52 protein-coding genes, 1 tRNA gene and 2 rRNA genes (1 of these 55 only partly in view) are annotated in these 53102 nt (G+C 56.8%); 21 read left to right on the forward strand and 34 right to left on the reverse strand.

Features of this window, described 5'->3' with window-relative positions; genetic code table 11:
• Window positions 1-720 carry the 3' portion of a Dyp-type peroxidase gene (locus tag RAE07_RS08450; protein WP_200287502.1) on the forward strand. Its footprint begins 189 nt before the window's first position, so 720 of the gene's 909 nt are visible here — the last part of the coding sequence; the start codon falls outside the window, past its left edge; it ends in the stop codon at window positions 718-720.
• On the opposite strand, the gene RAE07_RS08455 is transcribed toward RAE07_RS08450, so the two are convergent.
• Complete coding sequence (locus tag RAE07_RS08455; RefSeq protein WP_200287504.1) at window positions 717-2030, reverse strand: SAM-dependent methyltransferase; 1314 nt, start codon at window positions 2028-2030, stop codon at window positions 717-719. The two genes, RAE07_RS08450 and RAE07_RS08455, sit on opposite strands and share 4 nt — an antisense overlap.
• A 232-nt stretch (window positions 2031-2262) precedes the next feature.
• Between RAE07_RS08455 and RAE07_RS08460 the strand changes: the two genes are divergently transcribed.
• The 4 genes from RAE07_RS08460 to RAE07_RS08475 all read left to right on the forward strand — a co-directional run bounded on the left by RAE07_RS08460 (window position 2263) and on the right by RAE07_RS08475 (window position 6823).
• The gene (locus RAE07_RS08460; protein ID WP_023021572.1) at window positions 2263-3606 is read left to right on the forward strand and encodes an NAD(P)/FAD-dependent oxidoreductase; all 1344 of its coding nucleotides are present in this window, start codon (window positions 2263-2265) and stop codon (window positions 3604-3606) included.
• A 246-nt stretch (window positions 3607-3852) separates the two neighbouring features.
• Window positions 3853-4665, forward strand: a complete 813-nt coding sequence (gene thiM, locus RAE07_RS08465) for a hydroxyethylthiazole kinase (protein ID WP_248098253.1) — start codon at window positions 3853-3855, stop codon at window positions 4663-4665.
• Complete coding sequence (gene thiE, locus RAE07_RS08470) at window positions 4666-5295, forward strand: thiamine phosphate synthase (RefSeq protein WP_023021574.1); 630 nt, start codon at window positions 4666-4668, stop codon at window positions 5293-5295.
• Window positions 5288-6823: a bifunctional hydroxymethylpyrimidine kinase/phosphomethylpyrimidine kinase gene (locus tag RAE07_RS08475; RefSeq protein ID WP_316330927.1), complete on the forward strand. Its 1536-nt coding sequence runs from the start codon at window positions 5288-5290 to the stop codon at window positions 6821-6823. The genes thiE and RAE07_RS08475 overlap by 8 nt, the downstream gene beginning before the upstream one ends.
• On the opposite strand, the gene RAE07_RS08480 is transcribed toward RAE07_RS08475, so the two are convergent.
• On the reverse strand, window positions 6820-7422 hold the full coding sequence (locus RAE07_RS08480; protein ID WP_034655351.1) for a class I SAM-dependent methyltransferase: 603 nt from the start codon (window positions 7420-7422) through the stop codon (window positions 6820-6822). The genes RAE07_RS08475 and RAE07_RS08480 overlap by 4 nt on opposite strands.
• 108 nt (window positions 7423-7530) lie before the next feature.
• Here RAE07_RS08480 and RAE07_RS08485 point away from each other — a divergent pair, with 108 nt between their 5' ends.
• Window positions 7531-8604: a magnesium and cobalt transport protein CorA gene (locus tag RAE07_RS08485; RefSeq protein ID WP_023021577.1), complete on the forward strand. Its 1074-nt coding sequence runs from the start codon at window positions 7531-7533 to the stop codon at window positions 8602-8604.
• Window positions 8605-8627: 23 nt separating this feature from the next.
• Window positions 8628-9794 (forward strand): saccharopine dehydrogenase family protein, encoded by a 1167-nt coding sequence (locus RAE07_RS08490; protein WP_200287510.1) that lies wholly within the window; start codon window positions 8628-8630, stop codon window positions 9792-9794.
• Here RAE07_RS08490 and RAE07_RS08495 read toward each other — a convergent pair.
• Window positions 9791-10237, reverse strand: a complete 447-nt coding sequence (locus RAE07_RS08495; RefSeq protein ID WP_023021579.1) for a PaaI family thioesterase — start codon at window positions 10235-10237, stop codon at window positions 9791-9793. The genes RAE07_RS08490 and RAE07_RS08495 overlap by 4 nt on opposite strands.
• Window positions 10238-10296: 59 nt before the next feature.
• Here RAE07_RS08495 and gnd point away from each other — a divergent pair, with 59 nt between their 5' ends.
• The 4 genes from gnd (at window position 10297) to RAE07_RS08515 (ending at window position 14909) form a co-directional block, all read left to right on the forward strand.
• Window positions 10297-11748: an NADP-dependent phosphogluconate dehydrogenase gene (gnd, locus tag RAE07_RS08500; protein WP_023021580.1), complete on the forward strand. Its 1452-nt coding sequence runs from the start codon at window positions 10297-10299 to the stop codon at window positions 11746-11748.
• 105 nt (window positions 11749-11853) lie between these two features.
• Window positions 11854-13155 carry a DEAD/DEAH box helicase gene (locus RAE07_RS08505; RefSeq protein ID WP_317001690.1) on the forward strand — a complete coding sequence of 434 codons (1302 nt, stop codon included), beginning with the start codon at window positions 11854-11856 and terminating at the stop codon, window positions 13153-13155.
• Between the two features lie 19 nt (window positions 13156-13174).
• Window positions 13175-14023 (forward strand): hypothetical protein, encoded by an 849-nt coding sequence (locus tag RAE07_RS08510; RefSeq protein WP_023021582.1) that lies wholly within the window; start codon window positions 13175-13177, stop codon window positions 14021-14023.
• Between the two features lie 40 nt (window positions 14024-14063).
• Window positions 14064-14909 carry a hypothetical protein gene (locus RAE07_RS08515; RefSeq protein ID WP_200287516.1) on the forward strand — a complete coding sequence of 282 codons (846 nt, stop codon included), beginning with the start codon at window positions 14064-14066 and terminating at the stop codon, window positions 14907-14909.
• A 274-nt stretch (window positions 14910-15183) separates the two neighbouring features.
• Here RAE07_RS08515 and RAE07_RS08520 read toward each other — a convergent pair whose 3' ends face one another.
• The 5 genes from RAE07_RS08520 to secA2 form a co-directional block, all read right to left on the reverse strand.
• Entirely contained in the window at window positions 15184-15747 is a 564-nt protein-coding gene (locus tag RAE07_RS08520) for a MerR family transcriptional regulator (protein ID WP_023021584.1), read from the reverse strand.
• 146 nt (window positions 15748-15893) lie between these two features.
• Complete coding sequence (locus RAE07_RS08525; RefSeq protein ID WP_239208335.1) at window positions 15894-16487, reverse strand: bifunctional nuclease family protein; 594 nt, start codon at window positions 16485-16487, stop codon at window positions 15894-15896.
• A 38-nt stretch (window positions 16488-16525) separates the two neighbouring features.
• A complete protein-coding gene (gene ftsR / locus RAE07_RS08530) occupies window positions 16526-17272 on the reverse strand; it encodes a transcriptional regulator FtsR (protein ID WP_034655346.1) in 747 nt (248 codons plus the stop codon).
• A gap of 100 nt (window positions 17273-17372) precedes the next feature.
• Window positions 17373-17807, reverse strand: coding sequence for an oxoglutarate dehydrogenase inhibitor Odhl (gene odhI, locus RAE07_RS08535; protein WP_023021587.1), 435 nt, complete (start codon window positions 17805-17807; stop codon window positions 17373-17375).
• 85 nt (window positions 17808-17892) lie between these two features.
• Entirely contained in the window at window positions 17893-20184 is a 2292-nt protein-coding gene (secA2, locus tag RAE07_RS08540) for an accessory Sec system translocase SecA2 (RefSeq protein WP_317001691.1), read from the reverse strand.
• Window positions 20185-20271: 87 nt separating this feature from the next.
• Between secA2 and RAE07_RS08545 the strand changes: the two genes are divergently transcribed.
• The 3 genes from RAE07_RS08545 to RAE07_RS08555 all read left to right on the forward strand — a co-directional run bounded on the left by RAE07_RS08545 (window position 20272) and on the right by RAE07_RS08555 (window position 21957).
• Window positions 20272-21423 carry a bifunctional alpha/beta hydrolase/OsmC family protein gene (locus RAE07_RS08545; protein WP_200287522.1) on the forward strand — a complete coding sequence of 384 codons (1152 nt, stop codon included), beginning with the start codon at window positions 20272-20274 and terminating at the stop codon, window positions 21421-21423.
• Window positions 21423-21812 carry a YchJ family protein gene (locus RAE07_RS08550; protein ID WP_023021590.1) on the forward strand — a complete coding sequence of 130 codons (390 nt, stop codon included), beginning with the start codon at window positions 21423-21425 and terminating at the stop codon, window positions 21810-21812. The genes RAE07_RS08545 and RAE07_RS08550 overlap by 1 nt, the downstream gene beginning before the upstream one ends.
• 71 nt (window positions 21813-21883) lie before the next feature.
• Window positions 21884-21957: transfer RNA gene (locus RAE07_RS08555), tRNA-Pro, on the forward strand.
• 37 nt (window positions 21958-21994) lie between these two features.
• On the opposite strand, the gene RAE07_RS08560 is transcribed toward RAE07_RS08555, so the two are convergent.
• A complete protein-coding gene (locus RAE07_RS08560; protein WP_200287524.1) occupies window positions 21995-22567 on the reverse strand; it encodes a cadmium resistance transporter in 573 nt (190 codons plus the stop codon).
• Window positions 22568-22658: 91 nt separating this feature from the next.
• On the opposite strand from RAE07_RS08560, the gene RAE07_RS08565 reads away from it, so the two are divergent.
• The 4 genes from RAE07_RS08565 to RAE07_RS08580 all read left to right on the forward strand — a co-directional run bounded on the left by RAE07_RS08565 (window position 22659) and on the right by RAE07_RS08580 (window position 26159).
• Complete coding sequence (locus tag RAE07_RS08565; RefSeq protein ID WP_317001692.1) at window positions 22659-23582, forward strand: ABC transporter ATP-binding protein; 924 nt, start codon at window positions 22659-22661, stop codon at window positions 23580-23582.
• A 39-nt stretch (window positions 23583-23621) separates the two neighbouring features.
• Window positions 23622-24413 carry an ABC transporter permease gene (locus tag RAE07_RS08570; RefSeq protein ID WP_200287528.1) on the forward strand — a complete coding sequence of 264 codons (792 nt, stop codon included), beginning with the start codon at window positions 23622-23624 and terminating at the stop codon, window positions 24411-24413.
• Window positions 24414-24568: 155 nt separating this feature from the next.
• Complete coding sequence (locus tag RAE07_RS08575) at window positions 24569-25558, forward strand: sensor histidine kinase (protein WP_316328670.1); 990 nt, start codon at window positions 24569-24571, stop codon at window positions 25556-25558.
• The gene (locus RAE07_RS08580) at window positions 25551-26159 is read left to right on the forward strand and encodes a response regulator transcription factor (RefSeq protein WP_317001693.1); all 609 of its coding nucleotides are present in this window, start codon (window positions 25551-25553) and stop codon (window positions 26157-26159) included. The genes RAE07_RS08575 and RAE07_RS08580 overlap by 8 nt, the downstream gene beginning before the upstream one ends.
• Before the next feature lie 46 nt (window positions 26160-26205).
• On the opposite strand, the gene RAE07_RS08585 is transcribed toward RAE07_RS08580, so the two are convergent.
• Window positions 26206-27588: a hypothetical protein gene (locus tag RAE07_RS08585; protein WP_259824500.1), complete on the reverse strand. Its 1383-nt coding sequence runs from the start codon at window positions 27586-27588 to the stop codon at window positions 26206-26208.
• A gap of 204 nt (window positions 27589-27792) precedes the next feature.
• Window positions 27793-27966: an antitoxin gene (locus RAE07_RS08590; RefSeq protein ID WP_005324698.1), complete on the reverse strand. Its 174-nt coding sequence runs from the start codon at window positions 27964-27966 to the stop codon at window positions 27793-27795.
• Window positions 27967-28324: 358 nt separating this feature from the next.
• Between RAE07_RS08590 and RAE07_RS08595 the strand changes: the two genes are divergently transcribed.
• The gene (locus RAE07_RS08595) at window positions 28325-29584 is read left to right on the forward strand and encodes a site-specific DNA-methyltransferase (RefSeq protein ID WP_316328671.1); all 1260 of its coding nucleotides are present in this window, start codon (window positions 28325-28327) and stop codon (window positions 29582-29584) included.
• On the opposite strand, the gene RAE07_RS08600 is transcribed toward RAE07_RS08595, so the two are convergent.
• The 3 genes from RAE07_RS08600 to RAE07_RS08610 are packed head-to-tail and all read right to left on the reverse strand — an operon-like array spanning window position 29581 to window position 33709.
• Entirely contained in the window at window positions 29581-30540 is a 960-nt protein-coding gene (locus RAE07_RS08600) for a CE1 family esterase (protein ID WP_200287532.1), read from the reverse strand. The genes RAE07_RS08595 and RAE07_RS08600 overlap by 4 nt on opposite strands.
• A complete protein-coding gene (locus RAE07_RS08605) occupies window positions 30537-32279 on the reverse strand; it encodes an ABC transporter ATP-binding protein (RefSeq protein WP_023021597.1) in 1743 nt (580 codons plus the stop codon). The genes RAE07_RS08600 and RAE07_RS08605 overlap by 4 nt, the downstream gene beginning before the upstream one ends.
• The gene (locus tag RAE07_RS08610; protein ID WP_316328672.1) at window positions 32279-33709 is read right to left on the reverse strand and encodes an ABC transporter transmembrane domain-containing protein; all 1431 of its coding nucleotides are present in this window, start codon (window positions 33707-33709) and stop codon (window positions 32279-32281) included. The genes RAE07_RS08605 and RAE07_RS08610 overlap by 1 nt, the downstream gene beginning before the upstream one ends.
• Before the next feature lie 37 nt (window positions 33710-33746).
• On the opposite strand from RAE07_RS08610, the gene RAE07_RS08615 reads away from it, so the two are divergent.
• Window positions 33747-34553 carry a class I SAM-dependent methyltransferase gene (locus RAE07_RS08615; RefSeq protein WP_023021599.1) on the forward strand — a complete coding sequence of 269 codons (807 nt, stop codon included), beginning with the start codon at window positions 33747-33749 and terminating at the stop codon, window positions 34551-34553.
• On the opposite strand, the gene RAE07_RS08620 is transcribed toward RAE07_RS08615, so the two are convergent.
• From RAE07_RS08620 to scpB, 5 genes are all read right to left on the reverse strand, one after another.
• On the reverse strand, window positions 34550-35935 hold the full coding sequence (locus tag RAE07_RS08620; RefSeq protein WP_316328673.1) for an anaerobic C4-dicarboxylate transporter: 1386 nt from the start codon (window positions 35933-35935) through the stop codon (window positions 34550-34552). The two genes, RAE07_RS08615 and RAE07_RS08620, sit on opposite strands and share 4 nt — an antisense overlap.
• A 156-nt stretch (window positions 35936-36091) precedes the next feature.
• Window positions 36092-37672 carry a ribosome biogenesis GTPase Der gene (gene der, locus RAE07_RS08625; RefSeq protein ID WP_023021601.1) on the reverse strand — a complete coding sequence of 527 codons (1581 nt, stop codon included), beginning with the start codon at window positions 37670-37672 and terminating at the stop codon, window positions 36092-36094.
• On the reverse strand, window positions 37665-38360 hold the full coding sequence (cmk, locus tag RAE07_RS08630) for a (d)CMP kinase (RefSeq protein WP_239208322.1): 696 nt from the start codon (window positions 38358-38360) through the stop codon (window positions 37665-37667). Before cmk ends, der begins: the two co-directional genes overlap by 8 nt.
• A complete protein-coding gene (locus RAE07_RS08635) occupies window positions 38360-39271 on the reverse strand; it encodes a pseudouridine synthase (protein WP_316328691.1) in 912 nt (303 codons plus the stop codon). Before RAE07_RS08635 ends, cmk begins: the two co-directional genes overlap by 1 nt.
• Window positions 39272-39326: 55 nt before the next feature.
• Window positions 39327-39881 (reverse strand): SMC-Scp complex subunit ScpB, encoded by a 555-nt coding sequence (scpB, locus tag RAE07_RS08640; RefSeq protein ID WP_023021604.1) that lies wholly within the window; start codon window positions 39879-39881, stop codon window positions 39327-39329.
• Window positions 39882-39969: 88 nt separating this feature from the next.
• Here scpB and RAE07_RS08645 point away from each other — a divergent pair, with 88 nt between their 5' ends.
• The gene (locus tag RAE07_RS08645) at window positions 39970-40536 is read left to right on the forward strand and encodes a GNAT family N-acetyltransferase (protein WP_317001694.1); all 567 of its coding nucleotides are present in this window, start codon (window positions 39970-39972) and stop codon (window positions 40534-40536) included.
• Here the strand turns inward: RAE07_RS08645 and RAE07_RS08650 are convergent.
• The 15 genes from RAE07_RS08650 to RAE07_RS08720 all read right to left on the reverse strand — a co-directional run.
• Window positions 40533-41330, reverse strand: a complete 798-nt coding sequence (locus RAE07_RS08650; protein WP_200287539.1) for a segregation and condensation protein A — start codon at window positions 41328-41330, stop codon at window positions 40533-40535. The two genes, RAE07_RS08645 and RAE07_RS08650, sit on opposite strands and share 4 nt — an antisense overlap.
• Window positions 41331-41336: 6 nt before the next feature.
• Window positions 41337-42209 (reverse strand): ParA family protein, encoded by an 873-nt coding sequence (locus RAE07_RS08655; protein ID WP_034668724.1) that lies wholly within the window; start codon window positions 42207-42209, stop codon window positions 41337-41339.
• 127 nt (window positions 42210-42336) lie between these two features.
• Window positions 42337-43332: a hypothetical protein gene (locus tag RAE07_RS08660; protein ID WP_316328692.1), complete on the reverse strand. Its 996-nt coding sequence runs from the start codon at window positions 43330-43332 to the stop codon at window positions 42337-42339.
• A gap of 12 nt (window positions 43333-43344) precedes the next feature.
• Window positions 43345-44235 carry a site-specific tyrosine recombinase XerD gene (gene xerD, locus RAE07_RS08665; RefSeq protein ID WP_239208317.1) on the reverse strand — a complete coding sequence of 297 codons (891 nt, stop codon included), beginning with the start codon at window positions 44233-44235 and terminating at the stop codon, window positions 43345-43347.
• Window positions 44232-44870 carry an NUDIX domain-containing protein gene (locus RAE07_RS08670; RefSeq protein ID WP_316328693.1) on the reverse strand — a complete coding sequence of 213 codons (639 nt, stop codon included), beginning with the start codon at window positions 44868-44870 and terminating at the stop codon, window positions 44232-44234. The genes xerD and RAE07_RS08670 overlap by 4 nt, the downstream gene beginning before the upstream one ends.
• 3 nt (window positions 44871-44873) lie before the next feature.
• Window positions 44874-45776: a copper transporter gene (locus RAE07_RS08675; RefSeq protein ID WP_248098231.1), complete on the reverse strand. Its 903-nt coding sequence runs from the start codon at window positions 45774-45776 to the stop codon at window positions 44874-44876.
• Window positions 45777-45779: 3 nt separating this feature from the next.
• Window positions 45780-46931 (reverse strand): putative cytokinetic ring protein SteA, encoded by a 1152-nt coding sequence (steA, locus tag RAE07_RS08680; protein WP_239208314.1) that lies wholly within the window; start codon window positions 46929-46931, stop codon window positions 45780-45782.
• Window positions 46932-46959: 28 nt separating this feature from the next.
• A complete protein-coding gene (gene recN / locus RAE07_RS08685; RefSeq protein WP_239208313.1) occupies window positions 46960-48621 on the reverse strand; it encodes a DNA repair protein RecN in 1662 nt (553 codons plus the stop codon).
• The gene (locus tag RAE07_RS08690; protein WP_023021614.1) at window positions 48621-49505 is read right to left on the reverse strand and encodes an NAD kinase; all 885 of its coding nucleotides are present in this window, start codon (window positions 49503-49505) and stop codon (window positions 48621-48623) included. The genes recN and RAE07_RS08690 overlap by 1 nt, the downstream gene beginning before the upstream one ends.
• A complete protein-coding gene (locus tag RAE07_RS08695) occupies window positions 49502-50308 on the reverse strand; it encodes a TlyA family RNA methyltransferase (RefSeq protein ID WP_316328697.1) in 807 nt (268 codons plus the stop codon). The genes RAE07_RS08690 and RAE07_RS08695 overlap by 4 nt, the downstream gene beginning before the upstream one ends.
• Window positions 50308-50469 (reverse strand): hypothetical protein, encoded by a 162-nt coding sequence (locus RAE07_RS08700; protein WP_005324658.1) that lies wholly within the window; start codon window positions 50467-50469, stop codon window positions 50308-50310. The genes RAE07_RS08695 and RAE07_RS08700 overlap by 1 nt, the downstream gene beginning before the upstream one ends.
• The gene (locus RAE07_RS08705) at window positions 50460-51443 is read right to left on the reverse strand and encodes an HAD-IIA family hydrolase (protein WP_316328698.1); all 984 of its coding nucleotides are present in this window, start codon (window positions 51441-51443) and stop codon (window positions 50460-50462) included. The genes RAE07_RS08700 and RAE07_RS08705 overlap by 10 nt, the downstream gene beginning before the upstream one ends.
• The gene (locus RAE07_RS08710; RefSeq protein WP_234288096.1) at window positions 51443-52252 is read right to left on the reverse strand and encodes a tetratricopeptide repeat protein; all 810 of its coding nucleotides are present in this window, start codon (window positions 52250-52252) and stop codon (window positions 51443-51445) included. Before RAE07_RS08710 ends, RAE07_RS08705 begins: the two co-directional genes overlap by 1 nt.
• 465 nt (window positions 52253-52717) lie before the next feature.
• Window positions 52718-52835 (reverse strand): 5S ribosomal RNA (rrf, locus tag RAE07_RS08715).
• A 136-nt stretch (window positions 52836-52971) separates the two neighbouring features.
• Window positions 52972-53102: ribosomal RNA gene (locus tag RAE07_RS08720) — 23S ribosomal RNA — on the reverse strand; the annotation flags it as partial.

The raw sequence follows: 53102 nt of genomic DNA on the forward strand, positions 1-53102 counted from the left end.
CCGCGTTTGACCAGCGCACCCCTTCCTAATCGGCTAAAGGAATTCGAGGCAATTGACGCAGCGCACAAGGCCCCAGCAACGCCAGGCGATATTCTGTTCCACTTCCGCGCTAATAGCTACGATCTCTGCCACGAAATGGCCCGGCAGGTTTTAGACCAACTGGGTGATGCTGCAACGGTCATCGATGAGACCCACGGGTTTAAATACCTTGACCAGCGCGACCTGCTTGGCTTTGTAGACGGCACCGCCAATCCCCTCGCCGAGGAAGCTTTGGATACCGTGCTGCTTGACGACGCCGCCGATTACCCCCGTGGCTCCTATGTCACCGTACAAAAATACATCCACGACCTCGACAAGTGGAACGAGCTGAGCACCGAAGAGCAAGAAAAGGTCATTGGTCGCACCAAGGCTGACGATATCGAGCTCGACGATGATATCAAGCCTTCCAATTCTCACGTTGCTCTCAACGACCTTGAGGAAGATATCTACCGCGAGAATATGGTCTTTGGTTCTTTTGCTGCTGGTGAGATGGGTACTTACTTCATCGGCTATGCAAAGGATCCAGAAAACGTCATGGAACGTCTGCGCAATATGTTCATCGGCAAGCCAGAGGGAAATTACGACCGCATTCTAGACTTCTCCACCGCTCTTACTGGCACCAACTTCTTTGTGCCCAGCGCGGACCTGATGAAAAACTTCGACGAGCTACCGCCCGCCTAGCGGCGTCCCCCACGGTTGCGGTGGACCAATCCAAATTGCACCGCATCAATCATTCCGAGCGTCATTAAGGCCTCGCGGAGGGCAAATTGGAAGTTCCACAGGCGGCGGAATACTGGGTCGAACCCAGCCGCCGCGGCCTCCCGCAGGTGCCCATCAAAAAAGGATCGTTGCTGACGCAAAGATTCTAGGTAGTGCGTCCCCACGTGTGTTTCCGATACGATGCGCAGGTTCGAGTTCTTATCGACGAGCTGGTGCAGCTCCGCAGTAAGCGGATAGTCCAGTGCAGGCCACACATATGCCCGCAAGGCCTGAATCGAGGCCTTTCCGGCGTCGGTCATTGCTTCGGTCGCCACAAGGGACTGAATTCCTGCCCGGCCATTAGGGGTTAAGAACCGGTCGACTGCGCGAATATACTCTTTGCGCTCCTGTGGGCTAAGCTGTTCTATCTTTTCCACGGTGACGATTGCGTCATAGTGTCCGCGCCATTGCTTGGGATTTGGGACAACCCCGGGAATGCGTTCCACATGGATGGAATCATCTGCCCCCTCGAGCACGAGCGCCTCACGCATGTGACTTATCTGCTCTACATCGCTGGTCAATACGTCTACCGTTGCGCGCCGCTTGGTTGCGCGCATGGCAGGCTGCATTCCAGCGGCTGGGTACACCAATAGGTGGGTTCCGGCGCCGGTGCGAGTGACGTCGAGAAGCCAATCAGCGGCGCGACGCTGGGCATCGCCCAAATCATCTCTGTCCACACTCGTGGGCTCGCTTAGCGTCGTGACATCCACGAAGTGGCTTTTCGGTTCCTTGCGGCCGGCCTTGGGGCTATAGCTTTCTACTGTCTCCCTAATGGTCGTCGGCACACCGCTAGAAAAGATGCCACCCACATGGCTTAAACCATCACCGGAATAGAGCCGGACCAAATCCATCGGCAACTCCCCTGGCTCCGAATTGCCGGTGTCTAGCATCTTGGCCTTGGGAAGATATCCCACCCCCAGCAACCGCCCAAGCACTTTTACCAGCTGGGAGGACGAGCTGACGGACCACTCTCCTGCCATAAAGCTTTCTGCGAACCCCAGCCATCCACTGGCGGCGATTCGTTCAAACAAGGCATCGTGTCCGACCTTGAGATCTGGTCCGCCCTCTACTTCCAAGTCGAGTTCCAATCCGGCGTCATCGCAAGCCTTGGCAAATTCAGCCTCTGCACGGCGAGCCTTTAAACCAGGCCAACGAGGTGAAGGGACTGTAGCCACATTGGGCCAGGAATCTGCATCGATGGAGCTCAAATGCTCGGGGCGGATAAAACTCATAATGCCAGGTGCGCTCCTTGGTGGGCGGAGGAAGTCACTATCGGCAATTACCTTAGTCAGCTTGGCACGCACCTCGGCTTAGGCGCTCCGCACAGGCGCAATGGTTCCTGCCGCGAAAATAATAACGATGCACGGAAGTTTATCAGTCAATGAGTATGCACGTTCTGTTAGAAGTGTTTACACTGAATGGGTGCAAAACATTAGCTTTCTTGAGGAAGGTCGCAATAAATCCATGACTGATACCGCTTATCGTCCCAATGGTGGCCGTCACCACGTTGTCGTGGTTGGCGCTGGCTTCGGTGGTCTCAACACCGTCCAGAAGCTAAAGAACGCCGATGTAGAAATCACTCTCATCGATAAGAAGAACCACCACCTGTTCCAGCCGATGCTGTACCAGGTAGCAACAGGCATGATTTCCGCCGGTGAGGTGGCCCCGTCCACCCGCCAGCTGCTGCGCGATCAGGATAATGTTCACTTCGTCAACGCCGAGGTTACCGATATCAACCTGGCTGACCAGACCGTCACTGCCGAGCAGGATGAGTTCTCCCGCACTTACGCATATGATTCCCTGGTGGTTGCAGCGGGCTCCGGTCAGTCCTATTTTGGCAACGACCATTTTGCAGAGTTCGCCCCAGGCATGAAGACCTTGGACGATGCCCTCGAGCTGCGCTCTCGCATCATCTCCGCGTTTGAGAAGGCTGAGCTTACCGATGACCCAGCGGAGCGCGAGCGCCTGCTTACCTTCATCATCGTTGGTGCTGGGCCAACCGGCGTCGAGCTGACCGGCCAGATTGCCGAACTAGCAAACCGCACCCTCAACGATGTCTATTCCAACTACGGGACCACCTCCGCCAAGATCTACTTGCTTGACGGCGCCCCACAGGTACTGCCGCCATTTGGCAAGCGCTTGGGCCGCAAGGCACAGCGCACCTTGGAAAAGGAAGGCGTACAGGTGCACCTCAACGCCATGGTGACCGATGTGACTGCGGATACCGTCACTTATAAGGACATGAAAACCGAGGAAGAGACCACCCTGACGGGCGCTACCAAGATCTGGTCCGCCGGTGTGGCCGCTTCCCCACTGGGCAAGATGGTGGCCGAGCAGGCTGGCGTCGAGGCAGACCGCGCTGGTCGTGTCTCCGTGAATGAGGACCTGACCGTGGGCGAGCACAATAACGTCTACATGGTCGGTGACATGATCTCCCTCAACCGCCTGCCTGGCCTCGCACAGGTTGCTATCCAGGGTGGCGCGCACGTCGCTAAGCTCATTCAGGCAAAGGTGGACGAGGAGTCTACCGCCAATGAGAAGGAAGCCTTTGATTACTTTGACAAGGGCTCCATGGCAATCGTCAAGCGCTTCAACGCCGTCGTCAAGCTGGGCAAGACCGAGTTCGGTGGCTTCGCTGGCTGGGTAGCTTGGCTGGGCCTGCACCTGACTTATGTGATTGGCCTGCGCAGCCGCCTGGCAGTGCTGGTGAACTGGGCAACCAATATTCTTTCCCGTGACCGCGGCAACCTAGAAATCACCACTCAGCAGCGCATCGCGCGCAACATCATTAACAAGAACGAGAAGTAATTACTCCTCGATCGCATCGCCGCTCTCCTGCCTCAATGCAGGGCAAGGGCGGCGATTTTCTATTTTCCTGTCGTTACTCATTGATAGCGATAGCACCACCCCAACTGGGCACTGGAGCGCCGATTTTCGCACATAGTTTCCGTGACCTTTGTTAGGCTGAGAAACGCAACATGGGGTGCCGCACACAGTGCGGCTGAGAAATACCCATCGAACCTGCACTCAGTTAGAACTAGCGAAGGGATAGTTGTGGGATATAGTTTTCTCCGCGCGCACGATGCCGTGCGCGAGTCCACACCACTTATTCAATGTTTGACCAATAAGGTCGTTTCCAACGTCACCGCCAACGCCCTCTTGGCCGTTGGCGCCAGCCCGGCGATGGTTGATACTCCGGAGGAATCCCGCGAGTTTGCACAGGTAGCCGGCGGTGTTCTCATCAACTGTGGCACGCCTAGCTCCGAACAATACGGCGGCATGCGCGAGGCCATCGCGGGTGCGAATGCCGCACAGACCCCCTGGGTACTCGATCCGGTAGGTGCCGGCGGTCTCTCCAACCGCACTAAGTTCATGCACGACGTGCTGCCCCTTGGCCCAGGGGCAATCCGCGGCAATGCTTCAGAAATCATTGCGCTCGCAGGTACCGGACAGGGCGGCCGCGGTGTCGAATCTACTGATGAAGTGGAAGCCGCGTTAGATTCCGCACTAGCGCTTTCCCGGGACACTGGCGCTGTAGTAGCCATTTCCGGCCCACGCGATCTTATCGTCCACGCCGGTGAAACCACGCGCGCTGCCTATCTGCACTCCGGTCATCCGATGCTCCAAAACGTCATTGGTACTGGTTGTTCACTCGGTGCTATCTGCGCAGCATATTTGGCGGCGTGGGAGGATCCTTTCGAAGCAATCATCGCGGCCCACGCACACGTGGGAGCCGCAGGCAGCGTGGCAGCTGAAAAGCACCACGCGCCAGGCTCCTTTGCCGTTGCTTGGCTGGACGCGCTCTACGATGTCCCGACGGCGGACATCGAGGGACTAATCAAGCTCACAGACGTCGAAGGGGTTTAAATGGCAATCGACTGGTCGCTTTACCTTGTCACAGATCCAGATCTGGCAGGCGGGCGAGAAAACGTGGTTCGCATCGTGAAGGAAGCTGTACGCGGTGGGGTTAGCGTCGTCCAGCTGCGGGATAAGGAAGCTAGTGATGAGCAGATTGAACACACCGCCCGCGAGCTGCTGGCCGTGCTCGGCAATGTTCCGCTTTTTATCAATGACCGCGTGGAGGTAGCAGCAAAACTCGGCTGCCATCTACACATTGGTCAAAATGACATGGCCTTTCGTGAAGCCCGAGGGATGCTGTCCGATGAGCAACTTATCGGCTTGTCCATTGGCAACCACGCCGAACTTGCTGCCATTTCGGATGACGCCCGCCCGGATGTCATCGGTATCGGCCCTGTGTATTCTACGAACACGAAGAAGAACGCCCCGGCGGGGATGGGGCCAGATGCAGCAGCAGCCCTCGCCCGCGCCGCACGGGAACGCGGCATTGATTCCGTCGCCATCGGCGGCATTAAAGACCATAACGCGCACGAGCTGGCGGGAAGCGACTTTGCCGGCATTTGCGTAGTCAGCGACATCATGGCGGCCAAGGATCCTGCAGCAGCAGCCGCCCGATTAAAGGAGGCTTTCCATGGCTAAGGGCAACTATCCCCGCGTACTGTCCATCGCGGGTACAGACCCCACGGGCGGAGCGGGCATCCAGGCTGACCTAAAGTCCATTGCCGCTGCGGGCGGATATGGCATGAATGTGGTAACAGCCTTGGTAGCCCAAAACACCCAGGGTGTCCGCAGCGTACATGTCCCGCCAGTAGAATTTCTGCAAGAGCAGCTAGACGCAGTCATTGACGATGTGGAGATAGACGCGGTAAAGATTGGCATGCTTGCAGACGCCGCCATTACCGCCAAGGTCGCAGATTTCCTACGTCGCCTGCCGGAGGATGTTCCCGTGGTCTTGGATCCGGTCATGGTGGCTACCAGCGGGGATAGGCTGCTGGAGCAGGAAGCCGAACAGGCCGTGCGAGATCTGTGTTCCCGGGTGGATATCATCACCCCAAACTTGAAAGAATTGGCTGTTCTCACCAACACCGAGGAGGCAGGCGACCTCGAGCAGGCCATCGCCACCGCTAAACAATGGGCGAAGGAAGCTTCTACTGCAGTTGTGGTCAAGGGCGGTCACCTCGATTCCGATATCGCAGACAATGCGGTAGTGAATCCGGATGGGTCCGTTCACCGCGTCTCCTCGAGCCGGGTGGACACGAAGAATACGCACGGCACAGGTTGCTCCCTCTCCTCTGCTCTGGCTACCCGGCTTGGAGCCGGCGATAGCCACACCGCAGCGCTTACGTGGTCCACCCACTGGCTGCACGAAGCCATTGTGCACGCGGATGCGCTCCAGGTGGGCAAAGGGCACGGTCCCGTGGACCACCTGCACCGCTCGCAGCGCCTCATGCGGGCGGCCTCTACCCTGCCGCAGCCCTACCTGTCCGGCAGCTTGAAGGAACCAGAAAACGTCGAGCAGCCCCGCGTTCCTGCGGCCGGACCACACACGCAACGTCTGTGGAACCTGGCGGGAAATCACTGGGAGGCTATCAAGGCTCTGCCGTTTATTCGGGCATTGGGAACGGGCGCTTTGGATAAAGAAGCCTTTGGGTTCTATCTTGACCAAGATGCCCAGTACCTCAACGCCTACTCCAAGGCCTTGGCGCGCCTAGCCAGCCTAGCCCCTGCAGCGGCACAGCAACTGCACTGGGCCGAAGGAGCGCATGATTGCTTGGCGGTTGAGGCCGAGCTGCACCGCGGCTGGCTCCAAGAGGGCATCACTACCGCAGCTTCTAGGGTTACTAGCGCCTATACGGACTTCCTTATCCGTTCAACTCATACGGATGACTACGTGGTAGGCGCTGCGGCAGTATTGCCCTGCTACTGGCTTTATGCAGAGGTAGGCCTACACCTCGCAGATTTCGATTCCCCAGAACATCCCTATCACTCCTGGCTTTCCATGTACGGCGGTGAAGACTTCCTCAACGGAGTCCGCGCCAGCCTCGACATTGTCGAGCAGGCTCTCAGCGGGGCGGATGAGCGCACTCGTACACGGGCCGAGCGCGCCTACATCACAGCGAGCCACCATGAGGTAGATTTCTTCGACCAAGCCGATAGGCGCTTTTAGGCCAGAAGGTCCGACCCCGGACGCGAAAGGACGGCGACGAGGAAGGTGGAATGCTCCGAGAATAGCTTCATGTCCCACGAGGAGAAGGTGAAGTCGACTCGGTAGCCCACCTTCTGCGCCATATCAAGAAAGTCGGAGAACTCCCAGCCCCGGCCCTCGCCGAAGCCGGTGACCAGGCGACCACCTGGTTTGAGAGAATTAAAGATATTGCGCAAAGCGGGCTCGCGGCCTTCTTTTGCTAGAAAGCCCATCACATTGCCGGCAGACACGGCGATATCAAAGGGGCCTTCCGGCACCTCTTCCTCGCACAGGTCTCCAACGAACCAGTGGCCGTCCGGAAAGTCGTGCTCTGCGTGCTCAATAAGAATGGGATCTACGTCGACTCCCACGACGCTGTGGCCGCGGCGAAGCAATTCGCCACCGACTCGGCCAGTGCCACAGCCGGCGTCGAGGATGGTGGAGTTGCGCTCGACCATGGCATCAATAAGCCGGGCCTCGCCATTGATGTCCTTGCCTTGTGCGGCAAGCAGCTTCCATTTGCGGGCAAAATTATGGGAGTGCTCGGGATTAGCTTCGGTTACTTCTTTCCACGTGGGCATAGATTCGATTATATTACCCGCCTTCGGTGTAAGATTTACCCGCTGCATAAAATCGCCGTCGAATTTTTGCGAACTTGTCCGCACTACCGCGCAAAGGAGGCTGAAACGATGCCATCCGTACCTTCACCCTTTAGGGGCCGCAAGAAACCCGAGCCTCTAAGTAAGCCCACCTCCCTGCCGGTACCGCCGGAACGCGCGATTGAACACTGCCGCGTTTTTGTTGATGGCGAGTCGCTTCCCGGTGAATACTCCACCAGCTCTGCTTTGGAAGCTATCGAAGAATATGGCCGTGGTTTTATCTGGGTGGGCCTGCACGAGCCCTATGAGTCTCAGATGACCAAGGTAGCCTCACAGTTTGGCATCCACGAACTCATCGTGGAAGACGCAGTTATGGCTCACCAGCGTCCCAAACTCGAACGCTACGATGACCAGCTCTTCGTCGTCGCCCGCTCCGTGAACTATCGCGACCATGATGAAGTAACGGATAAGCGCCAGATCATTTCTACCGGTGAGATCCAGATGATCATGGGTTCCAACTTCATCATTACCGTGCGCCACGGGGCAAAGCTTCCCAACTTGGCCTACACGGTGGAAGATGAGCAGGATCTGGTGGAGCTTGGCCCAGTGGCTATGGCCTGGAAGATCCTGGATATGATGGTGGACCGTTACTCGGAGATCTCTCGTCTCATCAGCATTGAGGTCGATGAGCTGGAAGAAGAAATCTTTACCCCTAACCTCAAGTTTGATGTGGACCGCATTTACATGTTCAAGCGTGAGGTGCTGGAGATGAAGCATGCCATCGACCCACTTTCGGTGGCACTGAAATCCATGGTTTCTGACCACAAGGATCTGATTTCTAAGCAATTGCGCTCGTATCTGCGCGACGTCAACGACCACGAGCTCGTAGTCAAAGACCAGGTCTCCAGCTTCGATGAGCGCCTTACCTCGCTTATCGATGCCTCGGTGGCCAAGGTAACCATGCAGCAAAACTCAGATATGCGCACCATTTCTGCGGTCGTTGGCATGTGGGCTGCGCCCACCCTGGTGGCCGGTATCTACGGTATGAACTTCGACATCATGCCGGAACTGCATTGGGCTTTGGGCTACCCCATGGCGATTATCATTATGATTTTGGTCGTTGTGGGCCTGTGGGCTTGGTTCCGAAAGAACCACTGGCTCTAAAAACTGCGGTACGCTCGTATACTATGAGCGATATCACTGTCTATGGTGCCACCGGGCTTGTCGGGCAATTGGTGGCGCGCTACCTTGCCTCGATTAACGCGCCCTCTGTGACTCTGGCCGGCCGGAACCGACCGGTGCTAGCCGCGCTGCGCGATGAACTCAATCAGCACTGGGACATCGCCATCGCCGCCGCCGATGATGCCGACGCTGTGGAGCACATGGTGGAACATACCAAGGTACTAATCACCGTGATCGGACCCTACAGCCTTTATGGGGATAACGTCGTTGCCGCCTGCGCGCGCCATGGCGTAGACTATGTTGACCTGTGCGGTGAGGTTCCCTTTATTCGCCGCAGCATCGATTCCCACCATGCCGTGGCCGAATCTACAGGTGCGCGCATCGTTCATTCCTGCGGCTTCGATTCCGTCCCCTCGGATATTGGCATGCTCAATCTCTACCAGGCGGCAGGAAAGCCGTTTGCACGGGTGCAGATGGTCGTCGACAAGCTCAAAGGCGGAATCTCACCGGGCACCATAGAGTCTTCCCTGCAGGTCTCGCATGCCGCGCACGCGGATAAAGATGTGGCCCGCAACCTGCACAATCCTTACTCACTAGACCCGGATCCCAAGGCCGGGCCACGCTTAGACGGCCTTCAAAATGACTTCGAAATCAAAGAAGTCGACGGCGTGGGCTGGGTGGGTCCATTTTTCATGTCCATGTTTAATACCCGCGTGGTGCGCCGCTCCAACGCTCTGCTTGGGCGGGCGTGGGGCAAGCGCTTGTTTTATAAGGAAGCGTGGTTTGCAGGGACTGGGCTAGCCGGTCGTGCACGGGCCTATGGACTGGCACTCGCCACCAAGCTGCTTTTTGATGGCACCCAATCACGCTTGCGCCCCGTGGTGGAAAAGGTCCTGCCCACGCCTGGGCTTGAGGGCGCACATTTCCACATCAGCCACCACGGTGTGACTGAGGACGGCGAGCGCTGGCTTGCAACCGTCTCAGCGCAGGGGGACCCCGGCTACGAGGTTACCGCCATGATGCTGAGCCAGGCTGCACTCTGCCTACTCGAATCGCGCACCGACTCTGACCGCACAGGAGGCGTGCTTACCCCGGCCACCGGACTAGCTGAGCCGTATTTGGAACGGCTATCCTCCCACGGGATGTCCTTTACTGCCAAGCGGGTGAGCTAACGCAAAATCATGGTGCGCAAAGTGGTGCGGGCAATGAGCTCCCCGCCCTGGCGCATCTCAACGCTCCACAGGTGGGTGCGCCCGCCAAGCTGCACTGGTGTAGCCACAGCCTCCAGTTCCCCCTGTCCCGTAGAGCGGATAAAGTCGCTGGAATTATTCACTCCTACTGCGGGGGCGTCGGCAGCCACCACGCTCGCGATGGAGGCCACGGTTTCTGCAATGGAACAGTACAGCCCGCCATTGGCCACTCCCCAGGGCTGATGATGCTCGGGCTTAACCTGCAGTTTCGCACGCGCTTCGCGCGGGCCTATATGGGTAAATTGCAGCCCTATCAATTCCGCAAGGCCGCCATTGAGGGCATTAAGTGACGCCAATTCTTCTGCAGTGAGTACCCGCGTATGAGCGAGGTGAAGCAAGTCATTGAGTTTCTGCGTATCCGACATAGTCCACCAGCCTAGCCATTGATGCCAGCACCGCATCTCAGTGACGTAGGATGGGCAGCATGACTGATAAGAATGAACTTGCTCAAATTGGCGTCGTGGGATTGGCGGTCATGGGATCTAATTTGGCCCGTAACTTTGCCCGCAACGGCAATACCGTAGCGGTCTACAACCGCAGCCCTGAAAAGACCCATGCGCTCATTGAGGCTCACGGTGAGGAAGGCAATTTCGTGCCTTCGGAGACCATCGAGGACTTCGTGGCTTCTTTGGAGCGCCCACGCAAGGCAATCATCATGGTTAAGGCTGGCAAGGCCACCGATGCGGTCATCGATCAGCTGGCTGAGGCCATGGATGAGGGCGATGTCATTATTGATGGCGGTAACGCGCTGTTCACGGACACCATTCGCCGCGAGAAGGACGTAGCCGCCCGCGGCAAGCACTTTGTGGGTGCTGGCATCTCTGGCGGCGAGGAGGGTGCGCTCAATGGCCCGGCTATCATGCCTGGTGGCCCGAAGGAATCCTGGGAGACTCTTGGCCCGATTCTTGAGTCCATCGCCGCTAATGTTGATGGCACTCCATGCGTTACCCACATTGGTCCAGATGGCGCCGGCCACTTTGTAAAGATGGTCCACAATGGTATCGAATACGCCGATATGCAGGTCATCGGCGAGGCTTATCAGCTACTGCGTTACGGTGCAGGCATGGCGCCGGCCGAGATCGCAGAGGTATTCCGCGAATGGAACTCCGGCGACCTTGACTCCTATCTCATTGAAATTACCGCCGAGGTTTTGGCCCAAAAGGATCCGGAGACTGGTGCCCCGCTTGTCGACGTCATCGTAGACGCCGCCGGCCAAAAGGGCACCGGCCGCTGGACTGCCATCAATGGCTTGGAGCTCGGTGTTCCCATTACCGGCATCGCCGAATCGGTCTTCGCCCGCGCGCTTTCCTCCTCCACCGCGCAGCGCAGCGCTGCCCAAGAAGGCCAGCTGCCTGCCGGCACTATCAAGGAGCTGGACGTGGACAAAGCCGCGTTTATTGAAGACGTGCGCCGCGCCCTTTATGCGGCCAAGCTCATTGCTTACTCCCAAGGCTTCGATGAGATCAAGGCTGGATCCGAGGAATTCGGATGGGATGTGGACCCTCGCGACCTAGCTACTATCTGGCGTGGCGGCTGCATCATCCGGGCCAAGTTCTTGGATCGCATCCGCGCAGCCTACGACAATAATGCAGACCTTCCTGCCCTCATCCTCGATCCTTACTTCAAGGGTGAGCTGGAAGACCTCATCGATCCGTGGCGCCGAGTAGTCGTCGCTGCCACTCAGCTGGGCCTACCGGCCCCAGTCTTTGCCTCTTCCCTCTCCTATTATGACAGCCTGCGCGCCGAGCGCCTTCCCGCCGCCCTGATTCAAGGCCAGCGCGATTTCTTCGGCGCACACACCTTCAAGCGCACCGATAAGCCAGGTGCCTTCCACATCGAGTGGTCTGGCGACCGCAGCTTGACCCAAATCGACTAGATTCGTATTTCTTTGATGGGGCCCTTCGGGGCCCTTTCCCATATTTAGCAGGCGCTTCCACACGAATGCGGCGATCCGCCTTACTGCCGATAGTATGGGTAAACAATGACTACCTTTGCCGATCTCGGCTTACCCCAGCGCCTAGTGCACGTATTGCGTGACCAAGGCATCACCGAAGCATTTCCCATCCAAAGCGCCGCGATTCCCGACGTCCTCGCGGGCAAAGATGTACTCGGCCGCGGCCCTACCGGTTCCGGAAAAACCTTTACCTTCGGTTTACCCATGCTCGCGCGCCTTGCCGGAACGGGTGCTTCCAAGCCCGCTCATCCCCGTGCGCTCATTCTTGCGCCAACCCGGGAGTTGGCCACCCAGATTTACCAGCGTCTTGATGAACCTGCGGCAACGCTTGGCTTGAGAGTTCTCGCCGTGGTGGGTGGGGTAAATATCAATCACCATATCCGCTCGCTGGCACGCCCCGTCGATGTTCTCGTCGCCACCCCTGGCCGCGCCCAAGATCTCATAAACCAGGGAAAGCTGTATTTGGATGCGGTCCGCATCACCACCCTTGATGAGGCCGATCAAATGGCCGATATGGGCTTTCTACCCCAGGTACGCAAACTCCTGCGGTTGACCCCAGCAACAGGTCAGCGATTGCTGTTTTCGGCGACCCTCGACGGGGACGTCAATAAGCTGGTGGAGCAATTCCTCCACGATCCTATTGTCCACTCCACTGCTCCGGTTCAAGCTGCGGTGGACTCCATGTCCCATCATCTCTTTTTCGTCGGTGACCGTCCGGCGCGGAATGAAGTAGCCTTGCGAATTGCTGCTCGCCAGGGCAAAACCATCATGTTCATGCGTACGAAGCACGGGGTGGATAGGCAAGTCAAAAAGCTGCGCCGTGCTGGCATCAATGCTTATCCGCTACATGGAGATAAGGGGCAAGGCGCGCGCACCCGCGCCATCGAGGGCTTTAGCGATGGCAGCGTCCCCGTGCTGGTTGCCACAGATATTGCCGCGCGCGGTATCGATGTTGCGGATGTTTCCCTCGTCGTTCATATCGATCCACCCGCAGAACACAAGGCATATCTCCATCGCGCTGGGCGCACGGCACGTGGCGGCGCGGCGGGGACCGTCGTTACTTTGGTCATGGATGAACAACGCAAGGAAGTATCAGCGCTTATTAACAAAGCAGGGGTCACGGCTACTGAGCACGATATTTCTAGCCGCGATAATCCTGCAGGTGCACCTGTACTCAAGGAGGTAACGGGTGCTCGCAAACCGAATGGTCCCGCCCTTCCCCCGCCTGGGCAGGCCACGCCCCAGAACCAAGCGAAGCCCGCAAAGAAGAAATCCCCATCTCAACGCCGCCGCCCAGGTAGTAGAAACACCCGTCGCCGCGGCCGCTAAGACAAGGAGGAATGCCCTCGTGCACACTTTGAGCCCGGATGATTGGCAAGCTCAGCTGCAACAACACGAAAAGCAAGCCACCGACCGCTTAGAGCGTTTCCGCCACCCTGGCAGCTATCACCCTGTCTTCGATTTTCTCTTTGAGTACTACCCCGTCCGGCCTTCCCACTTGAAGCGTTGGCACCCGGGTGTAGGAATAGCGCTAGAAGGCACTCCCCCACACGCCGAATGGCGCGACTACCACGCCACCCCAGACGGCGTAACCGTCGATGTGGCTGGCTTTCTACAACGCCGCGGTAGCTCGGTTCGTTATATCTCGAATCTTCTTCGCCACTCTGCAAGCAACCCCGCCCACTTTGACTGCTTTGGCCTGCACGAATGGGCGATGGTTTACCACACAGACACCCCGCGCCATTCGCTTCCTTTGCGCCTAGGTGCAGAAGGCACAAACCGCGTTGTGGATGAACACTCAATTAAGTGCTCCCACTACGATGCCTTCCGTTTCTTCACTCCACCAGCTCGTCCGCTTAACCTCACCGTGCTGCACCGCGAAGACCAGCCCGCAAATGACCAAGCGGGCTGCGTACACGTCACGATGGATCTTTATAAATGGGCGTGGAAGCTAGGCCCTTTGGTTCCCGGCAAGCTATTCCTTGACTGCCTAGATTTGGCGATTGAAGCACGCATCCTAGACATGGAGGCCTCTCCTTATGACTGCCGTGATTGGGGTCTCGGGGTAGTGCCCATCGAAACCCCTGAAGGCAAAGCCGAATATGTCTCTCGGCAGCGTTCCCTGGCGCAGAAGGCCGAACCGCTGCGAGCCAGGCTTGTCGCTGTGATAGATCAGGCACTCGCCCCGCTACAATAAGCCACTAACAACGGCAGTTTGCTTGGGAGGAACACACCACATGGCACGGCATTCAAATGGGAAAAATACCTTCGCAGTAGCGGGATGGGTTATTGCAGTGGCTGTCATCGCGCTTCTGGCCATCATCGCCTTGGTGACCTTCCTCGTGCGAGGTATGGACAACGCCGATGAGAACGATGCCGCTGCTCCCGCAGCTGTTGAAAGCAGCAGCGAGGCTACAACGGAGATGACCACGAAAACGACCTCCAGTGTCCCCACTTCCGCCGCGCCTACCAGTTCTTCCTCTCCACGGAGCTCCGCCCCAGCTCCTAGTTCCGCAGCACAACCCAAACCCGATCTAACGATGGCTGCAAATACCCTACTTCTTTTGGATACTTCCTCCTCAATGGCTCCCATCTACGGTCCTGTCTCCCAGGCCTTGGGCACCACCGCGTCTGACCTAGCTGCTGACGGCGGGGCTGTGTCCTTGTGGAATTATTCTTCACCCATCTCTGAGACGGCAACGGTTGGCTACCGCCAGAACTTGGGTTTTGGGGATGGCAATGCCGTATCCGGCACCCTCGGCGGCTTTGGTACCGGCGGTGTTCCACAAACGCGCAGCGCTGTTGTAGCGGCTGTAGCTAACGCTGCCGACCAAGCTGCAGGTAGCGGCGACAAGGCGCGGGTGCTCGTGGTGACTACAGGTACCGAGCAAGACATGGATGATGCTCAATTTACGGCTGCACTTAAGGACGCTGCTTCGAAGGACGTTTCCCTCAGTGTCGTGCACGTAGGTGAAGGCAACGTGGATGCAGCTCTAAAGTCCGCAGCCGATAGTTTCACCACCGTTGACTCAGCGGAGGAAGCCAAGCTTACTGGCGCTATAACTAAGGCCGCAGGCGTTTAATATCCAACCGCCCTTTCCCTCGGCACCAAACGATTATGTTGGGTGCCTTTATTTCTATCTCCATAGAGGTACCGACAGCTAGGCACAGGTGGCACTTCAATAATCGAGCCCGTGTTAAAAGCCGGATTGAAGCGCCTTGGGCTAGGGCCCAGCGACGCGAAGAGATACAAGGTTCCGAGGGGCGCTTAACGTAGGCTGCTCGTTGTTTGGAGATCAAAAATCCACCCTATTTCCCCGTGAGCCGGGAAATAGGGTGGATTCTTATGTTCAAAGCCTAGGAGCTCTTGCGCTTGCGACGGGCAGCAAGCTCGTCGAGCCCGACGACGTTGTCCTCGGCGAAGTCTTCGATGCGTTCCGAAGGGAAAGAAGAAATGGTACCGGACAGTTCCTTCAAGATACCAGGAACTGCAATGCCAAAGACGCCCTGGCCACCGGCAAGCAAGTCAATTACCTCATCGTTAGAACGGCACTCATACACGGTGGTGCCATCTGATACGAGGGTGAGCTCTGCCAAATCATTGACACCACGATCCCGCAGGGACTCAACGGCCAAACGGATATTTTGCAGGGAAATGCCGGTATCTAGCAGGCGCTTAACAATCTTGAGTACCAATACATCCTTGAAGGAATACAGGCGCTGGGAACCAGAACCACGTGCCGTTCGAATGGACGGATTCACCAAGTTGGTGCGTGCCCAATAGTCCAGCTGGCGATAAGTAATGCCGGCAACCTGGCAGGCAATAGGCACGCGGTAGCCCACTTCCTCATCAGGTCCGACATCAAAAAGTGATTCCTGTACGTAGGTGGATTCGGACTGGGAGTCCTCGATAATGCTCACGTAATTACTCCAATGGGGTTTGTTGGAAGTTCTAAAGATCAATTAAAAGCCAAGCGCATGCACCCGTCAAGCGCTGCCTGCTCAACTTTCAAGTACAACTTTAGACTTCTAGAACCACATTGTCACCATTAGTCACACGCGTGTCATTAACTTTTTTCTTCATCATCCCCCGAAAGGAAATCCTTTTCTTCCATTCCCAAAGATCTCATCATGGCCTCGAAATCCGCATCTGCCTGCGCATTCCCTGATGCCGATGTGGAAGACTCCGCGTTTTCGCTGCCAGTTTCCGAATCATCTTGAGAAGGGGTAGAAATCTCCAAGTCGAAATATTCTTTCAGATCCGCATCACTGGCATAAACGGATACCTGCGCGAGGAGCTCCGCCTCGGCAGAAATGGGGACATTGAAAAATTCGGATACAGCTAGCGCATCGCTAACCCGAGCATCATAAGCCTCGCCGTTCGCAGCCTTAATGTCTACCATGAACGTTCCCTGGTGGTAGTTGGCAACGTCTATGGATTCCACCCCGCCTGTTGCCTCAAGGATCTCGCAGATCAGATCGTGCGAGTTGGGCCGGTTTGGCTGGTGCCCATCTAAAGCGGCGGCCAATTGCATGCCCTCAATGGGAGAAATCCACACGGGGATCAAGCGATTTTCCTCTGGCCAGCGCAACAATGCGCAGACATCATCTTCAGGACCGACTTGGTGGATTCCGTGGAACTCTAGGGTTACATCACTCATGACTACCACTCTCCCACAAAGATGGAATTGGTGGTGTATTAAGCCTGGTATTCGTCACGTAGGTCTGATTTCACCAGGGTCGCATGCAAAGACACCACGAGCGCGGTCATCTGCTGGGAGATTTCTTCCGCCTTCTGGTGTGCAGTATCAGAGTTTGAGTGTGCCACTGGAGCTGCGGCCTGGGAAATCAGGTCAGCCTGCCGGCGCGCGTTATTGCGCAGGGACTTAAGCTCACGGGCACCGAAACCAAAAGCCTTGAGGGCCACGGCGGCTGAGACAATAGCCACGTCATCGGTATTGAAAAACCCAGCAGCATCTGGGCGAATGAGGCCGTACTTCACTAAGGATGCGACGTCATCTTCACTGGACCCCGCCTGCGTGGCTACCTCTACATCAGTCAAACGCGTGACGACAGGGGCCTTAAACTGCTGCGGGGACAGGAGGGTTTCGGCATGGCCCGCAGAAACAATGGCGGTGACCTGACCGGAATCCATGGCCTCTAGCTGCTCACGGATAACCTTTAGCGGCGTATAGTTATCGCGCTGAGTGGTGAGAATATAACGCAGCCGGTCCACGTCTTCTTGGGTGAAGCGGCGGTAGCCCGAGGCCGTGCGCTGCGGGCTAATAAGCCCCTCTGATTCAAGGAAGCGAATCTTGGACACCGTGACGTCTGGGAATTGCTGATTCAGCGTCTCCAAAACCACGCCAATGGACATAGTCTTAGCCTTTTTAGCTTTGGGGCTGGTACGGCGTACTGCTGCTGCCGAAGAATCTGCTGCGCTCACTGTGTCTATCTCTTAGGGGTCCTGAAAAAAGTTCTTATCGTGCCATACGTAGACTACACCGCCCTTCCTCGAACGGAAGCGCGGCTGGTCTACGAAAGAATTAGCTCTGGTTAGCGATGAAAACCAAACGGAACTTGCCAATCTGGATTTCATCTCCCACCTCGAGCACCTGGGAGTTGCGTGGCTCGCGGTTCACGTAGGTTCCGTTGAGGGATCCCACGTCAACTACCTCAAACTTGTCATCATCATTCTTGCGGAATTCCGCGTGGCGGCGGGATACCGTAACGTCATCGAGGAAGATGTCCGCCTCGGGATGGCGGCCAGCGGTGGTAGTCGCCTGGTCCAACAAGAAGCGGGCACCCGCATTCGGGCCGCGCTTGACCACCAAGAGTGCCTGGCCCTCTGCCAGGTTATCGGTACCGGCAACGGCAGTCTCGTTGCCATTCGCGCCGTTTTCCATCTCCTTGAGCAGGTCTGCGCGGAATACAGATGTGGTCTCTACCTGTGGTTCCGGGGTTCCGGTGTTCTCGCTCATTGTTACCTCCGGGGATTAGTTACGAGTTACTTATGACAATACTAGCGACTTATTTGGGTCCGCGACCCTTTGGTGGAGATTTATTTCACCGGAAAATGTTTCCGATACCGCTCAGCACGGAATTTCCCTTGCCCGCAAGGGGGTTATCGGAAACCATGTAGGTCCACGTAGCACTCGGGCGGGCTAGGCCGGCGTCATCAAGGTGCGCCCCGGCGGCGTCGATAAGCACTGTGTGGAAGGTTTCCACCGACTTTTCGACGGCCCGCTGGGCCAAGTCCTTAAACTCCCTTACCGCAATGCGGTGGTATTCATCGATCGGCGTCTCGCGGGCGATAGCGCGCAAGTGAATGGACTCACGGACATCGTCCATGAGCTCCAGATGGTCGGCCCATGCAAGGTCCAAGTGATAAAGCATGATTTCGCCTGCGGCCTTAACGCGAGCTTCCTCGGGAACCTCCGCAAGCTCTGCTGCGCGCTCTGGGGCGCGTTGGGAAAGCTCCTGCCAGGCTTGATCGGTATCCAAAAGCTTGGCTCGGCGCTCATCAATGATGATGCGTTGATCAGCTAAGAGCTGATTGTACTTCCATGTCTGGGCATGGATCTCGAGCAATTGCCCTTCGGTCACGCGCTGGCAGTGCGCTACAAAGTCACTGACCCGTTTGGACTCGATACGTCCGTCCTCGGCCGGTTGGGCGCGGACAGTTTCGCCGTCGCCGCCTTGCTGAACCACGTCATCCTCCAAGGAGACAAAGAAGAGGGAAAGCCCCGGATCTCCTTGCCGGCCCGCACGCCCGCGCAGCTGGTTGTCCAAGCGGGCGGTGCGGTGCCGTGAGGTACCGATGACCGCTAGGCCGCCAAGCTCCGCTACTGCGTCATGGTCGGCCTCACTAGCGCCGCCCAACTTGATATCAGTACCACGACCGGCCATCTGGGTAGAAACGGTAACGCGCCCGATATCTCCGGCCTCGGCGACTATCCGCGCCTCTTGCTCATCATTTTTGGCGTTGAGGACATTGACCTCAATGCCCCGCTTGCCCAGTGCATCTGCCAAATCCTCCGATTCGGCGACATCCTGCGTGCCCACCAGGATGGGTTGCCCCGTAGCGTGGATGGCGGCGATTTCTTCCACGATAGCGGCAGATTTATCCTCGACCGTCGCAAAGATACGGTCTTGTTCGTCAAACCGCTGCAGAGGCTTATTACGGTCAATAACAGAGACGTGCAGACCGTAGAACTGGCGCAGCTGATCGGTTGCCTCCACCGCGGTGCCCGTCATCCCGCACACCAGTGGGTAGCGCCGCATAAGTTCTTGCAAGGTGATGGTATCGAGAATGCGCCCACCTTCAGAGACTTCCAGGCCTTCCTTGGCCTCTACCGCCGCTTGCAGGCCATCGGGCCAGCGCTGCAGGTCGGCAACGCGGCCCCGCGAGGCATCGATAAGCTGCAGCTTGCCGTCAACCACAATGTAGTGAATGTCTCGGATAAGCAGCGCTTTGGCATGCAGGGCAAGGTTAACCTTCACCAAAATGGTGCCGATATTCTCCTCGGAATAGAGCGAATCAATGCCCAATTCTTGCTCCACACGGCGCGCACCATCTTCGGTCAATTGAACGGTGCGGCCGTCCTCAGAGATGATGTAGTCCAGCTTTTCGCGCAGGTGGGAAACCACATTGGTGATATGTCCGGTGGGTGCTTCGCCCGGTCGGTTTCCGGCAAGTACCAGCGGCACAAGGGCCTCATCTACCAAGACGGAGTCGGCTTCGTCCACCAAGGCAACATCCCCGGCGGCCTGCACGGTGTGGGAACGGTCAGTGATCTGGTTATCGCGCAGCAGGTCGAAGCCTAGCTCGTTCACGGGCGCATAGATAATATCCTGTGCGTAGGCAACGCGGCGCTCGTCCGGAGTCATGCCCTCTGTTACCGAGGCAACGCTCAGGCCAAAGAACTCCACTACGGGGCGCATCCATTCGGCGTCGCGAGCAGCAAGATAGTTATTGACGGTAACTACATGGACGCGCTTTCCGGTCAGCGCAAAGCCGGTGGCAGCCATGGCACCCACCAGTGTCTTGCCTTCACCGGTGGCCATCTGGATGACGTCTCCGGTGAGTAGGCGCAGGACCGCTTGTGATTGCACGTTAAAGGGGTTCATGCCCAGGGTGCGTTCGCAGGCCACTGCCAGGGCCGCGAGGAACTGCGCCTTGTCCACTATCTCACCGGACTGAACGGCATCGCGCGCGGCCTGGGCCACAGCTGCGTCATCGTGCTGGCTCAATGTCCGGGCAGCTTCGTCTGCCGAACCCACGATGGCCTTGGATTTCTTATTATTACGCTCGCTTTGCGAGCCCATTGCCTTCCAGAACCAATCAAACGCGCCCATGACTCATCCTCCTTAAATGGATTGCTCCTATCGACTGTAGTCAACCTCGTATGGATTGCGGGAAAGAGGCCCGTTATTCTAGTTCTCATGCAATCCGTCAATGTAAAGCTGCCTTCGAGCCGGGGTACTGAGATGGCTGGAACCATCGACTTCCCGGATTCTCCCCCGATCGCCTACGCCATCTTTGCCCATTGCTTCGCCGGCTCCCGCCATACCCCTGGTGCCGCCCGCACCGCGAAGCAGCTCACCGAGTTCGGCATCGCCACGCTGCGCTTTGATTTTCCCGGCCTGGGCCAGTCCGCCGGTGAATTCGGTGATACTACCTTTAGCCAAAACGTCGATGACATCCACGCCGCAGCCGCGTGGCTGACGGAACACTATTCTGCACCCCAATTGCTGATGGGCCACTCGCTGGGCGGAGCCGCCGCTTTGAAGGCAGCTAAGACCATGAAGTCCCTCAAAGCGGTAGCTACCCTCGGCGCCCCGTTTGATCCAGCCCACTCCGTGCTTCACTACGCGGATAAGATTGGCGAGGTCGACGCCAATGGTGAAGTAGAAGTCGTCCTCGGCGGCCGCGGGCTCATCATCTCCCGCAAGTTCTTGGAGGACTTGGCAGATACCAACCCCGAGGAATATCTGCCTAAGCTACGCAAGCCCTTGATGGTGTTGCACTCTCCCATCGACCAAACCGTGGGTATCGATAATGCGCAGAATATCTTCCTCCTCACGCGCTACCCCAAGTCCTTGGTCTCCCTCGACAAGGCCGACCACCTGCTCACCAAGCAAGGTACGGCCGCTCGTGCAGCGGATCTCATCGGGGCGTGGGCCGAGCAGTTTATCGTTCCCGATTACACGCCGGAAGAAGTAGGTACCGACGCCGCTGTTGCGCAGCCGGCTACCGGCACCAAATTCGGCGTGGTCGTGCGCCACAATGACCATAGCCTTAGCGCCGACCGCACTAAAAAGAACGGCGGCAAGGGCAAGGGTTTTACCGCCGAGGGCCTTCTTATGTCTGCCCTCGCTGCGGCGTCGACCCAAGCTATCAAGGAGGCTGGCAAAAAGCTCGCGCTTGACGACGTCCATGTGAGCATCATCCAAACCGGCCCTGCCAGCTTCGAGCGCCGTATCGAACTCGCCGGTAACCTCTCAGCGGAAGAGGTATCAATTTTGCACTCTGCCGCGAAGGATACTGATGTCGAGCGCATGCTAGGCAACGTCACCATCGTGGACGCACACTAATGCCTGCTTATGACTCCTCGCGCCGCTGCCCTTGTGGCACCGGCCTTTCCTACGGCGAGTGCTGCGGCAAGTACCATGCCGGTAGCAATGCGCCCACCGCAGAAGCGCTCATGCGCTCCCGGTTTAGCGCTTTTGTTACCGGCGACGAGGAGTACTTGCTGCGCACGTGGGATCCTGTCACTCGACCTGAGGCCCTCGACTTGGCAGACTCCCCCATTAGGTTCTACCGCCTCGATATCCTAGATACCCAAGGCGGCGGCCTTATGGATAGTTCCGGCGTAGTGGAATTTGAGGCGTTTTATAAGGGAGCAGCTGTCGGTTCGCAGCGCGAACGTTCCTCGTTCCGCCGCTTCGACGGTACGTGGGTGTATTCCACCGGCGAGCTTTAACGCAGGTTACACCCCAAATTTCACAGTAGAATCCTACTGATGTAATCTAGATGAGTCGCACAGTGCGACGGCGGGCTATGGCGCAGTTTGGTAGCGCACTACACTGGGGGTGTAGGGGTCGCAGGTTCAAATCCTGTTAGCCCGACAAATAGCGGCCAGCACCTACACGGTGCTGGCTTTTCTTATACTGCAAGCAAAATCGAGATTCCCAGCGCAATGAGCACCACGGGAAAGAGCACACTCTCCCACTTCTCCAGCGCTTCGGCTATTCCAGGCCGAGTTGCCACAAACCGCGCCGCCCAAACCAGTGGAGCTACAAGCGCGAGAAAGACGGCACAATAAACTGCTACTTCGGCCGGCGTAGAGGTAGTAAAAACGGGCACGTATACGCCGATATTGTCCCCTCCATTGGCAAAAGTGACTCCGGCGACCGCCAGCGTGCTCAGCTTTTTGCCGGAAATATCCTCATCGTCATCCTCACCTCGGAATGCCTGCCACGCCGCCCACAGGCCCAGCAACAACGGGATGAGGCCAAAGTAGCGAATGAGATCGGTCGGTATAACGGCGTTGAAGCCCAATCCGACAACGGAAGAGGCCACCAGTATGCCAAGGAAACCGAGATACTGGCCCATCAGTATCGCGGCAGTTGTTCCCTTGCGCCCAGCACCGCGGGCGAAAAAGAGGGATAGAACTATAATGTCATCGATATTGGTGGCCACAAATAGCCCAGCGGCCGCTGCGAGAGTAGTAAGCACTCACCCAGCCTATCGCGCCATGACACTTGTCATGAAAATTTCATGACAGATCCTATTCACCATTCTGGCTGGCCCCGAATACCTTTTAGGTATGAGCACGACAGACCTTAGGGCGAAACACACGCCAGCCATAAAAGTTTCCGGAGTGAGTAAAACTTTCACCACGAGGAGCTCAGAGCCGATACATGCGCTGAGCGAGGTTTCATTTAGTATCTCCCAAGGCGAGATCGTAGGGCTCCTAGGCACCAATGGTGCAGGTAAAACCACCCTCTTTGACCTCATCCTAGGGCTCACCACCCCCACCGCAGGCAACATTGCCGTGCTTGGCCGCACCCCACGGGCCGCCGTCCAATGCTCAGAAATCGGTGCCGTACTGCAAACCGGCGGCCTCCTACCCGAGCTCACAGTCCTTGACACCCTGCAGATGATGTCCGCCACCTTTCCACATCCACTGCCAGTCGGGGATATAGCCGCACAAGCCGACCTCACACGGATCCTTCACCGAAAGGTGGGCAAATGTTCTGGTGGCGAACAACAGCGTGTACGCTTCGCCCTCGCGCTTTTAGGCAATCCCCACGTTCTCTTGCTCGATGAGCCTACTGCAGGAATGGATGCTAATGCTCGCCACGAATTCTGGACCACCATGCGCCGCCAGGCAGAGTTGGGACGAACTATTGTCTTTGCCACCCACTATCTGGAGGAGGCGGACAATTTTGCGCAAAGGATTATTCTCCTTCATGAAGGCAAACTACGTGCGGATGCAAGCGCCCAGGATTTTCGCGAGCATTCGGCCCAGCGCATTGTCGAGGCGAAGTTCGCAGGGCCAGTCCCCTCTACAGACGAGCTACCGATTTCTGCCGAGATTTACCAATCCGGCGACTACGCCCGCATGGTAACCAGTGACTCTGATGCGCTTGCAAGATACCTCCTTAACCACACCTCGGCGCGCGACATCACAATTCGGAACCGCTCCTTAGAGGACGCATTTTTAGCGATGACTGCGCCCCAACCTTAACCAGCCACTTCCAGTAAACCTTTACACAAGGAATCTCCCATGACGATTAAACCTGCAACCACCACTGCACGAACCCTGCGGTTTGCTGCCCATAACCTGCTGCGCCTGCGTCGAAACTTCACCCCGATATTTTTCAGCACCATTTTGCCGGTGTTTTTCTATCTCCTCTTCGGCGCCATGATGGACTTTGGCGATACCCCCTTTAAAGGAGGTAATTATGCTGCCTTAGAAATGATCAGCATGGCACTCTACGGCGGCGTCGCTGGTTCCGTTGCAGCCGCTGGCTCCGCCGTCACCGATGCCAAGACTGGGTGGGCACGCCAACTAGCGCTTACTCCATTACGCTCACGCCAGCTGCTATGGGCAAACCTCATATCCATCGGCTTTCAAGCCCTGCTACCCATTACGGCAGTATATTTGACTGGCGCCGCTACACATGCGGAAATGCAGCCACACCAGTGGATCTTAAGCTTCATTTCCTGCCTCCTAGTTTCCATTCCCTTGGGCTTTTATGGCTTGGTGTGGGCAATGGCGTTGCCCACCGACAACTCCGTCGCAATCGCCTCGACGTCTGTTGTTCTTTTTCTTTTCGCGGCGAATGTGTTCACACCGCTGACCAAGCCGCTAATGGAGTGGGGCCGCTTCACTCCCCTTTTCGGTCCAGCTGTACTAGCCCAGTGGCCTCTGGCAGAAGGAAGCCAGTTTCTCAACGGGGATGAAGGCACGATTACGCACCCGTTGTGGATGGCGTGGCTAAACTTCACGGTATGGACGACAATCTTCCTGACCGCGTGTCTCCTGCTACGCTCCCGCGACAAAGCTCGGCGCTGATGTCATCTCTCCGAGAGCCATTCCGCGGTTTCAGCCTCAAAAGTGCGCTTTTTGCCAGTGTGTGGTTAGTCTTCCTCATTCCCGGACTGGGGAGCACTTTTGCCGCACCGGGGATGACCCTTACTAATCAAACCGGGGCCCTTTCGTGCGCTCTAGTGTTCGGTCTTGTCTATTTCTTCGCTTTCGGCGCTGGAGGCTACTACCCCCGCGGATGGCGGGTAGAGCAGCGAATCGGGCTGTATTGGTTTGCACTTGCAGCCATCGCGGTATTGTCGACTGTCTTCTTCGGGAGCATTGCCGTCATTTTTGCGCCGTACTTGGCGGCATTGCTCGGCTTTAACCTTCCTTTGCGCCACAGCTTAGCGTTCACCCTTCTTACAGGGGCTGTGGTGGCTGCTGCCACTTGGTACCTTACGCCCAAAAATATCGGCTGGGTCCTCATCGTCCTTTTCGCTTGGCCAATATTTTTAGTGCTGCTCGGCACCTTTTCCCAGCGTCAAGATAGTCGCGCAGAGCTAGAACGCCGATTGGAGCTGGCACGCCAGCGCGAGGATATTGCGACCGATGTTCACGATCTCTTGGGGCACTCTCTTACCGTGATTAATCTTAAGTCCGAGCTGGCGCGCCGGCTAATAGATACGGATCCACAGCGGGCAAGGCAGGAACTGCAAGAGGTAAGTGAGCTTTCTCGCCGAGGTCTGGCGGAAGTCCGCTCCACAGTGACTCGGATGCGTATGCCCACCTTTGAAGGCGAAATCCACGCCGCTCGGAGGGCGCTCGAAACCGCGGGTATTGCGCCCTATTTGCCTTCGGCTACCAAGGCCACTGGTCTTTATGACGCCGAATTTTCCTGGGCTCTGCGCGAATTGACCACCAACGTGGTCCGGCACTCCGGTGCCACCCATTGCTGGGTCCAAGTGACAGACCACCAACTGCAGGTAGCAGACGATGGCTGCGGATTCGGTGCAGAAGAAAGCCTGTTCCGTCCCCAAGGAGGGCTTAATGGTCTGCGCAAACGCGTGACAAAAGCTGGCGGGCAGCTGCTTTTTACGCGCCGCAATGACTGCACGCTCGCCTTGGTTACTATGGACGGAGACAACGACTTTCTTCCTCTTAGCACCGACGGAGGTGTAGGCGATGCCTGAAACCATTCGAGTTCTCATTGCTGAGGACCAATCATTGGTGCGAGGCGCGCTAGTTGCTCTCTTGGAAACAGAGCCAGACATTAGCGTTGTGGCACAGTGTGCAACGGGTGCGGAGGTTGCGGGGCTCGTCGCCAAGCATAGCGTCGATGTTGCTCTGCTGGATATTGAAATGCCCGGCAAGAACGGGCTAGATGCCGCCGCTGAACTGCAAGGCACGGGCTGCCGCAGCCTCATAGTCACTACCTTCGGCCGCGGTGGCTACGTGAAACGGGCGCTGGAGACCGGAGTTTCCGGGTTCGTAGTCAAAGATACCCCGCCAGAAAAACTAGCCGAAGACATTCGGCGGGTGCACTCCGGGCTCAAGGTCATTGACCCAGCACTCGCCCAAGAGACCATTTTCATTCAGGAAAATCCACTGAACACACGCGAACAGGAAGTCGCAAAATTTGTCTTGAAAGGTAGCGGAACTCACCAGATCGCCCGCAAGGTACACCTGAGCAATGGCACGGTACGCAATATTGTAACTTCGCTCATCGCTAAAACCGCGGCTGAAAATCGCTTTGAGGCAGCGACCATTGCGCAAGCACAAGGTTGGCTTTAATAAAACGCGGCCCCAGTGCTGAAATCCCCCTGTTGCTTGTATATGCCTAATCGGGCCTTTTTAGCTCGAGCACATTGACCATGCCCTGAAGGATTATATCCATCACCTTAGAAGCCAGGTTGAAGTAGAAATTAGCCGAGTGATAGCGCAAGGCCCCTACGGTACTTAGCTGCGAGAGGCCGTGGATGGAAGCCCACAAAGCTGCAATCTGAGTAAAAAGAATCCACGGCGAACGTGGTCCATTAGACTCAGAAATGGCATCTCGCACCAAATTCATGATGAAGGTAAATGCCTTGCCCATATCAAATGGTTGCTCAGTTTCGCCGGTCTCGTCGAAAGAAACGGGGACGATTGAGCGGCTAGAGACCTCAATGAGGGCAACAAACCCAATGGGATCCTCAAGCGCATATTCCAAGTACCCAAAGCCGGTTGCCTTGATATAAGCAAGTCCGTGGGAGCCTTCAGGCAGAACCTGGTTTTGGCGCATGATTGCCAGCGTATTAGCTTCATCCAAGGATTCTTCCAAAGCACGCAACAGGTGAGAATCGCCGTCAAAGAGATGCTCGGCATCTGGCAGATCTACGCCCGCCCGTGCAGCTGCTGAGCCCAGATGCAGATTAGGAAGCCCATTGTAGACGATTTCTTCCGCCGCACCTCGGAAAATGGCTGCGCGCTTTTCCTCCGCCGTGCACTTTGGCATGTCCTTTGCAGCAGTAGTAAACGGGACCGGCGGTTCCCCAGAAAGCGCCTCTGGTTCGAAGGGGGCTATCTGCCCGTCGCGCAAGCAAATTTCCAAGCCGGAAAACAACGTCTCAAGACAAGCATTAAAGGTCTGCTTCTTCGCCGTCGGCGAAAGGTGTCGCATAATTCCAAACGTGGCCAAGTGGGTAATTCCCTGCAGCTCACACAAGAAAGAGAGCGACTGGATAACTACCAGCCGGTGCTTAAACTCGCCCCGTGCGGCAACTGCCGCATCCCGCATGTGCTCGAGTACCCAGCGGAAGATGGGAGGAAATGCGTCGAAGCTTTCCGCCTGCTCAATGCCGTCTTCAAAGTTGGGAAAGCTCGTCGCCGTCTGACAGTTATTATAAGCAGCGAAATAGGTCGGGTTTTCAATAGCTAAGTTAAAGTAAACCTTGGCTACTTCACGAAGTTTCTCAATAGCCGCAGCATCATCCGGCAACCTATCTAGTGCCTTAAACGCTGCCACACGGATTCTTTCATCCAGGAATCGGCTGGTTTGAATATATAGGTCGTGGTCGTCTTCAAAAAAGGACTTAGCTTCATCGACTGGCACATCGATTTGCTCCGCGACAGCACAAACCTGTAAAGCGTCGCGCCCACCCTTGGCCAGGATACGAGCACTCTGCTCCAGCAAGCGCTGCTTAGCGGAGCCCGCGTGGGAGACGGAGCCTTCAAGATTGTTCACACAAATAATCCTAGCGATTTCCTGCAAAAATTCAGCCCGATTCGCCCATTTTATAGTTCAATTCACCCACAAAAAGGTGACATCACTGGGATAGACCTATTGCAGATCACTGCGTTCAAGCCCGATACAATTTTGGCCCCAACCCTGACGGGTTGGGGCCAAAATAAAAACTAACTGTTCACCCGTCTAGCAGGTGAACGCTATTTACTCGTTGCCGAGCTTGCCATCAGCAGCGTCGCGAGCCTTGTCGATCTGGTCTGCCTTGTCCTCGCCCAGCTTGCCCTTAGCTGCGTCAGCAGCCTTGTCCAAGCCCTTATCGGTGAGCTCTTCGCCCTTGTCGGAGTTCAGTGCATCCTTGGCCTTATCGAAGATACCCATGTGGTTATCCTTTCTTCTAGTTCTAGCTTTGTCTAATTATTGCCGTGTCCGGCAACACATCCCAACGTACCGATACTTCTAGCTCCATGCCACCAAATCGAGCGATTGAGTCACTAGACCAAATATTCTTTTCCGCTAAACCAAAAGCAATTCCGCTCTGTAACGGAGTTCTTCTCAGAATGACAAATGGAGGCCCCCACAGCCTGACGACCATGTCAGGCCACTGGCTTAGCCGCACTCCAAAGCCCCATGCTATTAGGCAGCGGCAGCATTTTGGCTAATACCAAATGCCCAGATTCTTGCGAATGCTAGCGTTAGACGATATTGACGTTTCCTCCCCTGACAAAGGCTTTGCACCATGGCTACTGCTAACCCACCGCGCCCATCACACCCGGATACGGGCGGGGAATTTTTTGGCTTAGTTTGGCCAGGCAAAGACGCAGCCCGAGAAGCCGCACATACGCCCTTGGCGCGGAATTTCCCGCTCGATTCTGCTCTTAGTACACCGGGTGACTCCCTCAATAGGATTTTTGCCGCAGATAACCTTCCAGTCTTAAAAGAGCTAGCCGCCCGCCGGGAAGTCTTCGACGTCATATATATCGATCCCCCTTATAACACGGGCAAAGACTTCGTCTACCGCGATAACTATCGTTTACGTCGCCAGATGCGTTCAGGTAGCTATGCGGAATGGCACTCGGAATGGCTTTCGATGATGCTCCCCCGGTTAATTTTGGCTCGTGAAGTACTGTCCCCTGAGGGGTTCATCTTCGTCTCCATTGGTGAAGACGAGGTAGCCAATACCCGCAAGGTGCTCGATGAGGTGTTTGGCGAGGGATGCTTTGCCGGCCAATTGATTTGGAAGAAGGCCGGTACTGGCAAAAATGATGCAAAATACGCCGTGGTAGAGCACGAATACATCCTGTGTTACGCCCGAACTCCAGACAACCCCGGTTTCAATATCGATATCCAAGGTCATACCTCCACTAAATATAACCATGAGGATGACAAGGGAAAATACTCCTTGGTACGCCTAGATTCTAAAACCCTTGGGTACCTTCCTTCTCTAGATTTTCCTATTTCAGGGCCCGATGGAAAGGAGTATTGGCCAGACCAACCGGTGGGAAAGAAAAAGGTCGCTCGCTGGCGATGGAGCCTCGACAAGGTGGAACAGTTCTACGATGAGCTGGTTTTCCGTCGCGGGTTTGTCTACACCAAGAACTACCAGAAGGTAGGAGCACGCCCACGTTCGATCCTGGACGGCGAGCGCTTTGGAGTGACCCGCACCGGCCGACGCGATGCGGAAGAAGCAATGGGTATAGAGGGCATCTTCGATTTTCCAAAGCCGGTACGCCTGATTAAACACCTTCTGTCCATTGGTGGTGGCAAGGATGCTCGCGTCTTAGACTTCTTTGCTGGGTCCGGCACCACAGCGCAGGCGGTTATAGAGCTCAACGCCGAAGATGGGGGGTCCAGGACTTTCCATCTAGCGCAAATTCCGGAGCCTACCTCCCCGCGTAGCACGGCTCACCGCGCTGGTTTTTCTACCGTTGCAGATATTTGCATGGAAAGGGTGCGCAAGGTTCCAGGTGCTACCTTTCAGGTCTTTAAGCAGAGCTAGGTTTGTGCGGTACCGGCAGGACGACCAGGAATTCCGAAGAAATCTAAGACGCGATCGGTAGCGAAGAACCTACCTACCTCGTTATGCGCGTCCGCCGTGCCTCCAGGCCACACGTGCGAACCCCCGGCGATACGGATATGTTCGAGCGGTGCGGTACAACCACTCCACCTCATATCGAGCGCATTATTGACCAAGCGGGTGGTATCGACCTTGGTCGAACAACCATTGCGTTTGCGGTCCTGTTCCAGCACGGACTCCACGGAGTAGTACTTGGTCTTGTGGCGAGTGCCTCCGTAATAGCCCACCACAGGGTCTACGGTGCCGTGCATATCCAGCCGCCCGACGGGAGAGTGCGCACAGTTTTTCAGAATGTCTTCATAATAGGCAGCGGAAACGGTGGCAACGGATTTGAAGGTATCGGGCATCTGGCAGGCCAGATAGGCAGCGAATCCGCCGCCATTAGACATACCGGTGGCAAAAATTCGACCATCATCTACGCGGTAAGTAGCGCGGACCGCATCAATTATTTCCCGCACAAACTTCTTATCTTCCGTTGTCGAGGTCTTGGCATATGGAGCGGGGCTCCACGCCTTTTTCTTGCCTTCTGGGAAAATCATGATGGCATCTGCAGCATCAAGACGAGAATAACCACGGAGGTTTTCGGCAGACTGACCCCACCCGTGAAAGGCGAGGACGATAGGCCATTTTTTATCCCCAGAATAGTCTTTGGGCACACTGAGGATAAAGGAACGCCCGGAAGGCAGGTTGATCGTCCTAAAAGAGCCCGGCTCAGGGCCGTTCAAGGGTGCGGAGGTAGGGATTCCTAGGTTAACGGTGTTGGTGGTCTCTGCCGCGTGCGGGGACTCTGTTGATTCGCTAGAACACGAAGTGCCAGCAGCGGCAAGGAAACACACAGTTACCGCACCGAGCACGGCCCGAAGTGACCTCGCGTTCATCCTTGTCTTCCCTTCTGCCATGCGTCCCATAAGTGCTTATAACGGCCACCATAATCTAGCAGGTCGTGGTGACTTCCCTGTTCAACCACGCGGCCATTATCCATCACGATGATTCTATCCGCCCGTGCTGCTTGGTCGAGCCGATGCGCCACGACCAACGCCGAACGCCCACGGGTGACTTCGATGGCGGCCTTTTCGAGGGCTTCGGCTCCCACCGAACCCGCCTCCGCAGTGGCCTCATCCATAATGACGATTTTCGGGTCCAAAAGCAATATTCGTGCTAGCGCGAGTTGTTGGGACGCCACAGGATCTAATTGGACTCCCTGTGAGCCGATAACCGTATCTAGGCCCTCGTCTAGTTGCGCAAACCAGCGTGCGCCCACCCGGTCGAGTGCTTGAAGCATCTGTGCGTCGCTTGCCTGAGGGGCAGCCAAAGAAAGATCCTCGCGGAGGGTGCCTGAAAAAACGTGTACCTCTTGGGAGATCATGGCTAATCGCGCCACGCGCTCAGCGTCCGAAAGAAGTGCTACCTCTACCCCGTCGACCAAGACCTTTCCTTCCTCAGGAACCCGCAAGCCAGCCAAAAGTGCGGCCACGGTAGTCTTACCCGCGCCGGAGGCTCCGACTAAAGCCACCGTATGCCCGGCAGGAATATTGAGGCTGATGTCTCGTACAGCCCAGCCACCGTTGCCATAGCTAAAACTCACATTTCGCATTTCGGCTTCTCCGTATGGGGCTGGAGCGCCGTAATCCGGCACCGCCCGCGGCGGGTCAACGACGACCCCGACTATGCGAGACAGCGAGGCGTAGCCGGATTGTACGGTGTCGATTACCCGCATCAATCCCATGAGTGGGCCCCGCAAACGGATGAGCAGAAGCATGGCTGAGGTTACGGCGCCAACCGTGAGTGCTCCCGTTTGCACCGCCCAAAAACTCACCCCAAGACCACAGCACAGCATGGTGAGCTCGATGCCAGTCATCCACAGCTGTAGAACCATCATGGTTTTACGTGCTGCGTAGCCATCCTTTACCACTTGCGCGGAGGCACGTTCGATGCCGGCATGCATCTGCCCTTCCAGTCCAAAGGCGCGCACGGTCTTTCGCCCTCGTATCGCCTCAAGAAGCCTGCGCGCGCGCTCAGCCATGGCCGCACGCTCGTCGGCATAGCGGCCAGGGGCTCGGTGCAGGTACCTGCAAGCGGCGACTACATATAGCGGCGTAACTGCAACTATTACCAGTATGTATTGCCAATTGAGGCTAAGCAGCGCCACCCCGGTGGTGGTGATGGCAAAAGCAGATTTGGCCAACACTGGTGCGGTCTCGGTGACCGCTGCCGAGAGCTCTGCTACATCATCGGTAGAGCGAGAGACCAAATCCCCGGTGCCCGCTTCCTCCACACGATGTGTGGGCAAGCGCAAAGCGGTAGACAGCATGTCTTCACGCAAAGCCGAAATCACCCGCTCTATAAGGCGGGAGAGAAGAAAGAACCCCGCTGCGGAGAGCACTGCGGAGACGACGGCTACCACTATCAACGAAAGGCCAATAGTAGAAATTGCGCTTTTGGTGATGACGGCATCAACAATCTTTCCCAGCAGGATCGGGATCGCTACATTGGCGCTTGCGCCCGCGGTGAGTAAGGCAAGGGCCACGGCAGCCTGCAGCCGCGAACCGGGGACGTCGGAAAGTTGCCGGCTAATTTCTTCGCGCACCTGGCGCCAAGAAGCCGTAGGAAACCGCATCATAGCCTCGATCCCACAGCAGTCCATGCCGGCGAAGCGGCATAAACGAGTGTTGGCTTTATACCGCGGTGGTGTGCTACCCGCTGCGCAATGACTTGCTCAGTCACCGAGTCCACGGCGGTAGTGGGATCGGCTAAAACAAGGACCGCAGGGTCCGCCGCAATTGCTCGTGCTAGCGCCACGCGCTGCTGTTGTCCCCCGGAAAGATTCCGGCCGCCCTCCCCCACCTCGCGATCTAAACCACCCGGGATATCTTCCCCCGCGGCCGTGTAAAGCGCCCGTTTGGCAACCGCGCTATCGGAAGAAATATTCTCCTGCACGGTTCCCTCAAAAAGCAGCGTATCGTGCGGAGCAACAAGGAAACGCTCCCGCGGCAGAAAAACTAGATCACCTGGGACAGGCTCGGCCACTACGCTCACTCCAGGGGCGAGGGCCGGAAGCTGCGGTTTCTTGCCTTCCACGCTGGGAGCAGCAAGGACGGCTGTAATGCGGGCAGCACTTGCCTGCGCGGCTGCCCAGCGCGAGGCAATATTTCGTCCCAACATCGTCATCGGCGTGATGACGAACTGCGTCAGACCAATAACCGTAATAAGCTCACCCACACTGATAGTGGAATGCATTGCCAGCGCACCTGTCCCAAGGCCCACCGCAATGACATACACCGAGCCCAAAATCTCCGTAGCAGCATTGAGGCGCGCTTGGGAGGCATTGGCGTCTACCGTTCGCTCATAGGCAGTGTCAGAGGCCTGGGCATAGCGCATACTCACCGTTGCTACCGCACCCAAGCCTTTGAGTATCCGAAGGCCGTGCACCAGATCGGTGGCCATTGCACTGGCTTTGGCCAACGCCGCCTGGCGGATTCCTGAGCGGGCGCGCAGTGGCTGTGCCGCGCGCACCGAGCCCGACACCACGAGCGGGCCGCCACACAAAATGGCAATGCCCAAGGGTAGATTGATGCGGCTGGTCATGATAGCCACATACACAATGGCGCTAATCTCTGCGACGGGGAATACCGTCATCATCACCGCATTCTGCACCCGCCTAGCGTCCGTGGAGGCAATAGCCAGCAACTCGCCGGCGCTGCGGGGCTTGCCCGCCATTCCACGCGGGTCTTGAATCCTATCCGTGATGGCCATGCGGACATCGTGGCCAATTACCAACATGGCTCGGGCATTCAGCCCGCGCCCGTACCAGGCGGCTAGGGCATTAAGACCGAATGCGGCTACTAATACCGCTAGCCATAGCCCCAGCCGGTGGATGGATCCCTGCTCCACGGCTTCATCGATGGCATGGCCCACTATCACTGGGGTGGTGGCGTTAAGCAGAAAGGACACAACCATGCATAGCGCTGCCGGCACAGTAAGAGCAGGGCGGGAAAAGACCGTCTTCAGCAGCCACCTGGGATCTGATGCTGCGGGAAGTGTCCTCATAGGCAGCCATTCTAATTCGCGGTAGGTTAGATGAGCTATGTCGACTCGCCGCCCAGATCCCCGTCACTTTCCTAGCTACCGCAAGGCCTCCACGAAGCAAGGCCCCGGTTTCCGCACTGCCGCGCAACGCACCGCCTCCGCCCAAGCCTTCCGCCGCGGCGCTAGCACGTACCACGATGTACGCCCTGGCTATCCGGACGAAGTCACTGCCCTTATCGCCCCTGCCCACACCGTAGCTGATATAGGTGCAGGTACCGGAAAGCTCACTGAGTCCCTTCCCAATGAGCGGGTTATAGCCTTGGAGCCTTCCGCCGATATGGCGGGAGTTCTCGCTTCCCGTCTACACCTGCCGGTCCTGCGTGCTACGGCCGAAAACACCGCGCTTGCCGACGCCTCCTTAGACGCAGCCTGCCTCGCCCAAACCTGGCACTGGGTTGATGTGGCAGCCGCCTGCGCAGAGCTTGACCGCGTCCTCGCGCCGGGCGGAAAAATCCTCTTGGTCTGGAATACGCTCGATGTCAATGCCGACCCATGGGTTTTGCGGCTTTCTCGCATTATGCACTCTGGCGATGTACATAAACCGGGTTTCTACCCGGACTATACGGCGCCGTGGTCTTTAGAGCGAGAACTCCGCCTGACCTGGGAGCACGAACTTACCCCGGAACAACTTCACCAGCTAATGCATACCCGGTCTTACTGGCTACGCAACGGCGAAGCCATCCATGAGCGCATGACCCACAACCTGGACTGGTACCTCTACGAGCACTTGGGATATACGCCCGGACAAAAACTGCACATCCCGTACCGCACGGATGCCTTTGTGCTGGTACGGGAGTCGGATTAAAGCAGGATCTGCGCTAGGAGCGAGCCCACGACGCAGGAAGTAAATACCGAGATGGCGCCGGGAATCAGGAAGGAGTGGTTGATGACGAACTTGCCAATGTGCGTCGTTCCCGTGCGGTCAAAGCCGATGCAGGCAAGGTCCGAGGGGTAGGTGGGCAAGATGAAGTAGCCGTAGGCCGCGCCGTAGAAACCGACGATGATGGCAGGGTCGATGCCCAGCTGCAGGCCAATCGGAGCAATTGCAACCAAGGCCGCGGCCTGCGAGTTCACCAGCTTAGACACGATGACCAGCACCACGGCGTAGGCCCATGGGGCGGCCTCCACTACGGAGCCCAGGTTGGATTCCAAAGCGTCGATATGGGCTTCGAAGAAGGTATCCGCCATCCAGGCCACACCGAACACGGAGAATACTGCGGTCATGCCGGCTTTAAACACCGGGGTGGAAGCGATCTTTTTTGGGTCTGCCTTGCAGCTGAGCAAGATAATTGCGCCGGCTACCAGCATGACCATTTGGATAACCAGGTTCATAGACAGCGGGCTTAGCTCGCCATCATCTCCCGGAACAAGCGGGCGAAGGAATTCAAAGGCACCGAGGGCGACAACGCTGGCGATAGCGACGAGGAAGATAACTACCGCACGCTTTGCTTCCGGCGAAAATTCCTCATCCATAAGCGACCCAGTGGATTGGTTGATGCTTTCGGCAAACTCCGGATCCTTCATTCGCTCCTGGAATGCCGGATCCTCGTCCAAGTCCTTGCCGCGGCGCATCGACCACAGTGCGGCAAGAATGACGCCAGAAAGTGACGCTGGAAGAGCCACCATCAGGATCTGCGGGATGGAATAGGCGTGGTCGATAGCGCCGGCATTTTCCGCGATGATAGACGCCAAGGACACGGTGGCCACAGACACTGGAGAGGCCGTAATACCCATCTGCGCCGACGTCGAGGCGACAGCCATCGGGCGTTCTGGGCGGATGCCCTTTTTCAGCGCAATGTCCTCAATAATCGGAAACATCGTGTACACCACGTGGCCCGTACCGCATAGGACCGTCAAGAACCAGGTAGTAAGCGGCGCGAGGATGGTGATGCGCTCTGGGTGGGCGCGAAGGAACTTTTCGGCAAATTGCATCATCACTTCCAACCCGCGGGCCTGTTGCAAGGTAGCCGCGCAACCAATGACTGCGATGATGGTCAGCATCACTGACACCGGAGGCTCGCCCGGGGCGAGGCCGAAAACAAAGACCATGAGCATCAGACCGATGCCGGAGATTAGTCCCAGCCCGATGCCACCATAGCGAGTGCCCAAGAGCAGGGCGCTAAGGATAATGATGATCTGGAGCACGATGGCCAGAATTGAATCTGGCGCGATTACGCTGGCTAACATACAAAGCCTTCCATCACGAGAGGATCTATAACTGGTTATATCCTATCGATCCCCACATGAACGGACATAAACGGACAGGCGAGCTAATTCTCACACCGTTTTCAGTGCAAAAATCGCTCGCCTGAATGCTATAATCCCAGCGTAACGGGCATACTGCTAGCGCTTCTTGCCGCGCCTCTCCCGCACTCGCACTGCGATGCGGATGGGCGTTCCATGAAAGCCAAAACGCTCACGGAACTTGCGCTCGAGGTAGCGTCGATAGGCCGCATCCAAAAATCCTGTCGTGAACAAGACAATCGTCGGCGGCTGCGTGGATGCCTGCGTGGCGAACAAAACGCGCGGCAGGCGGTTATTTTTCATCGGCGGAGGATTAGCTGCGATGGCCTCACGCAACCAGTTATTCAACTGACCCGTAGACACGCGCTGGTCCCAGCTTTCCAGCGCCTCGATCATGGCAGGTTCCAGCTTCTGCAGGGCGCGGCCCGTTTCGGCGGAAATATTCACACGCGTAACCCACGGTAGGTGGCTCAGCTGCTGATCGATCTCGCGGTTAAGGTAGTAGCGGCGGTCCTCATCCATGAGGTCCCACTTATTGAATGCGATAACGAGGGCTTTGCCTGCCTCTAGCACCATATTAAGCACGCGCTGATCCTGCTCAGAAATCTCCTCAGAGGCGTCGATAAGCATAATGCAGACCTCGGCAGCATCGATAACGCCGCGCGTACGCAAGGAGGCATAGTACTCATGTCCCTGCGCGTTTTTGACCTTCTTGCGCAGGCCGGCAGTATCAATGAACTTCCACAGCTGCTCATCCAGCTGTACCAAAGAGTCCACCGGATCCACGGTGGTGCCCGCGACATTATCCACCACGGAGCGCTCTTCACTGGTCAGCTTATTGAGCAGGGAGGATTTACCCACATTAGGCTTGCCCACCAAAGCGACGCGGCGCGGACCAGAAGTAATCGCGGTCTGCCGCGGCTCTTCCGGAAATACCCGCAAAATCTCATCGAGCACATCCGCGCCGCCGCGGCCGTGCTGAGCAGATACCGGCCACGGATCGCCCAGGCCCAGCGCATAAAACTCGGCCATATCCGCATACTGATTATCGGAATCAAACTTATTCGATACTAGGATCACCGGCACGGGGGATTTTTGCAGGCGGCGGGCCATGACCTCATCCGTCGCAGTAATTCCCACCTTGGTGTCTACCACCATGACGATGACGTCAGCAGTTTCCATCGCCACCTCTGCCTGGCGAGCGATTGCGCCATGGATGCCCTTGACGTTCGGATCCCAACCGCCGGTATCTTGTACCAAAAAGCGTTGCCCATTCCAGTCCGCTACATAGGAGATTCGGTCACGGGTAACGCCCGGGTGGTCTTCTACCACTGCTTCGCGGCGGCCAAGGAAACGATTGACCAAAGAAGACTTGCCCACATTAGGGCGACCAACAATGGCTACCGTGCACAGAGCTTCTTCGGTGTGATCATCGGACTCAACACCAAAAGCACGGGAGAGTTCCTCCCATTCCTCTTCGCTTAGCGGCTCTTCCCCTTCTGTTTCTTCACCAAAATCGGCCTCGCCGAATTCCGAGTCATCGAACTCATAGTCAAACTCCTCGGCATTGAAGTCATCAGCGGCCCAACCAGGAGAGGCTTCTACCACCTCATCATCGAACTTTCCGGCCGGGTAATGGAACTGAGTCTCCGACTCTTCCTGGGGATCGTGCTTAGTCATTGACCGACTCCTTTACCACGTTAATCAGGGCCTGTATGACATCCTCAGGGCTCATATCCGAGGTATCAACTAAGGTTGCATCGTCTGCTGGGCGCAATGGCGAGGTTTTGCGTGAAGAATCTGCCGCATCGCGGCGCTGCACGTCTGCGAGTACCGTCTCGTAGTCTGAAGCGATTCCTGCCCTTTCGTTCTGCGCCTGACGTCGGCGGGCTCGGACTTCAGCAGAGGCGGTCATGAATGCTTTAGCAGGGGCATCAGCAAGCACAACGGTGCCAATATCGCGCCCTTCTACAATAGCCCGGTGTGCCTCGCGGGCTAGCTTGCGCTGCAGGGCTACCAGGTTTTCCCGAACTTCCGGAATGGCAGATACGGCGGAGACATTGCGAGTGACTTCGTCTTCCCGAATAACGCGCGCGACATCCTCGCCGCCGAGAAGAACCTCGGTGGAATCTGGATCATCGGAAACTTCCAATGGCAGATCGGCTGTAGCAGCAATCACCGCGGACGTATCCGCAGGGTCCACTCCCTTACGCAACACGGCAAGAGTTGCTACACGGTACATGGCACCAGTGTCGATGTACTTTGCATCGAGTTGTTTGGCTAGGGCGCGGCACGTGGTCGACTTACCAGTCCCAGAAGGGCCATCCACAGCTAGGATGAGGCCCTGATTCGCCATATTAGAAATCATTACATCTCCACCGCCTTATACAGACTAATCAATTCGCTGGAATTGAGAGCACGCAGGCCACCAGGCTTCATATCGCCCAACTGCACCGTATGAAGCTTGGTACGCACCAAACGCTGCACGGGGAAACCCGCCTCTTTCAACATGCGGCGCACAATGTGCTTGCGCCCCTCATGCAGCTCAAGACGAACCAAAGAATATCCCTGGTTGGTATCTACAACCTGCGCAAAATCTGCCTTTGCCAGGCCATCCTCCAACTCGATTCCTTCCTTGAGCTGTCGCACAAGCTTCCGATCGGCCTCACCCAAAACAGTTGCGAGGTAGGTCTTCGTCACCTCATACTTAGGGTGCATCAAACGGTTAGCCAACTCGCCGTCATTGGTGAGAATAAGCAGACCTTCGGTATCGGCGTCGAGGCGGCCTACGTGAAAGAGACGCTGGCCAGCAGCAACCTTTTCCGAAACCACGTCGCCTACGCACGGGCGGCCCAAGTCATCAGACATAGTGGACTGCATGCCGCGCGGCTTGTTGAGCACAAAATATTCGTGCTCCTCGTTGACATTAACGCGCACACCATCTACTCGGATGACGTCAACAGAGGGGTTTACCTTAACGCCCTGCTTGGAAATGATCTTGCCGTTGACCTCAACACGGCCGGCATCGATGAGGATTTCAGCGTGGCGACGAGAAGCAACGCCTGCCTTAGCGAGCACCTTTTGGAGACGTTCCCCCTTAGGCTTGTCTTCATCGACCAGCCAATCGGCGCCCAGTTCTCGGGCTACGGATTCTGCAGTAGCCTTCTGCTTTTTCTTTGACACATGCTGGTGACGGGCCGGCTTAGCATTAGAGACAATGATGTCACTGTCTCGCTGCTTCTTATCCGGTGTGCCGTCACGGCGAGCGGGAGGAGTCACGTACGTGTCCTTTTCTCTCGAAGATATGAGATTACCTGGGCAATCTTACCCCACGCTAGTACTCCTCGTCGATCGCCTCCACGTCAGGCAATAGCGGCGCCAAGTCCGGCAAGCGCTCCAAAGAATCAATCCCTAATAACTCGAGGAACAATTCCGTCGTCTCATAGCGGTGCGCGGCACCTTCAAAATCATCCTGCGGCAGCTCCCGCACCAATCCGCGCAGGCCTAGGGTCCGCATAACACCATCGACATTGACGCCGCGAACAGCGGCAACCTGCTGGCGGGTTACGGGCTGGCGGTAGGCTACCACCGCCAACGTCTCCAGGGCCGCACGCGAGAGCTTTGTCTGGGCGCCATCCAATAGGAATTCTTCTACCGCGCCTGCGTTTTCGGAACGCGTATAAAAGCGCCACCCCTCTTGGGTCTCGCGCAACTCGATACCAGAACCACGATCATTCAGCTCGCGCTGGACAGCGCGCAGGCAATCACTGACGACGTCCCTTTCCGCCCCCAAAGCACGCGCCAAGGACTCCACCGAAGCTGGGGAATCGAGCACGAGCAAGATTGACTCAAGGCGGGAACGAAGCTGCGAGATGAGGGGAAGGTCCATAGAAGCCAAGCTTACTGCAGCGTAAAACGATGCCTGAGATTTCCTAAATCACTTTCACTTCCTATTGTGAGTCGGATAACATATTGCCATGGAAACTATTACACGCACCGACAGACTCATTCTCATCCCACTATCCGCTGCCAATATCGAAGAGACCCACAAGGTCTACAGCGACGGGCGAATTTGGAGCCACCGACCCAACGGGCGCTTTGCCGATATCCGCACCACCCGTGCATTCGCGCAATCCTCCTCCCGGTCGTGGGAAGCCCACCATTTTGGACCATGGGCCGCCTACATGCGCCATAATCCTTCTGAGTTCGTCGGAGTTGGTGGGGCCATTTTTGTCGAAGACGGAAATTTCTGGGACATCAAATACCGCCTCCGCCCTGCTCACTGGGGCTCAGGATTTGCTACAGAGATCACTTCGGCGACGCTAAAGAGCATTCACCAGGTTGATCCTGAATCCCCCATCACCGCCCGAGTGACGACCAACCACCCAGCAGCGATCCGGGTCATTGAAAAGCAAGGACTCCAAGAAGTGTGGGAAGGCCGCCGCGTAGGCACCGAGGACAACCCAGATGAGCCTGACGTACGCGTTTATTCTGACCGCGAGCTGACACCCGAGACGCTGAAGTTTATCCAGCAGCGTCCTTAGTCCCAGTTCGCGGCGGCAACTACCGCTGGGTCAACGTCCAAACCCGTCCACGAAAGGTCCAACTGGCCCAGCGCTTCTTCCTGTTGTGCGTCAACCGCCTTGGCCTTGTACAACTCCAAAAGAGCCAAGAAACGGCCCACAACTTGCATAGAAACCGTGCAATCGCGGGTCAGGGAACCAAAACTCATCCATTGACCGGCGCCCAGTAGCTTTAGGGTTTCCAGGATCTTGCCGGCTTGCTCTGGTACCGATACCGCCACGGAGTGCACGTGGCCGGTGGCCACTTCTTCCGGCGGCTTTGGGCGGAAGACTCCCGCGGCGAGCTCTGCGAAACTGGCTGGCGTATGGCCGAGGGAGACAGGAGGCAGTAGCTCCGCAAACTTCTCCTCGATAGCTACCGCCCGCGGATAGCTCCGCTGGGCCTCGCGCTGCCACTCCGCGAATTGGTCCGCTACTAGTTTATAGGCCTTATATTGCAAAAGACGAGCAAAAAGAAGGTCGCGCGACTCCAGCAGTTCCAAGTCTTCAATCTCGTCGACATCACCGCGAGGCAGGAGCCGCGCCGCCTTTAAGTCCAAAAGCGTCGCTGCCACCAGCAAAAAATCAGTGGTTTCATCCAAATCCGCAGACTCGCCCAGCTGCCGCGTATAGGCGACAAACTCGTCCGTTACCTCTGAAAGCGCAACATCAGTTACGTCCATCTTTTTGGACTGGATAAGCTGCAAAAGCAGGTCAAATGGGCCCTCAAAATTTCGCAGTGCAATGCGAAAGCCCGTAATCTCCGGCTGGGTCACGATACCTTAAACGGTCGAGCGCTCAATGACCTCTTTGGCCAGGTTGCGATACTGCTGCGTAGCAGGAGAGTTTGGCGCCCACGTAGTAATCGGCTCTCCGGCCACTGACGTTTCCGGGAAACGAACGGTCCGAGTAATTACGGTGTCAAAGACCTTATCGCCAAAATAGTCCACCACACGGGACATAACTTCCCGAGCATGCTTCGTGCGGCGATCAAACATCGTCACTAAGATGCCCATGACCTCAAGATCAAAGTTGATACGGTCAGAGACCTTTTCCACCGTGTCAGTCAATAGCGCTAAACCACGCAGGGAGAAGAACTCGCACTCCATTGGGATGATCACGCCCTGGGAACAGGCAAGCGCGTTGACGGTAAGCAGCCCCAAGGAGGGCTGGCAGTCGATGATGATGAAGTCATAATCGCGCCGCACTGGGCGCAGGGCCCGAGCTAGCGTGTGTTCGCGGCCTACTTCATTGACCATCTGAATTTCCGCAGCAGAAAGGTCAATATTCGCCGGTACCAAATCCAGGCCTGCTACTCCAGTGTGCTGGATAGCGGAGTGAATAGAGGTATGGCTATCGAGCATGACGTCATAGATAGTGTCCTCGATATCATCATGTGTGAGCCCCAAACCTGCCGAAAGCGCACCCTGCGGGTCAAGGTCAACCAAGAGGACTTTACGGCCATACTCAGCCAAGCAGGCTCCCATATTAATGGTGGAGGTGGTCTTACCCACGCCGCCCTTTTGGTTACACATCGAAATAATGGTGGCCGGCCCATGCTTTTCCAAGGGTGCGGGTTCTGGCAACTCGCGGATAGGACGACCGGTCAGCCCCACCTCTACATCAGAGGCAGAAAAGAGACCCTCTTCGCTCACAGTCACACCTGCTTCCTTGACGCCAAGTTCCGGACCATGACACTTGGCTTAGGGTTGATTACAACGTTGTCATTAAAGCGTACCCGCTACAGCAAGAAAGTACCGAGACTTAGTTTATATCAAGCTTTTAGCGTTGACTAGAACGTCGTTTGAGTGCGGCCGCTAGAGCGATCAGAACGATAAGTATCGCCGCAGCTGCCCCTCCGATAATCCAGCCCATATGCGAGCTCTCATTATCATCTTTGGGTTCTTCCTGTTGCCGCTTATCGAGGTTCTCTGACGCAGATTGATAATTAGGGTCCTGCAAAGTGACGATGAGGGCGGCACCAGAGCCATCGTTGCGCAGCAACTGCATAATGAAGGGATTATCAGGCGCTTCCCCCTCTGGATACGTCAGAGTGAGGGTACGTGATGAAGCATCCACGTCGCGCTTTACGCCTTGGATAATATTGCCTTCACCATCAAGGTAGCGCAGCTTAACGTCGTTTTCCTCCGTGTCCTTAAACTGCTGGTAGAGGTCGTAGGCCTGCTTGAGCCCCATCTTCGCGGTAATCGTATTGCCTTCGATATGAGATTCAAGGTTGACGTATTCCGCACCTTCAAGGTTGGCTTCCCCTGCCGGCTTACGTTCCGGTTTTTCGCCTGGGACTACCGGGAGATTTTCGTTCTCTTTCGCCGGCGCGGGCTTTTCCGCCCCACCTTCGGCCCCCTTGTCTGCCGGCGGATTGCCGCCGTCATCCGGCCTATTCGGTGCCGGCCTCGGCGCTGGAGCACCCTCTGCACCGTCGATTTCTTCCTGAATGTCTTCCTGCTCCACCGAACCATCAGCTACCAGCGTGAGAGTTGCATTCATACCCTGGGCGGAGACGGGAACAGAGATTTGGCCGCCCTCTGGTGGGGCGGTGATGGTAGCAGAGGTACCAGAGGCAGAAACGTTCCACCCATCACCCGAGTAGCTCGCCTCGGCCGGCACTGGCAGGCTCACGGTCGTGGTTTCGCCGGCCGGAACCGGGATAGGCGCGGCAATAGCGGCTTCTACCTCCGGTGGCAGCTGTGCCTGCGCCACCGCGGGGAAAAGCAACGCGGTAGAAAGTACCGCGCCGGCTACACGAGTAGAAAACATATATGTCCTTTCTTAGGCACGGGGGTGAGCGGTGCGCCACACCTCACGCAAGGAGTCGGCAGTGACGTGAGTATAAATTTGCGTTGTCGTCACGGATGAATGTCCCAGCAATTCTTGCACGGTGCGCACATCTGCGCCGCCTTCAAGCAGGTGCGTCGCAAAAGAATGCCGCAAGGTGTGGGGAGAAATGGACTTTCCCAGATCTACACGCTGTGCAGCTGTCTTTAACACTGCCCACGCGCTTTGGCGCGATAAAGCTCCGCCGCGGGTATTGAGAAACAACGCCGGCGTTGTGCCTTTGCTCAGCATCGGACGAGCCCGCACCAAATAGGCGTCAATGGCTTGGCGGGCATGCGAACCCAAGGGCACAATCCGCTCTTTGTCGCCCTTTCCGTGCAGGTGGATTACCTCTTGCGCGGAGGAAACGTCATCAACGTTTAGGGAGATTACTTCTGAGATTCGCGCGCCAGTACCGTAGAGCATTTCCAGCAGAGCACGGTCGCGCACATCCACCGGGGTTTCAGTGGGAATTGCCTCAATAAGGCCGCTAACCTCGTCCACCGATAACGTCTCCGGCAAATGCTGTCCAGTTGATGGAGGGGTAACCTCAACCGCAACATCGACGTCTACAACGCCTTCTGCCACGGAAAATTTATGCAACCCGCGGGCTACGATGAGAGCACGATTAGCCGAGGACGCAGCCATTTTTGACCGCAGATCCTTGAGATAAGCCTCCACCATAGGCCGCGTTACCGCGCGCAGGTCCTCTACCCCGTTGTCCTCCAACCAAGTGACATAGCGCCGAACATCACGGCGATAATTACTCAACGTATTGGCAGAAACGCCTCGCTCAACCGCTAGATGGTTAAGCCACGTCTGCGCTATATCTTCGACCGCGCTCACAGCTGCTTCAGGTCCGCGCCCGTGCGCCGGGCACTCATCGACGTCGGCCGCAACGTGAAAGGCTCATCCACGCTGCGGGTCGCCTTGCCACCGCGCAGCACTACATAAGCCGCCAAAATGCCGCTGCAGGCGATGGAATTGACGATTTCGCCCCGCATTACCTTGTCGACGGCGTCCTCGAGCCGGACCCAAGCAACCTCCATATCAGCTTCTTCATCCCCGGTAGCCTCCATACGCGGCACCTCAGAAAGGTCGGAGGCTAAGAAAACACGGACCGCTTCTTCGCAGAACCCCGGTGAAGTTACCAAATCCGACAGCACTGACCACGTCTGCGCGCTCAGACCAGCTTCCTCCTGTAACTCCCGCTTCGCGCCGGTTAGCTCATCTTCGCCGCGTACGTCGAGCAAACCTGCCGGTAATTCCCACAGGCGCTTGCCCACGCTGTGGCGATACTGATACACCATGGCAATGCGTTCGTCCGAGTCCAGTGCCACCACTGCCACCGCGCCTAGGTGCTCTACTACCTCGCGGGAGGCAGAAACATCGCCGGGCATGACAACCTCGTCGCGGCGGAGAGCGAGAATGGGGGCGTCGACAAGCAATTGCGAGTCAAGCACCTTGAAATCATGCGCCATGAGCTATTTCTTTCCCGGTAGGGCAGAATCCGCGGTCTCTGTGGCACCATAATCGCCTTGACCACCATCGAGCTGCTCCTCGGTGGCCAAAATAACGGCAATGCGCTCGACTGCACGCTCGGTGCCATCGACCGTGGACAGCTTCGCATCTTGGTCGCGCACCTGGGCAAGTGCCTTATCGTCCTGAGTTTGTTTGGTACGCCCGCTAAACACAACAGAACCATTGACATCATCCAACCCGGTAACAAATTCCGCCAAAGCATCGGAAGGGTAGCCGCGCAGGCCATTGCCAGAGACGACGATAATGGCCTGGGCAGGAACGATGGTCCCATCCTCGTAGTCAATGAAGCCTTCGTCGCGCAGCTTATGGAGCACATCCGCACGCTCTTGCACTGATGCCATGGGCTTCGTGCTCTCAGGATCCATAGACAATGCAGTGCCGAGCACCTCACCGCTGAGCGCTCCCGCAGAATCCAGATCCTTGGTATCTGCCTTCTTAGGCGCAGTGTCTTTCAGGATGGGCAAAAGCTTGTCTTTAGTTTCGGGGCGCAAAAAGTCCTTGGTCAGCTTAATCTCGCCGGCCTCCGTGGCACCGGAAGTTTCCAAGAGCTTCCGGATTGCGTCCACGTCTCCGCCATTTGCATCGTCGGTGGTGACGATGAGCACGGGGCGCTGAGACAATGCCCCGTTTACTAGTTCCGCCCCGGAATCAGCCACGATTTTATCGCTCGCCTCATTTTGGGTCTGCAAAATCTTATTGTCCTGGACGACCTTGCGGTGCTCCTCACGGATCGGATCATCATCGGCCATGCCGGTGGTCAGATTGGGAGCAATGATCAGGGCACCCAGCGCCACGCCTACTGCGGCGCCGAAGCCCAAGCCTGCTACTAGCTCAGTCTTTGCCATGCTCTATGCGCCCCCAAAGAGCCTGGACCAGGTTTCACTGAGGTTACTTGCAAAGTCCTGACTTCCGCCGAAACCGACAATGAGGATAACCGCCGCAATGGCTACCAGGATTCCCAGCAGTGCCCACAGCCAGCCAAGGTTGGACGAAGGTGCACTGTAGAGGTTAATCACCGCATCCGCGTCAACCACCTTGGTGCCGGCCTTAAGCCGGGAAAGCACCGCCGACGGGTTGGTGCGATCCGCAAAAATATCATCAAGGTCTACCCCACCGCCTGCCTGCACGATGAGGTCTGCGCCGTGATAATCAGCAAAAAGCAGACCCAAATCGGTACCTGAATGCGTCGCTGCGGGAAAAGTCATGGCACCGATGCCGAGGTCGTGGATGCGGTCAAGGCCTTCTACCTCGCCCTCTGGATCCGCAGGAACAACCACACGGGCGCCACAACGCAGGGCCTCATCGCTGACGCCATTGGGATCACCAATGATGAAATCTGGCTTATACCCCTGTGCTAGCAACGAATCTGCAGCCTCTCCCACCGCAATCAGCAGCGGCTCATACTCGCGGATAAAGTTCCGCAGCTGCTTGAGCTGTTCGCGGTGTCTGTCTGTTGGCGAAAACAGCACGACCTTGCGGCCTGCGATCTCAGAGCCAGAAGCGGGAACCCCGAGGCCGTCGATAAGCAGCGGCCCCTCAGAGTTAATAAAATCAATGGAGTTGCCAAAGAAGGATTCCATGTGGTCAATCAGCGCACCCTGTGCCGCGGTAAAGTTCTTTTCTGCTCGCTCGCGAGTAACCACGCGGCCCGTGCCAAGAGCTTTATCACCGCTAAAGACGGTGCCATCCTCCCCGATTCGCGCCTTCTTTCCATCCTTGAACTCGGACACGAAGGACTGGCCAACGCCCTCAACGAGGGCAATGTCGGCGTCAAGCAAAATGTGCGGGCCATAATTGGGGACCGTACCGGTAGAAAACTCCGCCACGTTAATCACGGCGGAGGGTTTAAGGTCAACGAGGGTCTGGGCCTCGTGGCGAGAGATATTAGCCGCATCAATTACGGCGACATCGCCTTCACTAAATTTTTTCATCCCCTTAGCGCCCGGAGTGCAATCGCGCAGTGCACCAGGCTGCTCGGGGTTACGGGAAAACAGAGCCATGACCCCTATTGTGACGTGATTATTGTTTCTAGTGGGTTAGGCGCGCGGAAGCTTCTTGCTGTGCCCGCTCAAAAAGCTCCTGCGCGTGCGCGCGACCAGTCTCCGTATCATCCAAGCCTGCCAGCATGCGCGCCAACTCCTCCACGCGCTCGTCCTGCGAAAGCTCGGCCACACCAGAAGTGAATTTTTCCTTCGAAACATGCAGGTGTGCATCGGCATACGCTGCTACCTGCGGCAAGTGTGTTACCACGATAACTTGGTTGTGCACGGCCAAACGTGCCAGGCGGCGGCCAATTTCCACCGCCGCGCGTCCGCCCACACCGGCATCTACCTCATCGAAGACCAAGGTGGCGCCGTCCTCATCCGCTAGCACCACCTCCAAGGCCAACATGACACGGGAAAGTTCGCCGCCTGAAGCTGCAGACGCGATCGGCTTTCCGTTCAGCTGCAGCTCGGCCGCGTCCGCGCCAGTTTTAGAATATTTCGCCTGCGTCAACTCAACCGTCAACGTTGAATTCGGCATGGCTAGGCCGTGCAGCTCTTGCGTGACCTGCTCCCCCAAAGCCTTCGCCGCTTGCCGGCGCCCCTTTGTCAGCTCCCCAGCCCGCTCAACCATCACCGATTCAGCGTCCTTGACCTGCTTTTTCAATTCCTCTAGGGCTTCAGTTGAGGTATCCATGGATTCGAGCTTTGCTGCAGCTTCATCCCGCCAAGCTATAACTCCGTCAATATCCCCGGCATATTTGCGGGTCAGTGTACGAAGCTCCTGCTGGCGCTGCAAGGACTTTTCTAAAAGCTGCGGATCCGCCGGCAACCCGGCCAGATACCCTCCCAGCTCGCCGGAAATATCGCCCAGTTGTGAAGAAATCTCACTGAGCCGTTCGCCCAAGGCGGCCAATTCCTTGTCGGTAGTCCCCGCCAATGCCGAAACCGCCCGGCCCAGCAACGCCGAGGCAGCCTCTTCCAGTTCCTCGGTGCCGTCGATAGAAGCCAGTGCAACTTCCGCGGATTCGCGAAGACCGTCGACGTCTTGCAGCTTGCGAACCAGCTGCACCAGCTCCTCATCCTCACCCGGCTCCGGCGCAACGCCGTCGATCTCATCCACCGCGAACTGCAGGCGATCAACCTCTTGCGCGAGTTCGCGGCGCTGCTCTGTACGCCGCTTATAGTCCTTTGCCAAACGGCGCCATTCTTTAAAAGCCTCGGTATAGCGACGGCGTACCTCGGTCAACGTAGGATCCGCACGGTCTACTGCACCCAATTGTTCCTCGGGAGCAAGCAAACGCAGCTGATCATTTTGCCCATGGACCGTAATAAGTTCGCGGGCAAATTCGCCTAAGGTTGCCGCAGGCACCGCCCGACCACCCAAATAGGCCCTCGATCTACCTGCAGCAGAAACCGTCCGGGAGACGATGTATTCTCCATTTTCATCGGGCTCCCCACCTACTGATTCGACCAACTCGCGGATAGAATCTTTCCCCGAGGAAAAATGCCCCTCTACTGCTGCTTTCTTCGCCCCATCCCGCACCCGGGAGGCATCCGCGCGTCCACCTGCTAAAAGCCGCAATCCAGTAACCACCATGGTCTTGCCCGCGCCAGTCTCACCAGTAAGCACGGTTAGACCAGTAGAGAGCTCCGCGGAGCTCTGGCTAATAACGCCCAAGTCATTAATGGAAATATCGACGAGCACTACTTCTCCTTCGGCCCGCGCCACCCTTCTACGGGCAGGCGCAGCTTCGAGACTAAACGGTCAGTAAAAGGTTGGTCATCCAAGCGTACCCATCGCACCGGACGCGCGCCTCGCACTACCTCCACGCGAGCTCCCGGCGGCATTGCGAGCTCACGGAAACCATCCAAAATCACGGTCGCCGGAGTTGTACGCATGGTTGATTCAACGGCAACTAAAGAATTGGGCGAGACGACTAGTGGCTTAGTAAACAAAGCGTGCGCATTATTCGGTACTACCAAAATCGCATCGAGAGAGGGCCACAGCACCGGCCCGCCAGCCGAAAACGCATAGGCGGTCGACCCAGTAGGCGTGGAGATGAGCACCCCATCACAACCGAAGGAAGACACCGGCCTGCGGTCAACTTCCAAAATTGCGTCCAATACTCCAGAGCGATTTTGGTTTTCTACCGAAGCCTCATTCAGAGCCCAGCTGCGATTGAGAAGGGTTCCTTCCTCGTCAAAGATGGTGACATCGATGGTGAGTCGATCCTCAATGCGGTACCTTTTGTCTATGACCCGCACTAAGGCCTGATCTAGGGATTCGACTTCCCACTCAGCCAGAAATCCCACATGCCCGAGGTTGATTCCTAGCACCGGAATATCCACAGAACGTGCCATATCCGCTGCACGGAGGAAGGTTCCGTCTCCACCGAGTACCAGGACTAATTCGCACCCCGAAGCCGCGTCTTCGGTGTGGGGGACGTGCTTTAGCCCAGGCAAGACCTTCTCGTCCGCGCACACTCGAACAGTAATCCCGGCATCTTGTAGCAGCTCCGCTGCTCGCGACGTTGCCTGCAGGTTCTGCTCGCGGTTGGCATGAGGCACCAACAGGATCTCACGGGTCATTGCGGGCCTTCCTCGACTGCACGGTCAATCATTTCTTCTACTCTAGCCAGATCCGTGGGAGCGCCGTCCTTTTTCAGCCATAAGAAGTACTCCACATTGCCGCTTGGCCCAGGCAGCGGGGACGCTACAGCTCCGTGCATGCTCAACCCAAGGGACAGGGCAAACTCAGCGACTTCCTTGGTTACTTCCTTGCGCAGTTCCGGTGAACGAACGACACCACCGCTTCCGAGGCGCTCTTTGCCCACTTCAAATTGCGGCTTCACCATGGGCAACAACCAAGCGCCGTCCTTCAGACATTCCACAATGGCCGGCAATACCAAGCGGAGGGAAATGAAGGACAAGTCGCCTACCATGCCGTCGCAAGGGCCGTCGGTAAGCTCCAGCGTTAAATTCCGGATATTCGTACGGTCTAAAACGGTTACGCGATCATCGTTTTGCAGGCGCCATAGCAACTGCCCATAGCCTACGTCGACAGACAGCACTTCCTGCGCACCGTGTTCAAGGCACACGTCCGTAAAGCCACCGGTAGAAGCGCCGGCATCGAGGATTCGGCCGTTCAAATCGACGTCGAACGCCGCCAAGGCGCCCAAAAGCTTGTGAGCGCCACGTGAAGCCCACTTGTCTTCTTCGGCTTCCTCTACCTTGATGGAAACCTCGGGTTCTACAATCGACGCCGGCTTTTGCGCCTTGAAGCCACCAACCGTGACACGGCCGGACTTAATCATCTCCCGTGCCTGCTCACGTGACCGCGCAATCTTTCGGCGCACCAGCTCCGCATCTAACCTACGACGTTGTGGGGGCATTAATTCTCCTGCAATGCATCGCGCAACACATTGTGGGCGCGATCAAGCTGATCTACTTCAGCGGCCAAATCCGCTGCGTCTTCTCCAAGGATCTCTGCTACTTCCGCATCGATCTCTGCCGGCTCCTTGACAGCCCGAAAATCATGCGGCTTTACCGCCATTGCGCAACAACCCTTTCCGCACGCTCGCTTCGCGGCTGAATATAGCGGGGCGGTGACGGCATGGCCCATGCAACTTCCAACACGGTGCGCAATGCCTGAACGGAGGTAGATTTTTCGTCACCGCCCTCGAGCAGAAGATCATGTCCATCACACCGAGCAGTAAATCCACCCTGTGCTCCAGGTCGGACAACAGAGACCGGCAAAGCCAGTTCATGCATACCTGCACCAATAAAGTTGGGGCGCGCCTCCACAGGTGCCTCAATAAGTTCTAGTTCCCCAGAAACACCGGTAAGCACATGGAAGGTATTCATGGCAGCAGAATTACCACCGGCAATATCGGTATCCAAACGGTCGCCTACAGCAAGCGGTTTTTTCGCACCAATTTGCTTCGCCGCAAAAGTAAACATGGCTGGCTCAGGCTTTCCAGCAGACACCGGCTCTACCCCGGTGGCGGACTGGATGGCGGCCACGAGGGAACCATTGCCCACGGCAAATCCCCTCTCGATAGGCAGGGAAGTATCTAGGTTCGATGCGAAAAACTTCGCTCCCTGGCGGATGGCCAGAGCCCCTTCAGTCAATTGTTCCCAGCCAACAGAACGGTCAAAACCCTGCACAACAGCGGCAGGCTTGTCATCAGCGCTGGAGACCACCTCAAAGCCCATCTCGCGGGCCAAATCACGGAAGGAATCAGCACCAATAATGAGGAGTTTCGAGGTGGCTAGCAGCTCATCCGCCACTAATTGAAGGACTGCTTGGGCAGAAGTAACAATCTGCTGCGTGGTCGCCTCGAGCCCTATATCTGCCAGCATCTTCGACACTGCTTCTGGGCTGCGCGAAGCATTGTTGGTCACGTACACCGCCGGCACACCACAGGTATTGATGACGTCCACCACGTTAGAAAGTGGGCGGCCGCCTTCCCACACGGTGCCATCAAGATCGAGCAGAAGAGCATCGTGTTTGCTTAGAACCGTCACTACTTACACTCCTCTAAGCGCTCCGCTGCATCGGTCCAGTCGCCCTCATCAATCGACACTGCGTGTTCAAACCAATCCTTGGCCTCATCTTTCCGGCCAGCTTCCAGCAGTGCGTTGGCGTAGGCATAAGCCAGGCGGCATGCACCTATCCCGCGTGCATCGCGATCAGGATGAGCGCGTTGGATAGTTACGACGGCAGACTCGGCTTGGCCCATATCTAAGCGGGCTCCGGCTAAAACAATCGCTAGCTCAATTTTAGATTCATCATCTAGGTCGGCCGCCTCATCCGTGCGCCCAAGCTCGAGCGCCTTTTCTGGGCGTCCCAAGCCGCGCTCACAGTCAGCCATTACGGCCAGCAGCCCAGGCCCGCCGGAAATACGCCGGGAAGCACGCAATTCAGCGAGCGCTTCCTTCCACTCGCCAGCACGATATGCGGCAATACCATTGACCTCTCGGGCGATAGCCACGCGGCCGGCACGGTCCTTAGCAGCACGTGCATGGCGCAAGGCAAGCTTGGGATCGTCTTCCATCCAGGTCGCAGCCATGATCATATGCTTGGCGACGGCCTCGGAGTTCTCCTTCGAGAGCGATTTTAGGTCCTGCAGAACCATGGGATCCAAATCGTTGACATCCACCTCTGCCGGGATGTCTGGATCACTCATGCGACGATTGATGCGTTCCTCACGGTAACCGGAGCGCTGCGGCGAAAAAGACTTCTTCTTGCGAGAGTCACCCTTAAAATCACGGCCTTTGTTATTGCGTGGCTTACGGTCACGTCCACCTCGCCCGTTGTGATTGCGCTCCGACATTCAGCCCTACCCTTTCTTGGTTGGAACTAGCACAGAAATACCGGCCCTATTCTACAACCCCAAGCGAAAAAGCCGGAATTTAGATCCTCTTGCGCTGCCGCAGCGTGAGCCATACAGCGCTAGGCCAAACGCTCGCCCAGACCGGTTCAATGAGACGGCGATCGATCCTACTAGACGCAAATACATTGCCAGGACCACCCACAGTGGAAAGCCACTCTGCCCCGTAACGCCCCACAACTCTTCACCGCCGACCGGCCGCGCAGTTGTACGAGCGTGCAAAAGGACACTAGGAGGCTTAATCGCTCATTGCGTTCCTGAACGCTCCGCGGACGCCCTAGTGCCGTACTCCTGGCTTTGCAGCTGAGGCCTTCCACCGGCCGGGAGGGCTGGTAAAACGCAAAAAGAAGAGGACGGTGGTATGCCGTCCTCTTCTTTGTTGTATTTTGTTGTGTTTGTGTTGTTTGGTGTCGGCGGTGACTTACTCTCCCACAACCTCCCGGTTGCAGTACCATCAGCGTGTGCAGGCTTAGCTTCCGGGTTCGGAATGGGACCGGGCGTTTCCCTGCAGCTATTGACCACCGACAAACCTTCAGAACATCTACCCTCTTTTTAATGGGTGTTCGGGTGTTGTGTCAGATACTGCATAGTGGACGCGGTCACGACAGTGACAAATTTGTTGTTTCTTGTTTTTGTTGTTTTGCCAGCACACATAGTGTGTGTTGGTGTTTATTGTGGTCAATTAGTACCAGTAGCCTTCACACCTTACAGTGCGTCCAGGTCTGGCCTATCTACCCTATCGTCTTTAGGGGACCTTAACGAAACCTCATCTTAAAACAGGCTTCCCGCTTAG

This window comes from Corynebacterium nasorum (assembly GCF_032821635.1).
Taxonomy (GTDB): Bacteria; Actinomycetota; Actinomycetes; order Mycobacteriales; family Mycobacteriaceae; genus Corynebacterium; species Corynebacterium kefirresidentii.

What these genes read in the sequence shown, in the direction of transcription:
- RAE07_RS08455 (WP_200287504.1), bottom strand. Translation starts at nt 2,030, where the DNA reads ATGAGTTTTATCCGCCCCGAGCATTTGAGCTCCATCGATGCAGATTCC.
- RAE07_RS08460 (WP_023021572.1), top strand. Translation starts at nt 2,263, where the DNA reads ATGACTGATACCGCTTATCGTCCCAATGGTGGCCGTCACCACGTTGTC.
- thiE (WP_023021574.1), top strand. Translation starts at nt 4,666, where the DNA reads ATGGCAATCGACTGGTCGCTTTACCTTGTCACAGATCCAGATCTGGCA.
- RAE07_RS08475 (WP_316330927.1), top strand. Translation starts at nt 5,288, where the DNA reads ATGGCTAAGGGCAACTATCCCCGCGTACTGTCCATCGCGGGTACAGAC.
- RAE07_RS08480 (WP_034655351.1), bottom strand. Translation starts at nt 7,422, where the DNA reads ATGCCCACGTGGAAAGAAGTAACCGAAGCTAATCCCGAGCACTCCCAT.
- RAE07_RS08485 (WP_023021577.1), top strand. Translation starts at nt 7,531, where the DNA reads ATGCCATCCGTACCTTCACCCTTTAGGGGCCGCAAGAAACCCGAGCCT.
- RAE07_RS08490 (WP_200287510.1), top strand. Translation starts at nt 8,628, where the DNA reads ATGAGCGATATCACTGTCTATGGTGCCACCGGGCTTGTCGGGCAATTG.
- RAE07_RS08495 (WP_023021579.1), bottom strand. Translation starts at nt 10,237, where the DNA reads ATGTCGGATACGCAGAAACTCAATGACTTGCTTCACCTCGCTCATACG.
- gnd (WP_023021580.1), top strand. Translation starts at nt 10,297, where the DNA reads ATGACTGATAAGAATGAACTTGCTCAAATTGGCGTCGTGGGATTGGCG.
- RAE07_RS08505 (WP_317001690.1), top strand. Translation starts at nt 11,854, where the DNA reads ATGACTACCTTTGCCGATCTCGGCTTACCCCAGCGCCTAGTGCACGTA.
- RAE07_RS08515 (WP_200287516.1), top strand. Translation starts at nt 14,064, where the DNA reads ATGGCACGGCATTCAAATGGGAAAAATACCTTCGCAGTAGCGGGATGG.
- RAE07_RS08525 (WP_239208335.1), bottom strand. Translation starts at nt 16,487, where the DNA reads ATGAGTGATGTAACCCTAGAGTTCCACGGAATCCACCAAGTCGGTCCT.
- odhI (WP_023021587.1), bottom strand. Translation starts at nt 17,807, where the DNA reads ATGAGCGAGAACACCGGAACCCCGGAACCACAGGTAGAGACCACATCT.
- secA2 (WP_317001691.1), bottom strand. Translation starts at nt 20,184, where the DNA reads ATGGGCGCGTTTGATTGGTTCTGGAAGGCAATGGGCTCGCAAAGCGAG.
- RAE07_RS08545 (WP_200287522.1), top strand. Translation starts at nt 20,272, where the DNA reads ATGCAATCCGTCAATGTAAAGCTGCCTTCGAGCCGGGGTACTGAGATG.
- RAE07_RS08550 (WP_023021590.1), top strand. Translation starts at nt 21,423, where the DNA reads ATGCCTGCTTATGACTCCTCGCGCCGCTGCCCTTGTGGCACCGGCCTT.
- RAE07_RS08565 (WP_317001692.1), top strand. Translation starts at nt 22,659, where the DNA reads ATGAGCACGACAGACCTTAGGGCGAAACACACGCCAGCCATAAAAGTT.
- RAE07_RS08570 (WP_200287528.1), top strand. Translation starts at nt 23,622, where the DNA reads ATGACGATTAAACCTGCAACCACCACTGCACGAACCCTGCGGTTTGCT.
- RAE07_RS08580 (WP_317001693.1), top strand. Translation starts at nt 25,551, where the DNA reads ATGCCTGAAACCATTCGAGTTCTCATTGCTGAGGACCAATCATTGGTG.
- RAE07_RS08590 (WP_005324698.1), bottom strand. Translation starts at nt 27,966, where the DNA reads ATGGGTATCTTCGATAAGGCCAAGGATGCACTGAACTCCGACAAGGGC.
- RAE07_RS08595 (WP_316328671.1), top strand. Translation starts at nt 28,325, where the DNA reads ATGGCTACTGCTAACCCACCGCGCCCATCACACCCGGATACGGGCGGG.
- RAE07_RS08600 (WP_200287532.1), bottom strand. Translation starts at nt 30,540, where the DNA reads ATGAACGCGAGGTCACTTCGGGCCGTGCTCGGTGCGGTAACTGTGTGT.
- RAE07_RS08605 (WP_023021597.1), bottom strand. Translation starts at nt 32,279, where the DNA reads ATGCGGTTTCCTACGGCTTCTTGGCGCCAGGTGCGCGAAGAAATTAGC.
- RAE07_RS08610 (WP_316328672.1), bottom strand. Translation starts at nt 33,709, where the DNA reads ATGAGGACACTTCCCGCAGCATCAGATCCCAGGTGGCTGCTGAAGACG.
- RAE07_RS08615 (WP_023021599.1), top strand. Translation starts at nt 33,747, where the DNA reads ATGTCGACTCGCCGCCCAGATCCCCGTCACTTTCCTAGCTACCGCAAG.
- RAE07_RS08620 (WP_316328673.1), bottom strand. Translation starts at nt 35,935, where the DNA reads ATGTTAGCCAGCGTAATCGCGCCAGATTCAATTCTGGCCATCGTGCTC.
- der (WP_023021601.1), bottom strand. Translation starts at nt 37,672, where the DNA reads ATGACTAAGCACGATCCCCAGGAAGAGTCGGAGACTCAGTTCCATTAC.
- cmk (WP_239208322.1), bottom strand. Translation starts at nt 38,360, where the DNA reads ATGATTTCTAATATGGCGAATCAGGGCCTCATCCTAGCTGTGGATGGC.
- scpB (WP_023021604.1), bottom strand. Translation starts at nt 39,881, where the DNA reads ATGGACCTTCCCCTCATCTCGCAGCTTCGTTCCCGCCTTGAGTCAATC.
- RAE07_RS08645 (WP_317001694.1), top strand. Translation starts at nt 39,970, where the DNA reads ATGGAAACTATTACACGCACCGACAGACTCATTCTCATCCCACTATCC.
- RAE07_RS08660 (WP_316328692.1), bottom strand. Translation starts at nt 43,332, where the DNA reads ATGTTTTCTACTCGTGTAGCCGGCGCGGTACTTTCTACCGCGTTGCTT.
- RAE07_RS08670 (WP_316328693.1), bottom strand. Translation starts at nt 44,870, where the DNA reads ATGGCGCATGATTTCAAGGTGCTTGACTCGCAATTGCTTGTCGACGCC.
- RAE07_RS08675 (WP_248098231.1), bottom strand. Translation starts at nt 45,776, where the DNA reads ATGGCAAAGACTGAGCTAGTAGCAGGCTTGGGCTTCGGCGCCGCAGTA.
- steA (WP_239208314.1), bottom strand. Translation starts at nt 46,931, where the DNA reads ATGGCTCTGTTTTCCCGTAACCCCGAGCAGCCTGGTGCACTGCGCGAT.
- RAE07_RS08690 (WP_023021614.1), bottom strand. Translation starts at nt 49,505, where the DNA reads ATGACCCGTGAGATCCTGTTGGTGCCTCATGCCAACCGCGAGCAGAAC.
- RAE07_RS08695 (WP_316328697.1), bottom strand. Translation starts at nt 50,308, where the DNA reads ATGCCCCCACAACGTCGTAGGTTAGATGCGGAGCTGGTGCGCCGAAAG.
- RAE07_RS08700 (WP_005324658.1), bottom strand. Translation starts at nt 50,469, where the DNA reads ATGGCGGTAAAGCCGCATGATTTTCGGGCTGTCAAGGAGCCGGCAGAG.
- RAE07_RS08710 (WP_234288096.1), bottom strand. Translation starts at nt 52,252, where the DNA reads ATGTCGGAGCGCAATCACAACGGGCGAGGTGGACGTGACCGTAAGCCA.